The organism is Rhodococcus sp. 14-1411-2a (assembly GCF_002259485.1).
GTDB lineage: Bacteria > Actinomycetota > Actinomycetes > Mycobacteriales > Mycobacteriaceae > Rhodococcoides.
Genome location: NZ_NPGA01000003.1, coordinates 1 through 56,611, shown reverse-complemented (window position 1 = coordinate 56,611; position 56,611 = coordinate 1). Strand labels below are relative to the sequence as shown.

The window sequence follows — 56,611 nt, the reverse complement described above, 5'->3', positions numbered from 1 at the left end:
CTCGGACACACCGGCGGAACGCTCGACAAGCTCGAGTCCATCCCCGGCTGGCGAGCGGATCTGAGCGGTGAGGAGATGCATCGCATCCTGGCCGATCCGGCGATCGGTGCTGTCGTGTGCGCTGCCGGTGCCGATCTGGCTCCGGCCGACAAGAAGCTCTACGCACTGCGCGACGTGACGGGAACGGTCGAGTCGATCCCACTGATCGCCAGCTCGATCATGAGCAAGAAGATCGCGGAGGGCACCGGGGCGCTCGTGTTGGATGTCAAGGTCGGTGCCGGTGCGTTCATGAAGAACGTCGACGACGCACGTGAACTGGCCACAGCGATGGTCGAGCTCGGAACCGATGCGGGCGTGCGGACTCTGGCGGTGCTGACGGCGATGGACACCCCGCTCGGGCTCACCGCGGGCAACGCGCTCGAGGTGGAGGAGTCGGTCGAGGTTCTCGCCGGAGGTGGCCCGGCCGACATCGTCGAGCTGACGATCACGCTGGCGCGCACGATGCTCACCGCGGCCGGGATCGAGGGCATCGATCCGGCCGACAAGCTCGCCGACGGTTCGGCCATGGATCGGTGGCGAACGATGATCGCCGCGCAGGGCGGCGATCCCGATGCCGCACTACCTGTCGCCCGGGAGAGCCAGGACTTCACCGCCACCGCCGACGGCGTCGTCACCGGGTTGGACGCAATGGGCGTCGGGCTCGCGGCCTGGCGACTGGGCGCGGGCCGCGAGCGACAGGGTGAGCCGGTGCAGAGCGCTGCCGGTGTGCGGCTGCACGCCAAGCCCGGCGATCGGGTACGTGCTGGGGATCGACTGGCGACGCTGTACACCGACACCCCCGAGCGCTTCGAGTATGCGCAGCAGGCACTCGAATCCAGTTGGGAGATAGGGGCCACGGCCTCGCAGCCGAGGCCCCTGGTGATCGACCGCATCGGTCGGTGAGGAGCTCGGGCAGTAGCGAGCCCGGTCAGATCAGGTTGCCTGCCTCCGTCAGCACGCTGCGCAGGATCTGCTCCATCTCGTCGAACTCCTTCTGGCCGCAGATCAGCGGTGGTGCCAGCTGTACCACCGGGTCGCCGCGGTCGTCGGCGCGGCAGTACAGCCCGGCGTCGAACAGCGCGGTGGACAGGAATCCGCGAAGGATGCGCTCTGCTTCGGCATCGCTGAACGTTTCCTTCGTGGCCTTGTCCTTGACCAACTCGATGCCGTAGAAGAATCCCTCGCCGCGGACGTCGCCGACGATCGGCAGGTCGTGCAGTTTCTCGAGCGTGGCACGGAACGCCGGGGCGTTGTCTGCGACGTGCGCGTTGATGCCCTCGCGCTCGAAGATGTCGAGGTTGGCCATGGCAACGGCGGCGGAGACGGGGTGGCCGCCGAAGGTGTATCCGTGCGCGAAGCTCGACGTGCCGTCGTCGAACGGCTCGAAGAGCTTGTCGGAGGCGATCATTGCGCCGATGGGGGAGTAGCCCGAGGTCAATCCCTTGGCGCAGGTGATGATGTCCGGTACGTAGCCGAAGTCGTTGCACGCGAACATCGATCCGATCCGGCCGAACGCACAGATCACCTCGTCCGAAACCAGGAGTACGTCGTAGCGGTCGCAGATTTCACGGACGCGCTCGAAGTATCCGGGCGGGGGAGGAAAGCAACCCCCGGCATTCTGAACCGGCTCGAGGAACACCGCGGCCACCGAATCGGGGCCCTCGAATTCGATTGCCTCGGCAATCCGGTCCGCGGCCCAGATTCCGAATGCTTTCGGATCTGTGTCCAGGGGAGCGGGGGCGCGGTAGATGTTGGTGTTCGGCACTCGAAACGCGCCCGGCGTCAGCGGCTCGAACGGTTCCTTGAGCGCGGGGATTCCGGTGATGGCCAGCGCACCCTGCGGGGTGCCGTGGTAGGCGATCGCTCGCGAGATCACCTTGTGCTTACCGGGCTTGCCGACTTTCTTGAAGTACTGCTTGGCCAACTTCCATGCGCTCTCGACGGCCTCGCCGCCACCGGTGGTGAAGAAGACCCGGTTCAGGTCGCCGGGGGCGTAACCGGCGAGCCGTTCGGCAAGTTCGATGGCCGGTTCGGTGACGTACGACCACAATGGGAAGAACGCCAGTTCTTTGGCCTGCTTGGCTGCGGCCTCGGCCAGTTCTTCACGGCCGTGTCCCACCTGGACCACGAACAGCCCCGACAGACCGTCGATGTAGCTCTTTCCGTTGGAATCCCAGATGGTCGAGCCTTCCCCGCGGGTGATGATCGGGGGAGTGACCCCTGCGCCGTGGCGGGTGAAGTGGCCCCACAGGTGCTTGGCTGCGGAAGCATCGAGTTCGGCTGTCGTTCGTGTCATCGTGTTCCCCAATTGTATTGCTGCTTGACGAGTTTGAGATAGACCAGGGTTTCGGTGCTGGTGACGCCGTCGAGACTTCTGATCTGCTTGTTCAGGATCTGCAGGAGTTGTTCGTCGTCCTCGCACACCACTTCCACGACGACGTCGAACGACCCTGCGGTGAGGACGACGTAGTCGATCGCATCGATCGCCGACAGTTCCTCGGACAGGGCGTAACTGTCGCCGGTGCACTTGATGCCGATCATGGCCTGCCGCTTGAATCCGACCTGCACCGGATCGGTCACCGCGACGATCTGCATGACGCCGGAGTCCGTCAGGCGCTGAACTCGTTGACGGACAGCCGCTTCCGAGAGTCCGACGGCTTTGCCGATGGCGGCGTACGAGCGACGCCCGTCCTCTTGGAGTTGCTCGATGATCGCCTTGGAGACGTCGTCGAGTGCGATGGGCGGTTGCTCGGGCATGGCTCGATCTTGTCACTGTCGTGGCCGTGAACACAACCCGTCCACGATGAAAAGCGTGTCAATTTTCGATTCAAACGACAGAATCAGTTGTCGAAAGGCTCGAAACAGAGAGAATCAGTGGGTTCGACGGTACTGTCGCAGGCATGGCGAACATTCCTGGTTGTTGGATCGACGGACGCGCGGTCGACGGTGGCGGTGATCGGTACGAGGTCGACGATCCCGCGACCGGAGCTGTCGTTGCCGACGTCGGTTTGGCCACCGCCGAGGACGTCGATTCGGCTCTCGCGCATGCTCGATCGGCTTTTCCGTCATGGTCCACCGCCACCCCCGCGCACCGCAGCGCCGTGTTGATGGAACTGGCGCGTCTCGTGGCCGCCGACGCGGAGAACTTCGTGTCCGAGGAAGTGACGCAGACCGGCAAATCGACAAGGCTGGCAACCGAATTCGACGTTCCGGGCAGCATCGACAACATCGAGTTCTTCGCCGGGGCGGCGCGGCACCTGGACGGCAAGGCTGCTGCGGAGTACTCGGGTGAACATACCTCCGTTATCCGCCGGGACGCCGTCGGAGTGGTCGGGTCGATCACTCCGTGGAACTATCCGCTGCAGATGGCGGTGTGGAAAGCGATACCGGCGTTGGCGGCCGGGTGTTCCATCGTGCTCAAGCCCAGTGAACTCACGCCGCTGACCACCCTGCGGCTGGCGCGCTTGGCCACCGAGGCAGGCGTGCCCGACGGGGTGTTCAACGTCGTCACCGGAACCGGAGTGGACGCCGGAGTCGCGCTGTCCTCCCATGCCGGACTGGACCTGATGACGTTCACCGGCTCCACTCCCGTCGGCAGGCGCGTGATGGCGCAAGCCGCCGCGCATGGCACGCGGGTGCAGCTCGAGCTCGGCGGCAAGGCACCGCTGGTGGTGTTCGACGACGCCGACCTCGACGCGGCCATCCACGGTGCCGTCGCGGGATCGTTGATCAACGGCGGCCAGGACTGCACGGCGGCCACCCGCGCCATAGTCGCCGAATCCCTGTACGAGGACTTCGTCGCCGGAGTCGCCGAGTTGATGGGGCGCGTCGTCGTGGGAGACCCGAGGGATCCGGCAACCGACATGGGATCGTTGATCTCCGTCGCGCACCGAGATCGGGTGGCTGCGATGGTGGACCGGGCCCGCGACGCGGGTGCCAGGGTGGTGACCGGAGGCCGTGTCCCCGAGGGGCGAGGCGCGTTCTACCCGCCCACCCTGATCGCCGATGTCGGTGAGCAGGACGAGATCTATCGCGACGAGGTGTTCGGTCCGGTGCTCACGGTGTCCACGCATCACGGGGACGACGACGCGATCCGACGCGCCAACGACACCGAGTTCGGACTCGCCGCCTCGGCGTGGACCCGCGACCTGTACCGCGCGGGCCGAGCGACGCGGGAGATCGCCGCCGGCTGTGTATGGATCAACGACCACATCCCGATCATCAGCGAGATGCCACACGGCGGATTCGGGGCCTCGGGTTTCGGCAAGGACATGTCCAGTTACTCGCTCGACGAGTACCTCACCGTCAAGCACGTCATGACCGACATCACCGGTGTGGCCCGAAAGCCTTGGCACCGAACGGTCTTCGCGTCCGTCGACGCTGCAACGCAGGGAGATGCCCGATGAACGCACCGTGGGCAACCACCCCCACCGACCGCGGCGTGACCATGGTGGCCGGCGCGGCACCGGAGTCCTACTGGCTCGATCGTCCCGAACGCCCGGCACCACGGACTCGGCACACCGGTTCGACTGCAGCGGATCTGGTGATCGTCGGCGGCGGATTCACCGGACTGTGGGCGGCTCTGCATGCGGCAGAGGAGAACCCGAACCGATCGATCGTGCTGCTCGAAGGCGACCGCATCGCCGAGGGCGCAACGGGACGCAACGGCGGCTTCTGTGCGGCCAGCCTGACGCACGGACTGGGCAACGGACTCGACCGCTACGCCGACGAACTACCGGAACTGCTGCGGATGGGCACCGAGACGCTCGACGCGATCTGCGCGACTGCGGACAGGTACGGGATCGACGCCGACATCGAACGCACCGGCGAGCTCGACATCGCCAATTTCGACTGGCAGGTGGACGACCTGCGGGAGCTCGGCGACGAGGGGAGGCGACTGGCGCAGCCGATGGAATACCTCGACGCCGCTGCCGTGCAGTCCAGGATCACCTCACCGATGGCGCGCGGTGCACTGTTCGACCCCGATGTCGCGATGATCGACCCCGCCAAACTCGCCTGGGGCCTGGCCGACGCGGCCGAGTCGCTCGGCGTTCGCATTCACGAGAACACTTGGGCGCTGTCGATCGGCAAGTCCGGCACAGGTATTCGAGTCAAGACGGGCTACGGCACCATCGAGGCCGGCAAGGTGCTGCTGGCCACCTCGGCATCGAAATCGTTGCGTCGCAAACTCCGTCACTGGATCGTCCCGGTGTGGGACTACGTGATCATGACCGAACCACTGACGTCGGCCCAGCTCGCCGACATCGGCTGGTCCGGCCGCGAAGGATTGGCCGACTCCGGCAACAGATTTCACTACTTCCGGTTGACGGCCGACAACCGCATCCTGTTCGGCGGGTGGGACGCGCACTACTTCTACGGTGGCGACACCGACCCACGCCGAACCCAACATCCCGAAGAGTTCGCTTTGCTCGCCGAACACCTGCTGCAGATGTTCCCGAGCCTCGAGGGAATCCGCGCCACCCACGCCTGGGGCGGATCGATCGACACGTGCTCGCGGTTCAGCGCCTTCTGGGATCTCGGCATGAACGGACGGGTGGCCTCGGTCGCCGGGTTCACCGGCCTGGGCGTCGGCGCGTCGCACTTCGGTGCCCGCACCGCCCTCGATCTGCTCGACGGCAAGGACACCGAACGAACACGCCTGAAGATGGTGCGCAGCATGCCGTTGCCGTTCCCACCCGAGCCCCTCAAGTCGATCGGGATCAACATCACCCGCGCGGCATTCGCCCGAGCCGATCGCAACGGCGGTAAACGAGGACTGTGGCTCAAGGGCATGGACGCGCTGGGTCTGGGCTTCGACAGTTAAAGCGGCTGCGCCGCACGTGCACGGAAACTCGACCTCTGCTACGAGCTTCTGCTCACGTGCGGCGAAGCCGCTCTACTCGTGCGGAACGACGATCACCGGCACCGGGGCGGCACGCAGAATCTTCGCCGCACTCGAACCGAGGAACACCCGCTTGGGAGTGGCCAATCGACTCGAGCCGAGGAACAGCACATCGCCCGGCTTCCAATCGAGGTTGCCCATCGCCTCGGCCAGCGTCGAACCGTCGGCGACGATCGACTCCAGGCCGTCGATATCGGGGAGCGTGCGCACCGCGTGGTCGAGATTGTCCTGCGCGGCAGCGACCTGTCGTCGCCGCGTATCCAGTGAGGTCTCGTCACTCGGGGCCCCGGTCGGCTCGAGCGAGACCAGCGAGACCAAGCGCACCGGCACGTGCGCCGCACTGGCAATGGTGATCGCGAACGGCAACGGATTCGGGGCAGAGGCCCGGGTGGGGACGGCGACGGTGAGGTCGGTGATCGGTGCGTTCGAGAGCCGGTAGCCCCGAGGTGCGAGTGCCAGCGGCACCTCCGACGCATGCAGGAGCTGGCCGGCAACCGAACCGACGGAATGCCGATTCAGCAAGCCGTCGCCGGCTCCGCCCACGACGATCATGTCCGCATCGGTCTGCACCGCGAAGTCGATCAGGGCACGGGCGAAGGACTCGTGCGAGAGCACGTGCGTGGTCACCTCGATGCCCGACGGCACCTGGGCGGCCGCGTCGGCCACCCAGCCCTCGGCCTTGGCCGCGAGAACTTTTCGATACGGTCCACTGCCTTCCATGACCGGTTCGTCCACGGCCATGACCAGCACGATGTCGATGGACGCGTCGAGGGCGCGGGCGAGGGCGGTGGCCAGGGCTACGCCGTCGTCGCCGCTGGGAGTGGCGAGATAGCCGACGGTGATCTTCATGAATGGGGTGTCCTTCTCTACTGGTAAGTGTCCGGAACCTTGACTTCGGTGGACGCGGTGAGTGTCTTGCCCTGGAAGAAGTCCCTGTTGCCCACGAAGCACAGCAGCATGAGCGGAATTCCGAGTACCAGCATGCCGACGCCGAGGACGAACACACCGCCGATCGGACCGTAGACGGTGTAACCGTAGTCGGGCTTGATCATGTCGACCGCGCTCTGCACGAACGCCCACGTCATCGACAGTCCGCCGAGGAGCGGAAAGATCCCGCGCATGAACAGGTTTCGGACGGACGAGAACAGTGTGCGACGGAAGTACCAGGCGCACGCGTACGCGGTGATGCCGTAGTAGAACGCGACCGCGAGCCCGAGTGATGCCACCGAATCCTGCAGCGCGTTGGCGCTGACGAAAGTGAGCACCAGATAGAACATCAGCGCCGCGGCACCCATCACGAGCGTGCCGAAGCCGGGCGTCATGTACTTGGGGTGCACGCTGGCGAACCGCTTGGGGATCGCTTCGTACACGGCCATCGACAATGTTCCGCGGGCCGTGGGCAGAATGGTCGTCTGCGTGGAGGACAGTGCCGAGATGGAGACGGTCAGCAGTAGCAGCGACGCGACGATCGAACCCGCGACCGGATCGCCGAGAATGGTGAGCACATCGTCGACGTTGTCCGGGTTGTTCAGGCCGATGCCGGTGTCGCCGAACCCGGCGAACGACTGCACGGCGTAGCCGACGAGCACGTAGGTGGCCACGAGAATGAGCGTGGTGATCACCGCGGCGCGTCCCGGAGTCTTCTCCGAATCCTTCGTTTCCTCGCCGACGGCAAGGCAGGCGTCCCATCCCCAATAGATGAAGATGCACAGGATGATGGCCTGGGCCGCGTCGGACATCGTCACTCCGGTGGGAACCAACCAGCTCCACTGGGGCGTGATGGCTTGCGGTCCCGCGGTCCCGGTACCCACCTTGACCAGAGCAGTCACCGACACTCCGATGAGCACCCCGAACTGCACGACCAGCAACACGTTCTGCATGCGTTCGCTGATGAGGATGCCGCGAAAGCTGACATAGGTCATCGAGACGATGAAGAACGAACCGAGGGCGACCTTGGCCGCGGTCGACTCCGCCAACCCGGACAGTCCCAGGAACTCGAACAGATAGATGGCAGCGATCTCGGCGACGTTGGCCAGCACGATGATCGCCGAGACGGCCAGCCCCCACCCGGCCATCCAACCGACCCAGGGCCCGAATGCCTTGGTACCCCAGGTGAACGACGTGCCGCAGTCCGGTGTGTCACGCCCGAGTTCGCGGTAGGCGAAGGCGGTGAGCAGCATCGGAACGAAGGCGATGAGGAACATCGAGGGCGCTTTGTCGCCGACGGCCAGAACCACGTAACCGAGGGTCGCGGCGAGGCTGTAGGCCGGGGCCACCGCCGACAAGCCGATGACGATGTTGCCGACCAGCCCGAGAGCGCCGGTGTTGAGTCCTTTACCCGGAAGGGTGTTCGGCGGTTCCACAGTGGACATAGATCTCTCCGAGGTTCGAGACGACCGAGGACGTCGGAGGGGACCCGACAGAATCGGCCGCGCGTGTGTGCTGAACACTACGATTTCCGTCGCAGATCCGCTGTGTATCGACGGAATTGTTTTCATTGGAGCAACAATGCAACGAAATAGGTCGCAGAAGCGGTGAAGTTCGGGGGAATCCGCGGACTCGCCGAGTGGTGATGACAGACGCGCGTGCGTGCGAGCCGCACGCTACCGTCGTCACATGAGCACCGCGGAGAACACTCAGTCCTCGATCGGTGGCAGTGCGCCACTCGATCTCGCGTCGATCAGGACAGCTCCCAAGGCGTTGCTGCACGATCACCTCGACGGCGGACTCCGCCCGCAGACCGTGTTGGAACTGGCCGACGAATGCGGCTACGGCGATCTTCCCGCCACCGACGGCGCGGCATTGGGCGAGTGGTTCCGCGACGCCGCGGACAGCGGCTCGCTCGTGCGGTACCTCGAGACGTTCGCGCACACCGTTGCCGTGATGCAGACTCCCGAAGGACTGTTCCGGGTGGCGCGCGAATGCGCCGAGGATCTGGCCGACGACGGCGTCGTGTACGCCGAGGTGCGCTTCGCGCCGGAACAGCACCTCGAGCGCGGACTGACTCTCGACGAGGTCGTCACCCATACGCTCGCCGGCTTCGAGGCAGGGATCTCCGCGGCCAAGGTGCGCGGCAAGAACATCACGATCGGCACCTTGCTCACCGCGATGCGGCACGCGGCGCGTTCGCGGGAAATCGCCGAACTGACGGTCCGGTTCCGTGACCGCGGCGTCGTGGGCTTCGACATCGCCGGTGCCGAAGCGGGCTTCCCTCCCAGTCGCCACCTCGACGCCTTCGAATACATGCGAGCGAGCAACGCGCACTTCACCATTCACGCTGGAGAGGCGTTCGGTCTGCCGTCGATCCAGGAAGCAGTGGCGTTCTGCGGCACCGACAGGCTCGGTCACGGGGTTCGGATCACCGACGACATCACCACCGACGCCGACGGCACACCCGAGCTCGGCCTGCTCGCCGCCTACGTCCGCGACACACGGATGCCCCTGGAACTGTGCCCGAGCTCGAACGTCCAAACCGGTGCCGTCGAGTCGTTGGCGACCCACCCGTTCGATCTGCTTGCCCGATTGCGATTCCGGGTCACCGTCAACACCGACAACCGCTTGATGAGCGATACGTCGATGAGTCGAGAGATGGTCAAGCTCGTCGAGACCTTCGGCTACGGCTGGAGCGATCTCGAGCGATTCACCATCAACGCGATGAAGTCGGCGTTCCTGCCGTTCGACGAGCGGCTGGCGCTGATCGACGACGTCATCAAGCCGGGTTACGCGGTGCTGATCGGCTGATCGAGCAGCCCCGGGGGCCGGCTACTTCTTGCGCAGTCGGCTCTCGAACTCGCGCTCGAGGGCGCGCCACGCTTCGGCCTCGACGTCGAACGGTGCGCTCGGCGCGAGCCGGTCGGGACTGGGCTCGAGGGCGTACGAGACGTACCAACCCAGTGGCGTGGACGTGGCGAGTGCTTCGTCGACGGAATCATCACCGGCGAAATCGGCGGCGTCGGTGAACAATTCGACGGCCAGGTCGAGTTGTTCGACGTCGACTGCGGTTGGCCCGTCGGCGAGATCGTCGGCCAGGCCGGGCAGGACGTACACGTTGTCGTCGGTGATCGTGATGTCGAGGGAGCCGTCGATGGCGGCGGTCTGAACATCGGAGTAGGTGCTGACCTGTGCCAGATCGTGATCGTGATCGTCGGCCAGGTAGCGGGCCAACGAACGCTCGGAACCGAAGACGCTGATGGCACCGCCGCGACCGAGGAACACCGGCTTGTCGCCGAGGTAGCACCGCAGGGTGTAGAGCGTGTCGTCCGAGGTGATGATGCGAATCGGGTCGATGCCGACGGTGGTCCAGAAGGTATCTTCGGCCGCGGCTGCGGCGATCGGATCGCGATCCACCTCGGCGGAGTCGTCGTCTTCGTCGTCGTCGTCCGAATCGGAGTCGATGTCGTCCGTGACGTCATCGGCGTCGACGGCGTTCTCGGCGGCTGCGGTGATCTCGGCTTCGGCGACGGCAACGGCAGCGGAGTCGACATCGGGGGAGGTGACGATGGAGTCGACCGCGTCGAGCACGTCGTCCCAGTGCTTGGCGACCGCTGCACCGATGCGGTCCCACAGTTCACCGCCCTCGCGACCGAGGAAGTTCTCGACGCCTCCGCCGACTGCCCCGACGAAAGGGTTGGATCCGAAAAAGCTTGTGACAGGTCGCAGTTCGCAGACATCGCCGATGGAGGAGACGATGTCGAAGGTGGCCTGCAGTTCGGCGAGAACGTCGGCCTCGGGATCGGAGGCCACCAACTCCGGCACGGCGACCAGATCGAAGCGGTGCAGATCGTCGGGCTCGAGTTCGTGTGCGGCGAGTGCGGAGACCACCTTCCACGACGGATGGTCGACGAGGTCGTTGTCGTCGTCGGATCTGACGAATGCCGCGAGCTCTGCGACGGTCGAGAATCCGTACAGGTCTTCCTCGTGTCCGAGGAATGCCTCCCACTCGTCGTCGCCTTCTCGCCACTCCGGTGCCCACAGTGTCGAGAAGTCACCGGCGGTGAGACCGAGTTCGATCGGGATGATGTCTCCAGCCATGGCGCGAAGCCTATCTCAGGAGTCTGTGAACGAACCCTGCAGACTTTGCAGGATCGCCTCGCGCTGGTCGAGCGCCGCACGTGCTGCGTCGGCAGCGACGACGGTGATCGTCGACGCGAGTGCATGAGCGGCAACCGATCCGAGGTTCTCGGCGAGTTCGAGCTCGACCAGGGCGCCGGACCCATCGACGACGACGGTCACCAGATCGTCCGGCGAGGTGAGTCGAATTCTGATGCGGTCCAGTCGCTCGTGCGTTTCGCGAAGTGCGTCCAGCCGGTGCTGGGCGCTGCCGACCAGAGCGTCGAGTTCGGTGGTGTGGGCGTGGGTCATACCTGCTTCAACCAACTCGTGGGTGCGGAGTCCTCTGCGAGATGCTCGTTCGCTTCGGCGGCGACTCGGGTACGGGTGGGCAGACCGAGACGATTCAGAACCTCGGTGGGAACGCCGTCCTCGGCGAGGAGGGTGCGTCGCTGAGCTCGTGCGGCCGCACTCGCCCGTACACAGTGCTCGAGAATCGTCGACGCCAAAGCGCCTCCGCCGTAGCGCAGTTCGCGTTCGTCGATCGCGATCCCGATCGGCAGTCCGTGTTCGGTGGCGCGGACCGTCACCGATCCCGATCGTGTTCCCGATACGGCGCTGACGACGGTGATGTCCGAGTCCGTCACTGGCCGGCCCTTCATTCGGTCGGACGGTAGAAGCCCTTGAAGCCCATACCGCTGTTGGTCGTTCTGATCGGCCCCACCTGCACCGGGTCGCCTGCCTCGACGAGCTGACCGTTGCCGATCACCATGGCCACGTGTCCGTCCCAGACGGCGAGGTCACCGGGCATCACCTCACCCGGTGCCACGGCGGAGCCGATGTCCTGTTCCTGTGCCAGACGCGGGATCTCGACGCCCTGCTGTGCATACGCCCACTGGGTCAATCCGCTGCAGTCGAGTCCGCTGCCCGGCGTGGTGCCGCCCCACGCGTAGGGCACGCCCTGTTGGGTCAGTGCGCTACGGACGGCACCTGCGGCTTCGGCGTTGGGTGCGGTGACGGTACTGCCGTCCGGTAGCCGGATCTCGACTCCCCGGCCGGTGCTGTCTGGGGTTCGGTAGGGATCGGTGCCCGGATTGCCCAGGTAGTTATGGGCACCGCCGCCACCGACACCGCTGCTCGGTGACTCGGCTCCGGCGGCGGGGGAGGAGACGGACTGCGCGAACGTCTTCGCCAGCTTCTCGCCTGCTTCGATCACCTGTGATGTCGCGGGCGAGGTCATGAGATTCGAGGGTGAGCCGGGGGACGATGTCGGTCCGCCGCCGACGGGGCCGGGAACTGTCGGGGGAGCGGCCAGTTCGCCGACTTTCGCGGTGTGGACGGCCAACTCGCCCCGCACGCGCGCCACGACCACGAGCGCTCGTTCGAGGTGTTCGATGGCCGCCGTGATCAGCATGGTCTGCCCCGGCGGGGTGGCGATGATCGGTCCGGCCGACAGTGCGATTCCCACGAACGAGTGCACGATCGACTGCAGTTCGAGAAAGCCTCGATTGGTGTCGCGGCAGGCCTGGTCGACCACGGCAGCGATGTCGTCGGCGTGGTCGGCGAGGGCAAGTGCGCTCGTATGAGCGTTCTCGGCGTACCGAATGGCCGCGTCGGCGGCGTCACCGTTCCAGTTCGCCGCGAGCTCGGTGATCGCGACCCTGCCGATTCCCTGGGCCGCCTCGATCGCTGCCGAGGACACGCGCAGTACGTCGGCCGGACCGCCGGTGGGGAGCGCCCCGTTGCCGAAGGCTCCGAGCAGATCGACGATGGGACGGGCCAGCAGATCGATCATCGGCGCTTACCGCTCGTCCTGTGCGATACCGGCGGCCGAGGCCGCGGTGGTATCAGCGGCCGAGGCCGCAACGGTTGCGCCGGTTCCGGCATCGGTGAGGGCGTACGACACCGCGGATGCGGTGGCCGCGGAACCGATGCTCGCCACCGTGCTCGCCAGGCGTACGACGGCGTCGGTGTGCGCCAGATGGGTGCCGGTGACCGCATCGAGAAACTCCTGTCCGATCAGACCGAAGACCGGAGCCAGCACCGCGGGGCCGCACGCGGCGGCAGCAGCACTTGCCGCGGCGATCTGCTCGGCCATGGTCGACGCCACCGCACCGTACGCGAGGACCCCCTCGGTTTCGACGACGAGCTCGGCCATCAGTGCCCCCTGAGAATGCGATCGATTCACGGTCGCCGAGTGCGACGCCCAATTGGTTCGACGCGGGTACGTGCCATTCGGTTCCCCCGAGTTGCCGTTCGCGTCCTGCCGCCCAGGTCCTATCCTTGTCGGCATGGAAACACACGTGGTCGATCACCCACTGGCCGCAGCCCTGCTCACCACGATGCGGGACGAGCGCAGCGACAATGCCACGTTCCGGTCGGCTCTGCGTCAGCTCACTCACATGCTGGTCTACGAGGCCACTCGCGACGCTGCGATCGACACCTTCGAGGTACGCACGCCCGTCGCGGTCACCGAGGGCACCAGGCTGGCGCGACCGCCGTTGCTGGTCCCGGTTCTGCGCGCAGGCCTCGGCATGGTCGAGAAGGCCAGCAGCCTCATCCCGCAGTCCCGCGTCGGTTTCGTCGGAATGGCCCGTGACGAGGAAACCCATCAGCCCGTCCCGTACATGGAATCCCTGCCGGACGACCTGTCGCAGACGCCCGTCTACGTGCTGGACCCGATGCTCGCCACCGGCGGATCCATGGTCCACACGATCGAACTGCTCGTCGGCCGCGGTGCGGCGGACGTCACCGCCATCTGCGTCGTGGCCGCTCCCGAAGGAGTTGCCGCGCTCGAAGCCTCGGGACTGCCGGTGCGACTGGTGGCAGCGAGCATCGACGACGGCCTCAACGACAACGCCTTCATCGTTCCCGGCCTCGGTGACGCGGGCGATCGTCAGTTCGGTCCGCGCTGACTCCCTCTGTCGCAGGTCGATTGGTTCTCGGCGTCTCCTGGCCATCGGAGGCGTCACCTACACCGCGACCGAGATTGCGGGTGCTCGATGTCGACACCGAGCAGATCGAGTTCCACGAACTGGTCGGCCGCAGGCTCGGTTTCCGTGCGCCGGGTGCTTCGACCGATCGGTACTGCACCGGGCGCATGGCATTTCGGGCCGACGGCCCGCCGCGCTACGTGCCGTGCCCCGGTCGGGAGCGGGCCGTCGCGTCGGGACAGTGCGCGACGTGCGCCGACAAGGACAGCTTTCGATTCGTGCACACCGTGCATCGCAGCGGATTCGTCTCACGTGATCTGGAAAAGCATGTGATGCAACCGCATTGGCTGTATCTTGCGGCGTTCGCAAACGGCACCTTCAAGATCGGGACGGCGGCGGACACGCGCAAATGGGGTCGGCTCGCCGAGCAGGGTGCCATCTGCGCGCGGTACGTCGCCCATGCCGACGACGGAAAGGCCGTCCGGGTGGCCGAGGACCTCGTGACCGAATCGATGGGGCTACGGCAGGCCGTGCGGTCCGCGGCGAAAGCCGCCTCGCTGTGTCTGCCGATCGGCGTGGACAGGCTCGAGGCCGCCGTCGCCGTCCGGGCCCAGCAGGTCCGCGAGATGCTGACCGAGGCCGGCGTCGCCGGCTGCACCCCGATCGACGAACCATGGGCACCGCCCGCAGGCCGGGAGGCGTTGAGCGAGAACGTCAGCCGCGTCGCCTACCCCGCGGATGTCGCAACCGGTTCCCACGGACTCGAGATCAGGACATGCGTCGGGCAGGCGGTGATCGCGACCGTCGACGACGAGACCTACGTCGTGGATCTTGCGCCGTTGAAGGGTCGGCGAATCGAACTCGGGGCCTTCACGTCCGATCTGCCTGCGGTGCAGTCGGCGCTGTTCTGACGTTCGGGTCGTCGACGCCTAGAGGTGCTGGGCGAAGTCGGTCAGTTCGGCCAGGATCTCGGCTGCTGCCGCCCGCGCTCTCGGTAGGTCCTCGGGGGCGTCGACGTGCTCGATCACTTCGAGGTAGGCCTTGAGCTTGGGTTCGGTGCCGGAGGGCCGCACGATCACCCGCAGCCCCGACCCGCTGATCTCGACTGCGTCGGTGCGTAATTCGTCGTCGCGCTGGGCGTAGTCCAGAACGGTGACCGTCCGGCCGGACAGTTCCGTCGGCGGTGCGCTGCGCAACCGGTGCATCATGTTCCCGATGTCGGCGAGGTCCGCGACCCGCCGCGAGACCTGCGCGCCCAGGTGAACCCCGAACTCGACGGCGAGGTCGTCGAGTACGTCGAGCAGGGTGCGACGATCCTGCTTCAGGCCGGCGGCCAGATCTGCGAGCACCACCGCGGCCGAGATACCGTCCTTGTCGCGCACCACGTTCGGATCCACACAGTGCCCGATGGCCTCCTCGTAGGCGTACACCAGGCCCTCGCCCGCGCGGACGAGCCATTTGAATCCGGTCAGGGTGCGGGCATAGCGAGCGCCGCGCGCCGGAGCGAGCGCCGAGAGCAGTTGCGACGAGACGATCGTGTTGGCCACCAGCGAGTCGGCGGGCGCATCGGCGAGGAGATGGTTCGCGAGCAGAGCCCCGGTCTCGTCGCCGGTCAGCATGCGCCACCCGCTGTCCGTCGGCACCCCGACCGCACAGCGATCGGCGTCGGGGTCGAGGGCGATCGCGATATCGGCGTCGATGTCCGCCGCCAGCGCGAGCACGGCGTCGGCCGCTCCTGGCTCCTCGGGGTTGGGAAACGTGACGGTCGGAAACGCTGGATCGGGCTCGAACTGCTCCTCGACCACCCGGATGTCGCGGAACCCCGCGCCCCGCAGTGCTGCCGTCGCAAGTTCACCGCCGACACCGTGCAGGGGAGTCAATGCGATGCGGATGTCGCGACCCCTCGAACGTGGCAGTGCGACAACGGAATCGAGATACCGAGAAGCGATGTCGGAGCCGCCGGGCTGGACTATCGCGCGCGGAATCTCGATCGCGTCGGGAGTGGCCTCGATGAGCGCTTCGATCTGGGCGTCGCTCGGCGGGATCAGTTGCGAGCCGCCGCGGAGATACACCTTGTACCCGTTGTCCGCAGCGGGATTGTGCGACGCGGTGATCTGCACGCCGAGCTCGGCATCGAGTGCCCGCACCGCGAAGGCGACGACGGGGGTCGGCAGCGGCCGAGGCAGCATCACCACCGAAAAGCCTCGAGCGGAGAAGGTTTCGGCGGCCGCGAAGGCGAACTGTTCGGAGCCGTTCCTGGCGTCGCGACCGACCACGACGGTGGACCCACCCAGACCGTTCTCGACCAACCAGGCTGCGATGCCGGCCGAGGTTTTCGTCACCACCGCCACGTTCATCCCGTTCGGTCCCGCGCGCACCGGGCCACGAAGACCTGCGGTACCGAACGTCAGCGGTCCGCTGAACCTGTCGGCGAGTTCGGCATCGGGCAGGCCGCCGAGTTCTTCGCGAGCAGCGGGGTCGGGATCGCCTGCGATCCATCGTTGTACACGCTCGGTGAGATTCTCGGTCACAGGCGGGAGACCAACTCGTGCAACAGCGATCCCATGCGGGCAGCGGACTCCTTGCCTGCGGCGAGTACTTCGGTGTGATTCAGGTGCTCACCGGTCATTCCGGCGGCGAGATTGGTCACCAGCGAGATGCCCAGGACGCGTGCGCCTTTCGCTCGCGCGGCGATCGTCTCGTGCACGGTCGACATCCCCACGAGGTCCGCACCGAGTGTGCGCAGCATTCTGATCTCGGCGGGCGTCTCGTAGTGCGGACCGGGCAGGCCGGCGTAGACGCCGTCCTCGAGCGACGGATCGATGTCGGCCGCAAGGGCCCGAAGTTCGGGGGAGTACGCGTCGACCAGATCGACGAACTCCGCCCCGACGAGGGGTGAACGAGCCGTCAGATTGAGGTGGTCCGAGATCAGCACGGGCTGTCCGACGCTCATGCCGTCCCGGATACCGCCTGCAGCGTTGGTCAGCACGACGGTCGTGGCACCTGCCGCGATCGCGGTTCGCACCGGATGCACGACGCGTCGCAGGTCGTGCCCCTCGTAGGCATGCGTGCGTCCCTGCAGCAGCAGTGTGTGGGTGCCGCCGACGTCCACCGAGGTGATGGTGCCGGAGTGGCCCGACGCCGACGGTGGCGCGAACCCGGGCAGGTCGGCCATGCGCACGGTCGCGGTGGGGGAGCCGAAGACGTCGGCTGCCGCCTGCCATCCGGAACCGAGAACGATGGCCACGGTGTGGGTGTCGACTCCGGTTGCTGCGGCGAGTGCGTCGGCGGCGGTGCGCGCGGCACCCTCGGGATCGGTCACGGGGTCGGTCGCATGTGCGTCGGTGGTTGCCACGATGAACAACAGTAGGAGATCGACGCAACGGATGTGCGACCGGCGGAAGTTACTGTTGGGTAGTATCCGCTGCATGCCTTATCTCGAACGCGACGGTGACGTCCACATCCTGTTCCTCGGTGCCCAGAACGGGGCGGACAATCCCGAGAATCGGTTCCATCCGGACTGGATCGACGCCACCCACGCGTTGCTCGACGAGGTCGAGGCCTCGACCGGTCCGGCGGCGCTGGTCACCACGTCGGCGGGCAAGTTCTACAGCAACGGCCTCGACACCGACTGGCTGTTCGCCAACCTGGACAAGATCACCTGGTATCTCGACCGCGTACACACTCTCTACACCCGGTTGCTCGCTTTTCCGATGGCCACCGTCGCTGCTGTGCAGGGCCACGCCTTCGGCGCAGGCGCGATGTTCGCCACCTCCCACGACTTCCGCATCCAACGCCTCGATCGCGGCTTCTACTGCCTGCCCGAGGTGAACCTGAACATGCCGTTCACCGTCGGAATGTCTGCTCTGATCAACTCCCGGCTGCCCAAGCAGACCGCCGTCGAGGCGATGACGACCGGTCGCCGGTACGGCGGTGCCGACGCCGTGGTTGCCGGAATCGTCGAGGCGACGGCAGCGGAGGAGTCGCTGGTGTCCGACGCGGTCGCGAAGGCCGCCGCACTGACGAGCACCCGGGGTGCCAACCTGGCCGGCATCAAGGCTCGCATGCACGTGGATCTGCTCGCCGCGCTGAACACCGCGACCGACGACAGCAACTTCAGCTTCGGGAAGTAGTCACTCGGCACAGCTGTTCCGACAGTCGGTCGCGCTAGTGACACACTGTCTCTCGTGATCGACGAATCGAACAGTGCCGACGTGGGTGAGGCGATGGACCGCGCCCTGGCCGACGCCACCGACGAAGTGGTTGCGCTCTCGCACTCGATCCACGCGGAGCCGGAGCTGGCGTTCGCCGAGCATCGCAGCGTCGCCAAGATCCTCGACACGCTCCGGGCCCACGATTTCGAGATCGAGACGGCCGTCGCAGGTATCGACACCGCGTTCACCGCGTCGTTCGGCAGCGGCGATCTGGTGATCGGGATCTGTGCGGAGTACGACGCTCTGCCCGAGATCGGTCATGCGTGCGGGCACAACATCATCGCGGCCTCGGCTGTGGGTGCTGCGCTTGCGCTCGCTCCGGTCGCCGACGCGCTCGGGATCACCGTGCGAGTGCTCGGTACCCCGGCCGAGGAGACCGGCGGCGGTAAGGTCTTGATGCTCGAGCGAGGAGTGTTCGACGGCGTCGGCGCGGCGTTGATGGTCCATCCCGGTCCCTTCGACATCGTGGGTGCGACCTCGCTGGCGCTGGCGGACATCGCGGTCAAGTTCACCGGCCGTGCCGCGCACGCGTCGGCTGCTCCCGAGTGGGGAATCAACGCAGGCGACGCGGTGACCATCAGTCAGGTGGCACTCGGGCTCCTGCGCCAGCATCTGTCGCCGGGTCAGCAGCTCCACGGCATCGTCAGCGACGGGGGTGTGGCACCGAACATCGTGCCCGGCCATGCCGAGCTGCTCTACTACCTGCGCGCGAACACCACCGAATCGCTGCACGCTCTGACGGCGAAGACGTACGCGTGTTTCGAGGCGGGAGCAATCGCCACCGGGTGCACTCACGAGATCCGCACGGTGTCGCCGACCTATGCGGCGTTGACGCCGGATTCGTGGCTGGCTGCGGCTTTTCGGCAGGAGATCGAAGCATTGGGCCGGTCGCCCTTGGCTCCGGATTTGGAAGGATTTCGCCCGTTGGGCAGCACAGACATGGGAAACGTGACGAATGTTCTACCCGGTATTCATCCCGTCGTCGGCCTCGATGCGGGAGGAGCGGTGACCCATCAGCCGGAGTTCGCCGCCGCGTGTGTCACCGAGTCGGCCGATCGAGCGTTGCTCGACGGAGCTCTCGGTCTCGCCAGAACTGCTGCGCGCGCCGCAGCCGATCCCGGTACTCGCGCCCGTCTGCTCGACGGCGTGACCGCTCGCTCGGCGGCGCAGTCGTGAGTACCCGCGAGGACGCGATCGATCGGTGGATTCACGCGCACACGGCAGATCTCTCGCTGTGGCGGCGGCACATTCACGCGAATCCGGAACTTGCTCGACGCGAATTCGGCACCACCGCGTTCGTGATGGAGCATCTCGAAGCGGCGGGTCTGTCGCCCAAGCCGCTCCCCGGTGGAACGGGGTTGATCTGCGACATCGGGCCCGACGGTCCGCGGGTGGCGTTGCGGGCGGACATGGACGCCCTGCCGCTGCAGGAGAACACCGGCGCGGTGTACTCGTCGACCGTGCCGGGGGTGTCGCACGCCTGCGGGCACGACGCACACACCACGGTGCTGCTCGCGACCGGATTGGCGCTGGCGTCACTGCCGGACCTGCAGTACGGGGTGCGCCTGATCTTTCAGCCCGCCGAGGAGGTCATGCCGGGCGGTGCGCTCGACGCGGTGGCCGCGGGAGCGCTCGACGGTGTCACCAAGATCTTTGCGCTGCACTGTGATCCGCGGCTCGAGGTGGGGCAGGTCGGCGTGCGCCTCGGTGCGATAACCTCTGCGGCCGACACCGTCGAGCTGCGGCTGGATTCGCCCGGCGGACACACCTCTCGGCCGCACCTGACCACCGATCTGATCTACGCACTGGGCACCGTCATCACCGGCCTGCCCGGAATGCTGAGTAGGCGCGTCGACCCGCGGACCAGCACGGTCATGGTGTGGGGAGCGGTGGTCGCGGGCCAGGCCCCCAACGCCATACCGCAGACCGGCATGCTGACCGGCACCGTCCGCACCGGCGACCACGAGACCTGGGCGTTGCTCGAACCGCTGGTCCGCGAGATCGTCACCGGATTGCTCGCACCGACCGGTGTCCGCTTCGAGCTGCACTACCGTCGCGGCGTGCCTCCCGTGGTCAACGATCCGGCGTCCACGCACACGTTCGAGAAGGCGATCGAGAGGGTCGGACCCGACGCGTTGGCCGATACCGCGCAGTCCGGCGGCGGCGAGGATTTCTCGTGGTACCTCGAACGAGTGCCGGGCGCGATGGCTCGACTCGGCGTATGGCCGGGTACCGGGCCACAACTCGACATCCACCAGCCCACCTTCGATCTCGACGAACGAGCACTCGCCGTGGGCGTGAAGGTGATGACCGGAATCGCGCTGGATCCGAACTAGAGACAGGAGACGAGATGGCGTTCGAGGTGTCGCCGATCGGGATCGTCAGATCCGAACGCGCCGAGGTGGTGGACGACAATTGGGGATCCGTCGAATCCGTCATCGACCTCCACGACAGTGTGCTCGACGCCGACTCGACCCTCGGTCTCGCGGAATTCTCCCACCTCGAAGTGGTCTACGGCTTCCACCTGTGCGATCCGGCCGCGACGACCACCGGCTCGCGGCACCCCCGCGGTGACACGACGCTTCCTCGGGTGGGTGTCCTCGCTCAACGGGTCAAGGACCGGCCCAATCATCTCGGAGTGTCGCGTTGCGAGATCGTCGACGTGGACGGACTGCGCATCCGAGTCCGAGGTCTCGACGCGATCGACGGCTCACCGGTCCTCGACGTGAAACCGTTCCTGCAGTCCATGGTTCCGGAACGTGCGGACGTGACCGAGCCGGCCTGGGTGGCGTCGGTGATGAAGAACTACTTCTGATCCGTCCCTCGAACTACGAGGCGGTACCGGGACCGACGTTGCGGCTGTTGCGGGTACGTAGGTCTCGCACGTATTCGGCTGGGGCACCGGCGATTTCGGCTGCCTCGGCCATGACTCCGAGGTAGCGTGCCGACGGTAGGCCGCCCTCGTAGGCGTCGAGCACGTACATCCAGGCGAGCACCGGCTCCCGGCCGGTCTCGATGCGCAACCGGATCTTCCGGTGAATACCGAGTTCCGAGCCCTCCCAGCGATCCAGGCTCTCCTCGTCCTCCTCGGACACGTCGTAGAGCACGACGAAGACCTGGGAGTCGGGATCCTCCACGACCGTGGCCAGCGCGCCTTCCCAACCGATGTCGCCACCGCCGAAGGTCAACCGCCATCCGTGCAGCCACCCGGTTCCCGACAGGGGCGAGTGAGGGCATCGCTGCAACATCTGCTCCGGATGCATGTTGGATCCGTAGGCGGCATAAATTGGCACGTCGGCCAGCCTAAACCGTATCGGTGCACACTGACGCCTCGTGGTCGTGTTTCGGTGCGTCGCCGCAGGTCCGCCCTCCTACGGGGCAAGGCAAGCCAGCCCTACCGACGCGCGAGGGCGCCCTCTGGAATACCGTTGACGCGACACAGCGAGAGATTTCGAGCATGCGAGAAGAGGATCAATGACCCGGATTGTGATCATCGGTGGTGGTCCGGCAGGGTACGAAGCAGCGTTGGTTGCCGCACAGTACGGCGGAGAGGTGACGCTCGTCGATTCCGACGGTATCGGCGGTGCCTGCGTTCTCTGGGACTGCGTGCCGTCGAAGACGTTCATCGCCTCGACCGGCATTCGCACCGAGATGCGTCGAGCCAGCGACCTCGGTATCTCCCTCGATCCGTCGCAGGCGGCCGTCGCGCTGCCGAAGATTCACGACCGTGTGAAGAGCCTCGCGCAGGCGCAGTCCTCCGACATCGCCCACCGCGTCACCTCCGTCGGCGTGGAGCTGCTGGCCGGACGCGCCGAGATGATCGACTCCCACGTCGGGATGGCCTCGCACCAGATCAAGGCGGTGCTCGCCGACGGCGAGGAGCGCATCCTCGACGCCGATGTCGTGCTCATCGCGACCGGTGCCCGTCCCCGCGTGGTCAAGGGAGCCGAGCCCGACGGCGAACGCATCCTCAACTGGCGTCAGCTCTACGATCTCGAGTCCCTCCCCGAGCACCTGGTGGTTGTCGGATCCGGTGTGACCGGTGCCGAGTTCGTCTCGGCCTACACCGAGATGGGCGTCAAGGTCACCGCGGTCTCGAGCCGCGACCGCGTCCTTCCGCACGAGGACGAGGACGCCGCGTTGGTGCTCGAGGACGCGTTCAACGAGCGCGGCGTCACCCTCGTCAAGCACGCCCGCGCCGATTCGGTCGTTCGCACCGACGACGGCGTTCTGGTCACGCTGTCGGACGGCCGCACCGTCGAGGGCAGCCACGCGCTGATGACCGTCGGATCGGTACCCAACACGTCCGGTCTCGGACTCGAGAAGGTGGGCATCGAACTCGACAAGGGCGGATACCTGCGGGTGGATCGCGTCTCGCGGACCGCCGTCGCGGGCATCTATGCAGCCGGTGACTGCACCGGTCTGCTGCCGCTGGCCTCGGTTGCGGCGATGCAGGGACGCATTGCGATGTATCACGCACTGGGACAGGCCGTCAGCCCGATCAAGCTCAAGACCGTCGCCTCGGCGGTGTTCACGCGGCCGGAGATCGCGTCGGTCGGCGTCGCGCAGTCCAAGATCGACGCCGGCGACGTACCGGCGCGCGTCGTGATGCTGCCGTTGACAACGAATCCCCGAGCGAAGATGAGTGGGCTCAAGCGTGGTTTCGTGAAGATCTTCTGCCGCCCGGCGACCGGCGTCGTCATCGGTGGTGTCGTGGTCGCCCCGAGTGCGTCGGAGCTGATTCTGCCCATCGCGATGGCGGTACAGAACAACCTCTCGGTCAACGACCTGGCGAACACGTTCTCGGTGTACCCGTCGCTGTCCGGTTCGGTCATCGAGGCCGCGCGTCAGCTGATGGCGCACGACGATCTGGACTGATCTCATCATGTGAGAATTGCGTTTCATATTTCGGTAGCACGTGAGACAGTCGAAGGAGTGGACACACCCGTCCGCTCCTTCTTCGACTCAGCGGATCCGCGGGCCGTCTCCCCATTCCTGCTGCCCCGGAGCCTCTCTCATGTCCACCACGTACCGTCCCGCCGGCCTGGCCGCCCGCACCGGCTCGCTCACCAGCTCGGCCATCCGTGACCTCCTCGCTCTGACTGCACGCGACGATGTGATCAGCCTCGCCGGAGGTCTACCGGCCACCGATCTGATACCGATCGACCGCATCGCCGCAGCAGCCGAGGCTGCGCTTCGTCGCCCCGACGCGGTGCAGTACTGCGAGACATCCGGCCACCGCACTCTGCGTAGCGTCGTTGCAGCCAGGGAATCGCTCACGCGCGGGGGAATGCCCGTTCCGGTCGAGTCCGTCATCGTGACGCACGGTTCGCAACAGGCCCTGACGTTGCTCGCGCAGGCTCTGATCGACCCCGGTGCTGTCGTCGTGGTCGACGAGCCCGCGTACACCGGTGCGCTGCAGGTGTTCTCGATCGCCGAAGCGCGCATCGAGTCCATTCCCATCACCGAGACCGGAATGGACACCGACGAACTCGAACGCAGACTGGCGGCGGGGCTGCGTCCCGCGGTGGTCCACACCGTCGCGAACTTCCACAATCCGCGGGGAGTCACGATGAGCGAGCAGCGTCGACGCCACCTCGCGGCGCTCGCGGATCGTTACGGGTTCTGGGTCATCGAGGACGACCCGTACGGTGAGATATGTTTCGACACAACGGAATCCGATATCTGCGCTCCGCCGCTGCCGATCGCGTGTCACAGCGATCGCGTCATTCGACTCTCCAGTGCGTCGAAGATCCTCGCTCCGACGCTCCGTGTCGGCTGGTTCGTCGCCCCGCCCAGCATCTGTGCGGCGGTGGAACTGCTCAAGCAGGGCGCGGATCTGTGTGGATCCTCGTTGACGCAGCTGATGGCAGCGGAGATGCTCGCCGACACCGCGTGGCTCGATGCGCATTTGGTCGTTCTGCGGCGCGAGTACGGCTCTCGCGCAACGGCATCGACGAATGCTCTCGTCGCCGAGTTCGGTGATCGGCTCACCGTCTCGCGCCCCGAGGGTGGCATGTTCGCCTGGGCCACCTTCCGGGACGGAACCGACACCGGTGAGTTGCTCGACGCGGCGCTCGATCACGGAGTTGCCTTCGTGCCGGGCACGGCGTTTGCTTCGGATGCGCAGTACCGTCACTCGCTGCGGTTGAGCTTCGCCGGATCGACCCCGGCCGTGCTGGCAGAGGCAGTGCGACGATTGGGTGCCGCGCACTCGGCGTCGATGCGAGTGCGCTGACCCGATTGCCCCGACCCGACTGCTTCGACCGGACTGTTTCGACCACGGCAGGTTCTGCGCCTCGAGGACCTGGGGCGGTAGCCTGACGTGCAAGCAATGCGGGGATTTTCGATGGAGAGGGAGCGTTCGAGATGAGCAACCGATCGAATACGAAGTTCCTCGGACCCGACCAGCGGGTGGAGGCGTGGGACCAGCTCGGAACCGAGCAGTTCGACGTGGTGGTGATCGGCGGTGGCGTCGTCGGCTCCGGTGCAGCCCTCGACGCGGCGACGCGCGGACTGAAGGTGGCGCTGGTCGAGGCGCGGGATTACGCGTCGGGAACGTCGTCTCGCTCGTCCAAGATGTTCCACGGCGGGCTTCGATACCTCGAGCAGCTCGAGTTCGGACTGGTGCGTGAGGCCCTGCACGAACGCGAACTTTCCCTGTCCACGCTCGCACCGCACTTGGTCAAGCCGCTGAAGTTCCTCTTCCCGCTCACTCACCGGTTGTGGGAGCGTCCGTACATCGCCGCGGGTATTTTTCTGTACGACCGGATGGGTGGGGCCAAATCGGTGCCGCAGCAGAAGCACCTGACTCGATCCGGTGCGCTGCGGATGTCGCCCGGGATCAAACGCAAGTCGTTGATCGGCGGGATCAGGTACTACGACACCGTCGTCGACGACGCCCGGCACACCATGACCGTCGCCAGGACGGCCGCTCATTACGGCGCAGTGGTGCGGACCTCCACCCAGGTCGTCGGCTTCCTGCGTGAGGCCGACCGGGTTTCCGGTGTGCGCGTGCGTGATTCGGAGACCGGTGCCACCACCGAGGTGCGGGCACACGTGGTGATCAACGCCACCGGCGTGTGGACCGACGAGATTCAGTCGCTGTCCAACATGCGCGGACGCTTCCGCGTACGCGCCTCGAAGGGCGTGCACATCGTGGTGCCGCGGGATCGAATCGTCAGCGAGGCCGCGATCATTCTGCGCACCGAGAAGTCGGTGCTGTTCATCATTCCGTGGGGTGCGCACTGGATCATCGGTACCACCGACACCGACTGGAATCTCGATCTGGCACACCCGGCCGCCACCAAAGCCGACATCGACTACATCCTGGGCGAGGTCAACGGCGTGCTCGTCACGCCGCTCACCCACGCGGACATCGACGGTGTGTACGCGGGCCTGCGGCCACTGCTGGCAGGCGAGAGCGACGAGACCTCCAAGCTCTCTCGCGAGCACGCGGTCGCTCGGGTGGCCCCGGGACTCATCGCCATCGCCGGCGGCAAGTACACGACCTACCGAGTGATGGCCGAGGACGCCGTCGATCTGGCGGCCGAGGACATCCCGGTGCGGGTGGCGTCCTCGATCACCGAGAAGGTGCCCCTCGTCGGTGCCGACGGGTACTTCGCCCTGGTCAATCAGGCACCGCATCTGGGTGAGATGTACAAGCTGCATCCACATCGGGTGACGCATCTGCTCGATCGGTACGGTTCGTTGATCGACGAGGTGCTGGCGATGGCCGACGGCAAACCCGAACTGCTGCAACCACTCACCGATGCGCCGGCCTACCTTCAGGTGGAGGTGGTGTACGCCGCAGCAGCCGAGGGCGCACTGCATCTCGAGGACGTGCTGTCGCGTCGTACCAGGATTTCCATCGAGTACTCCCATCGCGGGATGAACTGTGCGGGTCAGGTTGCGGCGTTGATCGCACCTGTCCTGGGTTGGGACGAGGCCACGGTGGACCGTGAGGTCGAGACCTACCGCGCCCGGGTGGAAGCCGAGATCGAGTCACAGCGCCAGCCCGACGACGCCTCGGCGGACGCTCTGCGAGTCGTCGCTCCCGAGGCCCGCCAGGAAATCCTCGAACCCGTTCGCACGATCTAGCGCAGTCGAACCAGCGTCCGGGGTGCGCGAGCAGCTGTCGCGCCGGACACGGCCATGATCAGCAGGGTGAGTATCGCAAGTGTCAACATACGATCCATGGTGATCGGCGAAGCTGTGAACAGGCTTGGCCGCACCTGACAGGGAGCTTTCAGGTTTCATCCCGTCTTTGCTCGACAGGGCGCGAGGACGGCGCGAGCTGCGCCCGGAGATACGCTCTCTCGACCGGCGACGGGTCGAGAGCAAGCGCAGCCGTTCGTGCGTTCTCGGCCTCTTTCATGCGGTCCAGGCGATCGAGCATCACAGCTCGACAGGCATGCCACAGGTAGTGGCTGCCGAGAGAATCGATGGCGTCGAGTGCGTCGAGCCCGGCGGCAGGACCCTGGCTTTCCCCTACGGCGACACCGCGGTTCAGTGCCACGATCGGGGTGTTCTCCACAACCACGAGCGCGTCGTACAACATGACGATTCGTGACCAATCGGTGTCGGCGTAGGTCGCTGCAGTGGAGTGACATGCTGCGATGGCTGCCTGGATGGTGTAGCGGCTGGGCCGAGAGTCGTTGCGACGCAGTGCACTGTCCATCAACCGAGCACCCTCCTCGATAGCCTCTCGATTCCACCGAGATCTGTCCTGATCCTCCAGCCTGGCGAGGCCGCCCGATTCATCGGTCCTGGTCGCCCGGCGCGAGTCCGTGAACAGCATGAGGGCCAGAAGCCCCTGGAGTGACGGCTCGTCCGGCATCAGGTCGATCAGCAAGCGGGCCAACCGAAGTGCCTCGTCGCACAGCTGCGGCCGCACCAGCGTCTCGCCCCCGAGATGGCCGGCGGTGAACATCAGATACACCGTGGTGGCCACAGCGTCGAGTCGTTGCGGTAACTCTGCCGAATCCGGTACTCGATACGGAATGTTGGCAGCTGCGATCTTCTTCTTCGCGCGTGTGAGGCGTTTGGCCATGGTGGCCTCGGGCACGAGCATCAATCGGGCGATGTCGGACGTGGCGAGCCCGCAGAGCGTGCGCAGGCTCAGTGCCACCTGGGCGTCGACGGAGAGCGTCGGATGACAGCAGGTGAAGACCAACCGCAACAGATCGTCGGCGATCGCGGACTCGTCGCTCTCGCTCCAATTCTGCTTCAGCACGGCGAGATCCGCCGCCTCTCGTTCCTTCGTGGTGCGCCCGGCCTCGCGTCTGATGATGTCGAGTGCCTTGTTTCGAGCTACGGTCGTGAGCCAGGCGCGCGGATTGTCGGGGACACCCGATCGAGGCCAGTGAGCGAGTGCGGTCACCACAGCCTCGGAGACTGCGTCCTCGGCGACGGCAAGGCTGCCGGTGGTGCGCACGAGGGTCGCCAGCACTCGGCGACCCTCGTCACGGACCACGGCCGCCAGGTGCTCGGCCGGTGTGCTCACTGAGCCATCGGGATGATCGGCCGTACTTCGATTGCTCCGTTCCATGCCGCTGGGATCTGTGCGGCCAGTGCGATCGCGGCATCGAGGTCCTGTGCCTCGAGGAGGAAGAACCCCGCGAGTACCTCTTTTGCTTCGGCGAACGGACCGTCCGTTGTCAGGACGTCACCTCCCTTCCCGCCCGACACGCGCACGGTGGTGGCGGTCGAGGTGGGGTGAAGGACCGCTCCGCCGATGATCGCGGGTCCGGCCGCGGCACTGAATGCACCGTATTCGGCCATCTCGTCCGCGACCTCGGGCGAGGTCCAGTCGGCGTCATGGGTGTAGACGATGGCTGCGTACGTGGTCATGAGGTCTCCTTGGAATCGTCGTGGTCGGCGCCGTTCGTCGACCTACACACGAAGGACGAACGAGGTTCGTCGAAAAGGACACCACGGACCGGACGATCTCGCCAGACCTCAGTTCTGGCAGTGCGGGCAGTGGTAGATCTGCCGTTCCTCGAGTGGATTGTCTCCGATCAGGCCGAATTCGATGGTGGTTCCGCAGCGTCGGCATGGCTTGTTCTCCCGGCCGTACACCCAGAAGTGTCGGCCCGGGCGTCGATCCCCGGTAGTGACGCGTTGGTTTCGATCCTTGTTGGCCATGATCAATCGATAGGACAGGTCGATCGTCTTCTTCAGGTCACCGGCGTCGCCGACCGGTGTACGCGGGTCTATGCCACGCAGGAAGCAGATCTCGTTTCGATAGACGTTGCCGAGCCCTGCGATGTTGCGCTGATCGAGGAGAGCGAGTCCGACGGGACGAGCCGGATCCGACTCCAGATTGGTCAAAGCGGTTTTCGGGTCCCAGTCGGGACCCAGTAGATCCGGTCCGAGATAGCCGACAACCTCGTCCTCGTCCTCGACGATGTCGAGCACTCCGAGTTCGAACCCGATGGCCTGCGCGTCGGCGGTGTTCAAGATGATGCGTGCCTGGAACGCGGGGCGACGCCAGCGAGCGCCGGGTGCGTAGACGTGCCAGGTGCCCTCCATCTTCAGATGCGAATGAATGACGTAGCCGCCGACTCTGATCAGCAGGTGCTTACCGCGTGAGGCGACGGAATCGACGGTCTCTCCGGTGAAGTCGACTGTGGCGTAACGGGGTACGCGAATGTCGCAGGTCGTCAGTCGCTGGCCTTCCAGCGCTGCCCGCAGAGTGTTCGCAGCGCGCCAGACGGTATCGCCCTCGGGCATCGGTGTCCTTTCTCGTTCCTGGGGAGTGTTGCGGTGCTTCAGCGACGCAGACGAAGGCCGCGTGGCGTCGCCGAGAAACCGGCCTCGGTCAGGGTCTTGGCGAAGTCGGTGCCGTGAATATCGTGACCGTTGATCCGCTCGACGAGTAGCTTGTCGACTCCGCCGCGGCGAACGGTGGCCGCCAATGCGGTTGCTGCAGCGCCGATGTCCTCGGTGTTCTCACCGAACGTCAGCACCGACTTTCCGCCGCGTTCGACGAACATCGTCAACTCGCCCCGGACGAGGACCACCAGTGCACCGGCCTTGCGACCCGGCCGATGCTTCGTCGTCTCGTCCGGCTTGTCTCCGACACCGGCCTCGCCGATGCCTGCTTTCGGCCAGGGCAGTGCTCCGCCGTAGGGGTTGGCCGGATCGCACGACGCGAGCACGACGGCGGTGGCGTTCTTCTTCGGTTCGTCGTAGCTGCGCAACCGGTCCACCACATCGGAGGTGGAGAACTGCGCTCCGCCGAGGGAATCGACGAAGTAGCCGCGACGGCAGCGACCGGAATCCTCGAATCCGGTGAGCACCTTGTACATCGTGGCGAATCCGCCGGGCACGCCCTCGTTCATCACCGAGCCGCGGGTCACCACGCCGTAGCGTTCGAGCAGTACATCGGCGGTCGCATGGGCGCGGACGGTCAGGTCGGGTTCGAGCTCGGGCAACCTCGACCATCGTCCACCCGCGGTAGGAGGTCCGGTGCGGGTGGGCAGGGACGGCCGCTCGAACTGCCGGTACGAGCGCAACCGCGGTGTGCGACGCGGTGCTCGATGGCTCGGGGCCGAGCGGGTGGTCGTGGAGTTCAACAGCGCGCGCAGCGGGGCGAATGTGTCGTTGCTCAGACGGCCCGCCCACACCAGCTCCCACAGGGCGGCCTGAAGTGCGGTGTCATCGGTACTGCCGACGGTGTCGGAGAGTTGGCGGAAGAAGTACGCGCCGCCGCCCGCAACGGCGTCCTGAATGCGAATCTGCAACTCCGACAGGTCGGATTCGGCAGCGGGCACGAGAGTCAGCGGAGCGGTGTCGGCCATGTGCAGGCTCACCCAGCCGTCCTTCGAGGAGATCGCGCCGTGTCCCGACCACAACACCTCTCCGGTGGAGGTCAGTTCGTCGAGCATCGCCGGACTGTAGTCCGTCACCCGCGACGAGAGCACGAGTGATTCCCAGGCCGATGCCGGAACAGGAACGCCCGCAAGCTGTTCGATGACGGTTGCGACGCCGTCGATTCCGCTCAGGCGTCGGCTGTCCACGTGCTGCCACGCCGGCAGGAAGCGGCCGAGGGTGGCGGTGGAGACGGGTTCGATCTCCTGCCGGGCCGCAGCGAGCGACCGGCGCCGCAAACGTCGCAGGACCTCGGCCTCGCACCATTCGCTGCCGGTGGCTCCGGGCCGAAATTCGCCCTCGACGACGCGCTTGTCGACGGCGAGTCTGCGCAGGACGTCGCGTACCACGGCGGTGCCCACCCCGAAGCGCGCCGCCGCGTCGTCGAGGGTGAACGGTCCGTGGGTTCGGGCGTACCGGCTGATCAGGTCGACCAGCGGGTCGTCGACGGGTTCGATGAAGGCGGACGGAGTTCCGATGGGGAGCGGGACGCCCAGTGCGTCGCGCAGCCGAGCGGCGTCCTCGATCGCCGTCCACCAGTTCTTGCCGGCGAACGAGACCTCCATCGCCCGCTTGGCGTCGGCGAGTTCGGTGAGCCACTGCGGGTATTCGTCGCCGTCGGTTCGAAGGCCGACTTCCTCGACGGTCAGCGGACCGAGCAGTCGCAGCAGGTCCGCGACGCCTTCGATGTCCTTGGCGTGGCGGTCCTCGGGGAGGCGCTGTAGCTCGAGTTCGGTGGTGGTGATGACGCTGTCGTCGAGCAGCTCTCTCAGTTCGACGCGTCCGAGCAGCTCGGCGAGGAGCGCCGAGTCGAGTGACAGTGCGGCGGCTCGGCGTTCGGCCAACGGGCTGTCGCCCTCGTACATGAATGCGCCGACGTAGTTGAACAGCAGCGAGTTGGCGAACGGGGACGGTGACGGCGTCTCGACGTCGACGATTCTTATCTGGCGTCGGCCGATTCTGGCCAGGATGTCCTCGAGGGCGGGGAGGTCGTAGACGTCCTGGAGGCACTCGCGGACGGTCTCGAGCAGGATCGGGAACGTCGGGTACTTGCGTGCCACGTCGAGCAGCTGAGCCGAACGCTGGCGCTGCTGCCACAGCGGCGCTCGCTTGCCCGGGTTGCGGCGGGGGAGAAGCAGCGCGCGAGCGGCACATTCGCGAAATCTCGATGCGAACAGAGCCGACCCGCCGACCTGCTCGGTGACGATGTCGGCGATCTCGTCGCGCTCGAAGACGAACAGTTCTGCGCCCGGCGGCTGGTCGTCGGTGTCCGGAAGCCGGACGATGATGCCGTCGTCGGATGCGGTGGGCGCGGCGTCGATGCCGTATCGCTCGATCAGCCTCGCGCCGACTGCGAGTGCCCACGGCGCGTGCACCTGCTGACCGTAGGTGGAATGCAGCACGAGCCGCCAGTCACCGAGTTCGTCGCGGAACCGCTCGACGATCATCGTCTTGTCGGTGGGGAGCTGGCCGGTGGCCTCGAGTTGCTCGTCGAGCAATGCGATGAGGTTGTTGACCGCGTTGGCGTCGAGACCGTCGGAGCTCAGCCGGTCGGCCAAGTTGCTGCGATCGGTGGTGCTGCGCAGGAACTCGCCCAGGGCCTGGCCCAGTTCGGCCGGCCGGCCCAGGCCGTCGCCGTGCCAGAAGGGGAGCCGGCCGGGTTGGCCGTACGCCGGGCTGACGAGCACCCGATCGTGGGTGATCTCCTCGATGCGCCAGCTGGTGGCACCGAGAGCGAACACGTCACCCACTCGCGATTCGTAGACCATCTCCTCGTCGAGTTCGCCTACCCTGGACTGCTTTTCGCCCACCATGTAGACGGTGAACAGGCCGCGGTCGGGGATGGTGCCACCGGAGGTGACGGCCAGCCGTTGCGAGCCGGGACGGCCGGTGAGAGTGTTCGCGTCGCGGTCCCACACCAGCCGCGGCCGCAGTTCCGCGAACTCGTCCGAGGGGTAGCGACCCGAGAGCAGGTCGAGAGTCGACTCGTATGCCGAACGGGGCAGCGTGGCGAAACTGCCTGTGCGACGGACGGAATCGAACCAGTCCTCGGCGTCGATCGGTTCGAGGGCGCAGGCCGCCACCGTCTGCTGCGCCAGCACGTCGAGTGGATTGGCGGGAACGAACAACGCCTCGATCTTGCCCGACGTCATGCGTTCGACGGTGACGGCGCAGTGGATCAGGTCGGTCCGGTGCTTGGGGAACAACACGCCCTTGGAGATCTCGCCGACCTGGTGACCTGCGCGTCCGACGCGTTGCAATCCACTCGCCACCGATGGTGGCGCTTCGACCTGGACGACCAGATCGACTGCGCCCATGTCGATTCCGAGTTCGAGGCTGCTGGTGGCGACGACGCAGCGCAGCCTGCCGGTCTTGAGATCGTCTTCGATCAGCGCGCGCTGATCCTTGCTGACACTGCCGTGGTGGGCTCGGGCCAGCAACGGATCGGCACCGTGGTTCACGTCGTTGGGAGTGCCGACCTGCGAGGGCGGTTTGTGCTCGGTGTCGACGCCGTCGCCGATCCGTTCGGCGTACACCTCGTTGAGCCGCGCAGTGAGCCGCTCTGCGAGCCGTCGAGAATTGGCGAAGACGATGCACGATTTGTGCTCGAGGATGAGATCGACCATCTTCTCCTCGACGTGGGGCCAGATGGATCCCTGCGCCGGGGGAGCGGCCGAGGTGTCCGCATTCGGGTCGGTGACGCCCAGTTCGGTCATGTCCTCGACCGGCACCTGGACCGTCAGATCGAACGTCTTCGGTGCAGGCGGAGCGACGATCTCGATGGGAGCGGCACCGGCCAGGAATCGGCCGACCTCCTCGTGGGGTCGCACCGTCGCGGACAGGCCGATGCGTTGAGCCGGCTTGTCCAGCATCGCGTCGAGCCGTTCGAGAGACACCGCGAGGTGTGCGCCACGTTTGGTGCCTGCGACGGCGTGTACCTCGTCGACGATGACGGTGTCGACCTCGGCGAGGATGTCTCGCGCGGCCGAGGTGAGCATGAGGAACAGCGACTCCGGGGTGGTGATCAGGATGTCCGGCGGAGTCTTGATCATGTTCCTGCGGTCGGCGGCGCTGGTGTCGCCGGATCGCACACCGACCGAGATCTCCGGTGGGTTCAGGCCGAGGCGCTTGGCGGTCTGGGTGATGCCGACGAGGGGAGCGCGCAGGTTGCGCTCGACGTCGACGGCAAGGGCCTTGAGCGGCGAGATGTAGAGGACTTTGGTCTTGCGGGTGCTGTCCGCACCCAGCTGCGCCAGCTCGTCCAGGGCCCACAGGAAGGCCGAGAGCGTCTTGCCCGAGCCCGTCGGAGCAACCACGAGGGTGTGCGAACCACTCGAGATGGACGACCACGCGCCCAACTGCGCGGACGTCGGAGCGGGAAAAGCGCCGGTGAACCATTCCCGGGTCGGCCGCGACAACTTCTGCATCACCGACAGCTCGCCCGCTGCGTCGGTGCCCGTACTCTGCCTGGCCATCCCATCATCATGCCCCCGGGCACCGACAGATAACCCTCACGCCGTTCCCCGAGCGTGCGGCGGTGTCGATTCGAGCGATTCGGGTACACCGCCCCCATGACCGACGACCAAGAGATCATGCAGAAGATTTCCGCGAAACTCGACGCTCTGCTCGGCAGCAAGACCAACGGCCTGCAGAACGAGGTGCCTCCGGGCGCGAGCATCCAGTCCGACGAGGACGATGCCGAGCACGGGCCACTCGGCCGCGACTACCACCTGGCGAGCAAATACGCGCAGGCTCTCGCCATCAACGAGCCCCAGGTCATCGACCGCGAGGAATTCGATCGACTGGTCGCCGAGTACGGCTGACCAGCACCGCTGCGCGACACCGGCCCCGGCCCGCCTACGTGGGTCGGGGCTTCGTCGTGTTCGCAGCCGTGGCGCGGAGCCCGGCACCGGATCTACAGTCGACGGGGTGACCGAACGCAAGAAACCAGGAGTCACGTTCGAGTCCTGGGTGGACAAGCAGATTCGCGAGGCGCAGGACAACGGTGCGTTCGAGGGCCTGGAGGGCACCGGCAAGCCGATCCCGGTCGGCGATCCCGGCGACGAGCTGTGGTGGGTGCGGGGCTACCTGAAACGGGAGAACCTGCCCGCCGACGCCTTGCTGCCCACTGCATTGCAGCTGCGCAAGGAGATCGAGCGGCTGCCGTCGACATTGATCGGCATTCGGCGCGAGGATTCGGCACGAGAGGTGTTGGACGAGTTGAACGCTCGCATCGTCGACTGGATTCGGTTCCCGACGCCGCCGATCGTGCCGCTCGGCCCGGTGGACGTCGAGAACTGGATGGAGAGCTGGCGGATCAACCGCGCGGAGGTCGACCGACTGGAGCGCGAGCATCGCTCGCAGTCGGCCGAACCCCTGGTTGCAGCGTCCGATACAGCTGGAGCATCGTGGTGGGCGCGCGTCCGTCGGACACTCACCTGGCGGCGCTGAGTCCCGTCGTCGTCGTGCGCAGGGCCAGCGCATCGGCGGCCGTCGACACGAACGGAATGCCGGATGTTCCGTCGACCCGAATCTTCGATGGCAGCAGCCCGTCGGGCCGGGTCGGTTCTTCCATCGTCTTCCAGCCGGTGGCCCGCCTCAGAATCCCGCTGACCAGAGTGTCCGCCGCATGACGGGTTCCGCTGCGTACGGTGATCGGCGCGGTATCGAGCTCGACTCGCGCGAACCGTAGTGCTGCATCCACGGCCTCGGTGGTCTGCGCCGCCGACGATCGACCGCGTGGACCGGTGCTCAAGCCGTGCCCGGGTAGATCGAGCACCACAGCATGGACGCCCCCGGCAGCGACGTCCGAGGCCAACGACGTGAGATAGCGTGCATGCAGACCGGCGTCGGCGACGAGTACCACCGACTCTCCGGTTCCGACGGATGCTCGATGGATCTCGACGTGCACGCTTCCGCGGCCGGTATCGAGCTGTCGATGTTCCACCTGCAGTGCGGCAACGTCCGCTCGGCTCAGTCCGACAGCCTCCGATGCCGGGCGCAGTGCCGCTTCGCAGGCAATGCCACGTGCCAGGGCGTCGCCACGTCGCAGGAGCGACTTGCCTTGCAGCAGAATCATCATCGCTGCACTCTCGTGTGCCGTGAGCGTCGGTGCCCAGCCGGTGGCTCGGCCGAGAGCCGAGGAATCGACGATGGGCTCCCCGGGTGTGACCCACTGCCCGGAGAAGGGTGTCAGGCCGAGTCTGAACGCGACATTCGCGACGTGGGTTGCGGCTTTCTGCGGTACGTCGAACATCAACTGTCCCTGCATCGCAGCCAGTTCGCGCACACCGACCCAGTCCACCGGACCGAGGTTGTACGGGCCGATGAGATCGGTCTTGACTGCGCGGTGGAAGGCGTCGGCCATATCGTCCTGGTGCAGGAATTGATACGACGCCCGATCCGCCTCCGGGAATGCACCGATCGGCCCGGTGAACTGGTCGATTCCGTCGTTGGCGAAGTCGGGTCCGACGATGTACGTACACCGCAACATGGAGATGGTCATCTCGCCGGGGTGTCTACGGAGCCACCACTCCGCGTAATGTTCGACCTCGGCCTTGTCGTAGAAGTAATAACGGTTGGGATCGCCTGCGGGATAGCTGTTCTCGGTGAGCGGCTCGGGAGCGATGTCGGCACCGTATGCGTTGATGCTCGACGCAATCACCACTCGTGCCACGCCCGCTCGATACGCCGAATCGATGACGTTGCGTGAGCCCCGGAGGTTGATGTCGTGAGTCTCGGCCTTGTCCTTGAGCTCCTCGACCACGAACGCGAGATGCACGACAACGTCGCAGCCGGTGAAAATCTCCTCGAGGTCCGGTGACCTGATATCGGACCGAAGTGAGGAGAATTTGGGGTGTTCGAGTCGAGCTGGGCGACGAGATATGCCGACTACCGAATCCACCTCGGGATCCTCGAACAACCGCGGTAGTATCGCCGCCGCGAAATCACTCGTTGCCCCGGTGACTGCAACGCGCAGGCCACGGGTGTGCTCACTCATTCGGGCAGCCCTGCCACGGCCTCGATGATCTGCTCCGTGGCGGTCGCCAGCTGCTGCTCGGTGTGCGTGGCCATCACGCACAAGCGAAGCAGTGCACCGGACTTGGGCACGGCGGGATGCAAAGCGGCGCTGGTGAAGATGCCACGGTCGTACAGGTTCTTCCACAGGTTCATGGCTACGAGATCGTCGCCGACGTGGAGAGAGACGATGGGGGAGGCGGTGTCTCCGTACGGGGTGGCGGAGCGGCCTGCCACGTCGAGCCCTGCCGACTGCAATCCGCCGCGCAGGATCTCGGCATTGTCGAGTACGCGCCGCGCTCGATCTTTCCCCTCGTCGCTTCGGATCAGGCGCACGGATGCCAACGCGGCACCCACTGCGGCAGGCACGCCGGAGGTCGTGAACAGGAAGGCACGGGCCTTGACCCGGAGGGTGTCGATCAAGTCGCTCGACCCGGTGACGAACCCGCCGGTGGAGCTGGGGCTCTTCGACAGCGATGCCATCGTGACGTCGACGTCCTTGGTGATGCCGAACAGCTCGGCGGCTCCGGTGAGTTCGGGTCCGTAGATGCCGAGGCTGTGGGCTTCGTCGACCATCAACGCAGCGTGATAGCGGATACACAGCTCGGAGACCACGTCGAGCGGTGCGAGATCGCCCTCCATGGAATACAGGCCGTCGACGATGACCAGCACGGCTCCGTCGTCGACTACGGGCTGCTGAAGTTTGGCTTCGAGGTCGGCCATGTCGTTGTGCTTGAACTTGACCACCGACGCGCCGGAGAGGGCGCTGCCGTCGCGAATGGATGCATGTGCCGCCGAGTCGACGACGACGGTGTCGCCGGGTCCGACGATTGCACTGATGGTTCCGAGGTTGGTCTGGTACCCGGTGGTGAAGACCAACGCGTCGTCGGTTCCGTGCCACTGGGCAACTTCGTTCTCCAGCTCGAGATGCAGGTCCATCGTGCCGTTGAGCAGCCGACTACCGGTCACCGCGCTTCCGAAGGTGTCCAACGCATGTTGGGCTCCTTCCACTACCTTAGGGTGGTCGGCGATTCCGAGATAGTTGTTGGAGCCGAGCATGAGCTTGTCTCTGCCCTCGACTCGGACGACCGGTGCCACGGCGGACTCCATCCTGCGGAAGTACGGAGCCACATCGGCTTCCCGAACGGCCCGCAGCAAGTCCACGCGCTCGTCGCCGCCGAGTCTCTTCATCAATCTGTTGACAGCCATTATCGACCAGAACTCCTCACAGAGTTGAAATAGAATGTTCGCCAATTTCTCGTTCATTCGGAGCTGTACCGGATAGCGATGGGTATTGATGGAAAGAATATTTCTGTGAACCGATGCACCCATGGATCGAGGATTGCGTCGGATACGGTCGCAATAAGATAATCAAAGTTCTTTTCTCAGGAAAGCTTTACGAAAACTTTTATGTTTCCATTCTCGAAACGTCGGGTACCGTTGATGAACTGGAGAAATTCACCCAGTGCCACCTTCGGAATGCTTGTAAATTCAAGTCCGAATTGCCGTGATCAAAAACTGGTACGAAATCAACAAGTGACACAAGGAGACGAACAGTGACTGGATTGATGGTGCGGGAGAGGGAAACCCTCGAGAAGTACATGCCGGGTTTGTTGCACTATTTGGACACAACCCCGCTGGACCGACTCGAGGCGCGCGATTCGGACGCGATCGACAAGTTTCGCGAATTCGGCGGCACCGGTTTGGTGGTCCCGGCCGAGCTGGGCGGCCTCGGTGCTCCGGCCATCGATGCGGTCCGCGCACAACGGGCCATCGGGTCTCGCTCGCCCTCTCTCGGTGCCGGAACGACGATGCATCATCTCTCGCTCGCCTCGCTGACGGAGTTCGCTCGCGGTGCCACCGAGGACGATCGCGCGTTGATCAAGGGATTGGTCGAGCAGAAGGCGATCGTTGCTTCTGGATTCTCCGAGGGTGTCACCGGCGGCAGTGTGTTCATTCCGACGATGACCGCCGTCAAGAAGGGCGACAACTACATCGTCAACGGCAGCAAGAAGCCGTGCAGCCTGGCACGATCCATGGATCTGTTGACGTGCAGTGTCGAGATCGACTCCGGTGACCGCGCCGTCGCTCTGATTCCGGCCAGCCTCCCCGGTATGAGCGTGAAGCCGTTCTGGACCACCGACATTCTGGCCGGCGCGCAAAGCGAAGAAGTCCTGCTCGAAGATGTCGAAGTGCCCGCGAGTCTGGTTCTGCCCAACAAAGATGACGATCCCGATGGCGTGCACGAGATGACCGGTTACCTGTGGTTCGGCATGTTGATCTCCGCGAACTACATCGGTGCAGCGACGTCCCTGCTCGAGCGCATGATCGAGCAGGACAAGGGCGATCACGAGGGCTACGTTCGAGCGGCGGCAGAACTGGAGACATCCATGGCGGCCATCGAGAACGTGGCCCGCGCTTTCGACGAAGGTGAACGCGGACAAGATATCTCGGTGAGGTTGTTGTTCAACCGCATCGCCATTCGCGACGCTCTGGTGCGGAGCAGTTCCGCTTCGATCGAGTCACTGGGCGGAATCGGATTCATCAAGTCGCCCGAAATCGCTTACGTCGCAGCGGCATTGCATGCCTTCGCTTTCCACCCGCCGTCACGGCGATCGATTTCGGAGACCCTCGCCCGCTTCCATGCGGGTGAAGACTTCGCCTTCGTCAAGTAGCAGTTACTTTTCGGCGTCTCGTTCCTCGTCGGCCAGCTTGTCCTCACCGCGATTGCGGAAGAACTTGAATCCCGGAATGCCGATGACCGCGCGCCGAACGTCCTTGGTGACTCCGAGGAGTTCGTGAATCTCGGGGGACACCGTGTCGAGGGTGGCGAGAATGGGAAGCAGCGCTTCCATGTGATCGAGGAGTCCGGGGAGCTGATCGACCATCGCGATCGCGGCGTCGACTTCCTCCTCGGACAGGTTGTCGACGAACTTGCGGGCCATGGGCTCGGACTTCTTGGCGATGGGATCGAACAACTCGATCAGCTCCAGCGCGGTGTGTGAGGCGACCGACGCCGACGCGACCACCTCGTCCGCGGCCCCGGTTGTCCGCTGCACGCTGGCGACCACGGCGTCGGCGGAGTCGATCACGTGATCGATACGTGTCATCAACATCTCAATGCGCGTCAGCAGTGCTTCGATTCGGCCGGGCAGGGTAAGCGCGAAAGCGGTCGTGGTGAGCATCCAGCCCGCACCGGCCCGAGCGACCGCGACTCCTCGCCGGAGCACAGTTTCGGTACCGAGGGGATCGGGGAGAACCACACCTGCCAAGACCAGAGCCATAGGAGCGACAATGCCACACCGACACAACGCCCCGAGTGCCGTTAGCCTCGAAGCATGAGAGCTCTCGTCACCGGTGCCAGCGGGTACATCGGGTCGCGGTTGGTGGCAGCTCTGCTGGCCGACGAGTTCGAGGTCGTCGTCGGCTCCCGAACGCCGGACAACCTGCGGACCTTCGACTTCTTCGACTCCGTCACCGCAGTCTCGCTCGATGTCACCGACGAGCAGTCCTGCGCTGCCGCGTTCGCGCAGTCCGGCGACATCGACGTGGCCTATTACCTCGTGCATGCCATCGGCGAGTCCGATTACCGCGCGCAGGACCGGCGGTCTGCCGAGCAGTTCGCCGCGGCGGCGGCGCGGGCGGGAGTACACCGAATCGTCTACCTCGGTGGTTTCGTACCCGATGACGACCAGCTGTCGGAGCACCTCGCGAGCCGGGCGGACGTCGGCGAGGCTCTGACGGTGGACGGCGTCGAGCTGGTCTGGCTCAGAGCGGCCATCGTCCTGGGTGCAGGTTCGACGTCGTACGAGATGTTGCGCTACCTCGCCGACCGCTTGCCGGTGCTGCCGCTGCCGAGTTGGCTCGCCGAGCCCGTGCAGCCCATTGCCGTGGACGACGTTCTGCACTATCTGCTCGCAAGCGCCGACACCGATGCAGTCCCAGCGGGTTCCTACGACATCGGTGGGCCGGATGTGGTGCCGTATCGAGATCTGGTGTTCGCGTACGTCGAAGCTGCCGGCCTCCAGCGCATCGGCGTTCCGGTGCCGCTGGTGCCGACCTCGCTCGCAGGCAAGGTCATCGGAAAGATCATTCCGGTTCCCGCGGGACTCGCCGAAGACCTCGTCGGGTCGCTGCACAACACGATGACGACGTCGGAGAGTCGGATTCGTGAACTCGTGCCGGACCCTCCCCGAGGTCTCACCACGATTGCCGACGCCATGGCCCGTAGTGTGCGGGGAATGGTCGGTGACCCTCCCGGTGTGTGTGCGCTGAAGGATCCGCTTCGGCTCGCGCGCACCGACGCGGCCTGGAGCGGCGGTGACGCTCTGGGGATCAGACGTCGCGGTGTCGCGGCATCCTCGGACCGCACCTGGGGGTTGATCGAAGCCCTCGGCGGGCGTCGACTGCTGTACGCCAAGCCCGTCGCGGCAGCGGTGCGCACCAATCTCGACGTGATAGCCGACGTGAATCGACGCGCGAGGTCGGCCGTACGCCGACTGACCGATACCGAGGAGGCGTGATGGGAACGTGGTCCACGACCGCGCTCAACGTGATGAAGTCCGCTCTGGTCGATCCGGTCGAGCGCGATCACCGACAGTCCGACGCAGCGTTTCGCAAGCGCCGAATCGTCGTGATGATCACCTTGGTGATCGGCGCGACGGTGCTGTACTTCTCGCTCAAGACGGAGCCGGGTGACCCGACGTTCTATGCGCTGACGCTGGTGCTTGCCGCAGTCTGGACGATCGGTGGATTTGCGTCCGGGCCACTGCACCTGGGCCGTATCCAGGTCGGCGGGTCGATCAGACGGCCGATCGTCACCCCCATCCTGATCGGACTCGCCGTGGGCGGAGTCTTCTTGCTCGGCGGACTCGTGGTTCGGCAGATTCCGCCGCTGGCCGACTTCACCGAGAACGTGCTCGCACACGCCCGGGTGGGGTCACTGGTTCTGATCGTCTTCATCGCGCTGCTCAACGGCGTCGCCGAGGAGATCTTCTTCAGGGGAGCCCTGTACTCGGCCATCGGGGTCAAGCATCCGGTCATCATCTCCACCGTCATCTACGCGATTGCCACCCTCGCATCCGGCAATCCGATGCTGGGATTCGCGGCTGTCCTACTCGGTTACGTGATGGGTCTGCAGAGGCGTGCGTCCGGTGGCATCCTGGCACCGATTCTCACGCACGTCAGTTGGTCGGCGGTCATGGTCCTCGCCCTACCCCCTCTGTTCCTGTGAAAAAGAGGCACAAGCACCGATTCGACCAGCAGAAACGGATGTGGCCGCTGATTCGTCTCGGATCTGGGCTACATTGCGCAGGTGAGTGAAAATCTCGATCGCGTCGATCGCTTGATCATCGACGAGCTTGTCTCCGACGGACGCGCTACTTTGGCGACGTTGGCGGAAAAGGCTTCCCTGTCCGTCTCGGCCGTTCAATCGAGGGTTCGACGGCTCGAGTCCAGGCGCGTCATCCGTGGATACACGGCCCAGGTCGATCCGGAGGCCCTCGGCCGTCCGCTGTCGGCATTCGTTGCCATCACTCCGATCGATCCGGCCCAACCGGACGATGCCCCCGCCAGGTTGAAGCATCTGTCGGCCATCGAGTCGTGTCACTCGGTTGCCGGTGAGGAAAGCTACGTTCTGCTGGTGCGAGTCGAATCGCCGAGGGCGCTCGAACGCTTGCTGCAGGAGATCCGGGCAACCGCCAACGTGCAGACGCGCAGCACGATCATTCTGCAGACGTTCTACGACCGCTGACCGCCCGCCAGACGCGGTCCGACGACATGGGTAGGTCGTACAGTCGGGCACCGACGGCGTCGCGAATGGCGTTGGCCAAAGCCGGTGCCACGGGGTTGTACGGAGACTCGCTCATCGACTTCGCGCCGAATGGGCCCAGCCGGTCGTAGGTGTCGGCGAACAAGACCTCCGTGCGAGGAATGTCCGCGAACTGCGGAACGTGGTAGCTACGAATCGAATCGGTGGTGACCAGACCGGCACCGTCGGTGCGGATCTCCTCGTACAGTGCGCTACCGATCGCCTGTGCGACGCCGCCCTCGACCTGACCACGGCACTGTTGCGGGTTCATCACGGTTCCGGCGTCCGCGCTCTGCACCGACTGCAGTATTTTCACGGTGCCGGTGTCCTCGTGCACCGCCACTCGGAACGCGTGCACGTTGAACGCGAGCGAACGCGGCAGCCCGCCACTGTTGCCTGCGGTGACGAGGGTGCCTCCCGCCATCGCCAGAATGTCGTCGAGGGTGACGAAGCGATCTCCGCAGCGCACGCCCTCCGGTCCGAGTGTGCAGTCCGAATTTCGGTGTCCGGTCGCGGTGGCGGCCAGATCCAGGATCCGAGCCGACATCGCGCGAACCGCCGCATAGAGGGCCTTGCCTGCCACCACGGTGCCCGCCGAACCGAATGCGCCCGTGTCGTAGGTGACCGAGTCGGTGTCGGATTGATCGACTCCGATGCGGTCGACGGACGTGCCCAGTTCGCTCGCCGCGATCTGAGTGTGGACGGTGGTGGTTCCGTTGCCGAATTCCGCAGTCCCGACGCGTATCTCGTACCGCCCCTCGGGTAGCAGTGCCACCGAGGTCTCGGCGCGGTGGCCGCGCGGGGGAATGGTCGCGATCATGGCCACCGCCATTCCTTCGCCCACCTTCCAGCCCGCCGGTGCGTGCTCGCCGTTGCCTCGTCGCAGAGCGGCTTCGGCAAGGTCGATGCACTGATCGAGGCCGTAGCTGCCGAACTGCAGGTCGTCGCCCTCATGGTGGGCGGCGACGATGTCGTCGCCGGGGACGATCACGTTGCGTCTGCGAAACTCGAACGGATCGACGTCGATCTCTCGCGCCAGATCGTCCATCGCCGATTCGATCGCGAACATCACCTGTCCCAAACCGTAGCCTCGGAAAGCTCCGGACGGGATGTTGTTGGTGTAAACGGTCTTTGCGTCGACCCGTTTGTTGGCGCACCGGTAGATCGCCACCGACTCGCCGCAGCCGTGGAACATCACACCGGCACTGTGGTTCCCGTAGGCACCGGCGTCGGTGAGAACGTCGATCGCCAGGGCGGTCAGCGTGCCGTCGGCGCTCGCGGCGGCCGTGACATCGACGCGGAACGGATGGCGGCACGGTGCCACGGTGAACTCGTCCGTGCGCGTGAACTCGAACTGCACCGGCCGACCGGTACGCAGTACCGCCAGTGCCACCACGTCCTCGGTGAGCAACTCCTGCTTGCCGCCGAATCCGCCGCCGACGCGCGCGGTGAACACGCGAACACGATCGCGTGCCAAACCGAAGATCTCGCAGATCTCGTCGCGCACCAGAAAGGGAACCTGAGTGCTGGTGCGCAGATTCAGTTTTCCGGTCTCGTCCAACCAGCCGATGGTGCCGTGGGTTTCCAGGTGCACGTGCTGAATCCGCTGAGTGGTCCAGCGGCCGGTGACCACCGCCGCCGCGTCGCGAACGGCAGCGTCGATGTCCCCGGTACTGCCGTGCAGCTCGGCCACCAGATTGCGAGACGGATCCGCGATTCGCGCCGTGGAGTCCTTGTCGCCGTGGATCTTCGGCGCATCGGCTGCGAGCGAGGACTCCGGATCGAACACTGCCGGCAGCACGTCGTACTCGACGACAAGAGCGCGGCACCCTTCTTCGGCCGCCGCAACCGATTCTGCGACCACGATCGCCACTCGCTGGCCGATGAAGCGCACGACGGTATCGAGAACATGGGTGTCGTCCGGATCGTCGACGCGGCGGTCGTGGCGGGCCGTCGAGAATGCCGTCGCCGGACTGTCTTTCGCAGTCAGAATCAGGTGCACCCCCGGCACCTGCTCTGCCGCGGTGGTATCGACGGAGACGATCCGGGCATGCGCGTGTGGACTTCCGAGAACACTGGCGTGCAGCAACCCGGCAGGGGTGTGGTCGAGTGTGTAGGGCTCGGTTCCGGTGACGATGCGCGTGCTGGCGGGTGCCGCGAGCGACCGTCCACACGCCGGACCGTCGACGGACTTCTCGGTGTTGACCACACCGCAGACGGCGTCGGACACGGCGCGATACCCGGTGCAGCGACACAGGTTTCCCTTCAGCCGTTCGGGAAGCTCGTCCAGATCTTCCTCGGTCAGCGTCGAGGCGGTGACGACCATTCCTGCAGTGCAGAATCCGCACTGAAAACCGGCGGCTTCGACGAATCGGCTCTGCATCGGATGGAGGTCGTCCGGTGTACCGAGTCCCGCGACGGTGGTGACGGACCGGTCGGCGGCACGAAACGCGGGGAAGATGCACGAGTGCACCGGTTCGCCGTCGACGAGCACCGAGCATGCGCCGCAGTCGCCTGCGTCGCACCCTTTCTTCACCTCGAAGTGGTCGTGTTCACGGAGCAGGGTGCGCAGGCACTGACCGGGCCGCGGAGTGACATCGGTCGGCACACCGTTGATGTCTACGATCATGACAACTCCTCGCGAATCTGCTGCGCTGCAGTGCAACTGATGTGTCGACGCCAGTCCGGAGCCCCGTGGGGGTCGTCGTACCAGTGCTGGGGACCGATGGTGGCGGCGAGCGCGTCGTCGAGTTCGCCCGCCGTCGGCAGGCCGGGGAAACGCAGAACGAACGGACGGACGGTCGACGCGCTGACGGTCAGAACGAATTCGCCGTCGTCGTCGACCCGCCCGATCACCACGGCGGCCGATCGCCCGAGCGGTGACAGTGCGAGCTTGCGCATCGCCGTTCTGGACTGGAGCGCGTGCAGCGGGATATCGATGCTGCGCAGCACGTCTCCCGGTCGAAGGGCGTTTTCGTGCGGGCCCGTGACCAGATCCGCGATCGCGATGCGGTAGTCGTGATCGGGCCCATCACCCGACCACACCTGCCCGACACCGTCGAGAGCGGCGGTCAACGAGATCATTGCTCCGGCAGGCAGGGCCAGCGCGATGTTGCCGCCGACGGTGGCGGTCTTCCAGATCTTGAACGAGGCCAACAATGCTGCTGCGCAGCGGGGGAACAATGCGGTGGCCGGCCAAGGAGAGGAGTAGCGCGCCAAGGTCTCGATGGTGCAGGTGGCAGCGATCTCGAGCCCGGTCTCGGTGACGGTCAACGGCTCCCAGCCCAAGGCGGTGACATCGACGAGGGTGGCCAGGTGGTCCTGCTTCTCGGAGAACAGCCAGGTACCGCCGGCAAGGACAGCGGTGTCCGTGCGTCCGGGCGGAAGGTCCGCGCGGGAGCCGGGAAGCAGAATGTCGTCGACAGTGCCGAGATCCATGGCCTTCGTTCACCTCGTTCTCGCCGGCAGATCCACCACCCCGACAGATCCAACACCCGATGTGTCCCTTCGAACTGTAGTGAGTATCTGTTACCGATCTTCGGTCGTTCGGCGATACGCCCGAAACTCGCACGAAACAACCCACACATACTGTTTTTCCTACGAGCTCAGCTGTTTCGAGCACGCTCAGCGAGGGCCGGGGGAGGAACAGCAGTGCAGGTCAAGGACTTGCTCGACGCCACGCAGCTCGGCATTCGATTGCTCACCTCCGATACCGACGCCCTCGGCCGCACGCTGCGTTGGACCTACACGACCGATCTGCCCGATCCGTCGCGCTACATCGCGGGCGGCGAGCTGGTCATCACCGGTCTCGTATGGCATCGAACGCCCGCGGACAGTGAGATGTTCGTCAGGGCCGTCGCCGAATCAGGGGCCTCGGCACTGGCCGCCGGTGAAGGGCTGCTCGGTCACATTCCACCGGACCTGGTCGACGCATGCGAGCGGCACGGACTGCCCCTGCTGGCGGTACCCGAGTCCGTCTCGTTCGGCGAGGTGACGGAGTTTCTCGTCGGCCGTGTCACCGGAGATCGCATAGCCTCGCTGAACACCTCGCTCGTCCGGCAACGCCAGCTGCTCACCGCGATCGCAGACGGCAGAGCGCTCGACGAGTTGGCGCTGCACACCTCGAGGGAAACCGGGATGGCGTGTCTGATCTTCACGGCGACCGGACGCCGGCTGGTGGCCGAGGTCTCGGCGTTCTCCGATGCCGACGTCGATACTCTGACGCACGCTGCGCTGTCCTCCGAAAGGCTGCCCACGACAACCACTCTCAGTGACGGAGGTGTGTACAGCATCTTCGGTGTCGGGCCTGCGCTCGCGCAGCGGACCACCCGATGGTTCCTCGCGGTGGCGGGAGACATGGCGAGGTTCCCACCTGCCATCGCCGATGCGTTCGGCCAGCTCGCGGCCATCGCCGCGCTCGATCGTGCTCGACGCGAGGAGGGGCGACTGGTCCGACGCGAAATCGCCGACCAGGCAGTGGCGTTGATCGAGGCCGACAGCACCAGACCCGAAGCCCTGACGCGGCTGCGCCAGGCTGGAGTCGACCCGGACCGCTCGCTGGTCGTCGTCAGGGTCGTCCACAGCGGACGGATCGACCTGCGCGAGATGCTGCGTACGGTTCTCAGCGACACACTGACCTCCTTCGGTGGGGGTTGTGTCGGGTGCAGCACGCACGGGGACATCGTCGCTGTCGTGAACACCGATGATCCGAATTTCACACAGACACTGCGAACTCGATTGACTCGCTTGGGTTCCGGCATCGGGCACAGCCGTCTGCTCGTGGGGGTCAGCTCCGAGGCAACCGGCATCACCATCGACGGCGCGCTTCGGTCGGCCCGGCACGCACTGGAAGTCAGCAGACAAGGGTCAAGCCCGGTGACCGTCACCGCGGGTGCGCAACTGACCTCGGCGGTGTCGATGCTCTCGGCTCTGCCGGACGACGTGCGTCGGTCGTTCGTCGAACACGTACTCGCTCCACTGCTCGACTACGACCGGCGCACCGATGCCGGTCTGACCGACACCCTCCGCGAATTCCTGGCGACCGGTGGATCGTGGAACCGGACGGCCGAGTCGTTGCACGTCCACCTCAACACCGTGCGGTACCGAATCAAGCGAGTGGAGGAGTTGCTGGGCCGGGATCTGAATTCCACCTCGGACCGGCTCGATGTCTACCTCGCGCTTCAATCCATCCCTCCTTCGTCGGCCACCGGGGCCGCATAGGATCGAGGAATGACTGGCTTCACCGGAATACCCTTCGCTGCCCTGGACTTCTACGAGGACCTCGAAGCCGACAACAGCAAGCTCTGGTGGAGCGAGCACAAGGAGGTCTACGACAGTGCGGTCAAGGGGCCGATGACCGCGTTGCTCGCGACACTAGAACCGGAGTTCGGTACTGCCAAGGTCTTCCGCCCCTACCGTGACGTTCGCTTCTCGAAGGACAAGACCCCGTACAAGACCCATCAGGGTGGATTCGTCGCTCGTGGAGACAGTCTGGGCTTCTACGTCCAGATCGACCCCGCGGGTTTGTTCGTCGCAGGTGGCTTCTACAACTCCTCGACCGAGGGTGTTGCCCGCTACCGCCGCACCGTCGACGACGACGTCCGCGGTGCCGAACTCGAGCGAGTTCTGGCGACGCTGACCAAGGCCGGATACGAGATCGGCGGCGACAAGCTCAAGACCAAGCCGCGGGGATACGAGCTCGACCACCCGCGCATCGACCTGTTGCGCCACAAGTCACTCACCGCGGGCAAGCATTTCGGCTCACCCGCGTGGCTGGAGACACCCAAGGCCGCGACGAAGGTGCGCGATGCCTGGCGAGCCCTGACCCCGTTGGTGGAGTGGACTGCGGCGCTGCACACGTGAGCTCAGCGCTCTATCCGACGACAGAGTATGTCCGCCAGGCACTTCCGGCGTCCGGGGCATCCTCGCGCTCGACGGTTGCCTGAATCAGACCGTACGGCCGATCGTCCGCGTTGAACACCTCGAGATTGTTCTCGATGCCGAACCTGCCCAGGTCGTAGACGAAGTGATGCTTGTTCGGTGCGGACATCGTGATCTCTGCGATGAACGGATACTTCTCCAGCACCGCCTCGCCCATGGCGTACAGAGTCTGCTGGAGGGCCAGTGACTGCAGATTGGCGAACCGCTCGATCATCGCCGCCTTCACACCCGCGTACACGGCGTCCCACTCGACGTCGGTGGTGGTGTATCGCCATTGCGCGGTCAGCGATGTCGCCATCACCCGGTCGGTGGTGGGTTCGAGAACAGTCAGGTCGTCCTCGAGGAAACCGTGGAATTCCGAGCCCGTGGACTTGAGAATCACCATCTCCTTGAAGCCGCTGATCACCCACGTCTGCTGCGCGTCGCCCTTGCCCTCGACGGTCACCGCCGACGTGCGGATCTCCTCACCCTTGCGGGTCCACGTGTGATCGTGCTCGACGCCGTCGATCACCGCGCGAGCCCAGGCGTACTCCTCGAGTTCGATGCGGGCCCCGTCGACGGGTTCCACATCGTCGACGAAGTGCCGAGCGAGATCGAGGCCGTAGCTCTCCAGATGCAGCAACCCCTTGGTCTTCGCGTACGCGTACGCGGTCTGCTTCTGGGTGTCGGTGGGAAGCACGTTGGACTGATCTCCCACCAGATGCGCGGGCGAGAAGTCGCCGCGCAGGGCGCTCGACACGTTGATGTCGTGGATCTCGTGCCGGGGAGAGTCGCGATAGATCCGCACCACGCGGTTCTCCGCCTTGCCGTACTGATTGGATCCGAGGACGATCTTTCCGGTCAGGTCGGTCATGTCAGCTCCCGCGATAGGTCGAATAAGAAAAGGGGGACAACAGCAATGGGACGTGATAGTGGGCATCGGGATCGGTGACGGTGAACGAGATCGACACCTCGGGATAGAAGCTCGGTGTCGATGTCGCCTCGAAATAGTCGCCGGTGTCGAACGAAAGGCGATACACGCCCGGATCGATCGGCCCCGGCACCACCTCGCCGATTCGGCCGTCGCCATCGGTGGTGGCGGTGGAGATCTCACCCTTCTCGGGATGGAACAACCGCACCCGCATCCCCACCGCAGGTGTCCCCGAGGTGGCGTCGAGGACGTGGGTCGACAGCCCCGTCACTGCTCTGGTCCCAGCATGCGCCCGAGGCGAATTCGGTTGATCTTGGCCAGTTCCACGCGGAGCACCCGTCTTTCGGTTTCGGCATCGTTGTCGAGCCTCTCCTCGAGGATAGCGAGCAGGTCCTCCGCGGACCTGCCCGTGGCGCACACCAGATACACATGGCCGAACTTGTCCTCGTACGCACGGTTTCCCGCCGCCAGCTTCTCGCGCACCTCGGTACCCGCCGTCGTCACAGCGGCCTGCTCACGTTTCGAGGACGGGTTGTCGGCCTTGCCGCCGATGCGTGGATGACCGTCGAGTGCATGGTCGATCTCGGCCTCGGGTAGTTCGGCAAGTACTCGATCCGCCCTGTCCAACAGCAGATCTCGACTTTCGAAGGGGCGACCCTGGGCGACTCGACGGGCCCAGATCGACGATGCGCAGCACTCGTAGAGTGCATGCATCGCTTGCCGATCACTGAGCCGATTGAACCCGTCGAGCCCTATCCATTCGTGCAGCACATCTCGCTCGCTATCTGAAGTCGTTGATGCGACCGAACCGCGCGGCCGCGATCGGGTTGGCGTCGGCCACGAGGTCGTCGAACCGGTAGTTCGCGATCTTGGCGATCTCGATCATCGCGAACGACCGCTCCGCCGACGGTGCGTTCTCGACGCGTGACCACCCGTTGGCCAGAACTCGATCGTAACGCTCCGTCTCCCGTGCACAGATCACCAGAGGGAAGCCGAAGTGTTCGCGGTATTCGGCGGCGAGTTGGACGATGTTGTCGTGCTCGTCCTCCTCCAGGTTGGACAAGCCGACGTGGTCCGCTGCGTTGAGGGTGCCGGTGGCGTCCTCGCTACCGAGATCGGGATAGCTGTTGATCAGCTCGATCTGTTCCTCGGTGGTGCCGGCCAACAATGCCTCCTGGAACGCCTCGCGCAACCCGTGCGCATCGGCGAAAGGCCGCTGCTGGTACGCGCGTTCGACCACCCACGGAGTGCCCTGCACCAAGCCGCCGAACGTGGCAGCGAAGTCCTCGGCGGACATCTCGTTGACCGTGTCGAGGGTGATGCCCTTACCCGGACCACCGGCGACGGCCTGCCCGCGATTGCCGATGTGGAAGAACAAGACGTTGAGCACGATTGCCGAGACCGCACCGAGAACGATGCCACTGCCGAACAACATTTCCAGCCAATCGGGCACACCCTCGGAGACCGTCGGTTGAATGGTCACGAGCATCGCGAGACCGAGACTTGTGGCGACGATGATCAGGTTGCGGTGATCGGTGAAGTCCACCTTCGACAGAGTCTGGATTCCGACCACGGCGACGGTCGCGAACAGGGCGAGCGCGGCTCCGCCGAGCACCGGCGGCGGGATCGATGCCACGACGGCTGCCGTCTTGGGCAGCAGACCCAGCAGAATCATGATGCCGCCTGCCGTGGCCACCACCCAACGGCTGCGCACACCGGTCAGGCGCACCAGGCCGACGTTCTCCGAGAAGGCCGTGTACGGGAACGAGTTGAACGTGCCGCCGATGACGGTGGCCACGCCGTCCGCGCGCAGTGTCGCTGCGATGTCGTCCTTCTTGATGCGCTTGCCGACGATCTCACCCGTCGCGTACACACTGCCGGTGGTTTCGACGGCGATGATGAGCATGACCACGATCATCGAAATGATCGCGACGACACTGAATTTGGGCACGCCGAACAGGAAGGGCTGTGTGAAACCGACCCACGACGCCTCCGAGGTGCCGTCGAAGTTCATGTCTCCCAGAGCGAACGCCACGGCGCTACCGATCACCAGGCCCAGAAGCACAGCGATGGTCGCCATGAAACCCTTGAAGAATCGTTGGATCAGCACGATGATCAGCAGGGTGCCGATCGCGTATGCCATCCACCGTCCGTTGGACGGATCCTGTTCGTGGGTAGCAGGATTGGTCACAGCGTCGTTGACCGCCACCGGCAGCAACGCCACACCGATGATCGTGATGACGGTACCGGTGACCACCGGTGGGAAGAATCGCAGCAGCCTATTGAAGTACGGAGCCATGAAGAACGTGACGAGACCGGCGACGATGACGGCGCCGTAGACGTACAGCAACCCCTCGGTGCCGCCGCCGTTCGCCATCGCGATCGCGATCACCGGAGAGACGCCGGCGAACGTCACGCCCTGCAGGAGCGGCAGGCGGACACCGATCTTCCAGAATCCGACCGATTGGATGATCGATGCGATGCCGCAGGTGAACAGATCCGCATTGATCAGGTGGATCAACTGTTCGTTGGTCAGTCCGATCGCGCTGCCGATGATGATCGGCACCAAGACGGCGCCTGCATAGAACGCGACGACATGTTGGAACCCGTAAGCAGCAAGTTTCGGAACGGGGAGCACTTCGTCGACAGGATGGACACGTTTGCGTGTGGTGGGCTTGACGGACATGGGTGGGCACCTCGCGGAAGCAACAGGGCAGGATTCCTGCGACGCTGCAGGAGAAGTGCACTAAGAATCAGTCATCACGCCTATCCTCGCTAGTCGAGCGAGCACAAACTTCGGGACGTACTCGACGTGGACGTTGTGCGAACATCCAAGACTCCACCCGAGAGTGAAAGGAACGATCGTGTCGGACCTTGCCGTCGGAGTGGTATTGGCCGCCGGTGCCGGAACGCGATACGGATCGCCCAAAGTGCTCGCCCACGACGGGCTGTGGCTCAGGACTGCGGTGCAGGCATTGCGCGACGGCGGCTGTGATCGCGTGGTCGTGGTGCTGGGCGCGGCGGATGCGCCCGTGCCCGACGGTGTGATCGCTGTTTATGCACCCCAGTGGGAACAAGGAATGAGCGCGTCGTTCGAGGCCGGTCTGACCGCAGCGTCGGACGCGGACTACGCGGTCGTGCACGTGGTAGACACGCCGGACGTCGGACCCGAGGTGGTGCAGGCAGTACTCGCCGCAGCGCGGGAAACCGGTCTGGCCAGGGCCGTGTTCGACGGCCGTCCCGGACATCCGGTCGTCCTGGCGCGTCGACACGTCGACGCAGCCGTGGCATCGGCCTCGGGGGACTTCGGTGCACGCGACTTCCTGCGGGGAAGAGACGACGTGATCGCCGTCGAATGTTCGCAATGGGCAACGGGAATCGACCACGACTATCGGTGAGCGGACGCCCAGTCTGCATGTTCGGCCGAGTCGGCCTCGTCATCGACGACGAGGATCGGGGCCGGTAGAAGCGTCCCCGCGGGGACGCGTCCGTCCGCGTATTTCGGCGGCAACGACGTCGATCATGCCGTCGAACTGATGACCACCGGTCGGGAACTCGATCACTCTTGCCGACGGGAGAGCCGTCGAGTTCAACGCCAGGTGAGAAATGGGAACCACGTCGTCGTCCCGGCAGTGGACGAGCGTCAGGTCGGTCTCGGGCTCCTGGGTGGTGAACGCGTAGTCCGTGACATCCCACCCATGCGGAGTCCAGTCCGGCATCGCCAACAGAGTGGCTCTCAGGGGTCGCTCCCGGCGATGTTCTGCCAAGACCCTGACGAGGATCGATGCGCCGAAGGAATGCGCAATGACCGCATCATCCGATCCGAGCCGGTCCAGGTGCTGCCGAACCGGCGCGGCCCAGTCCTCGAAACCCATGGCAGTGTCGGACAGTTCGGGCATGCACAGATCGAGGTGCAAAGCCTGTGCAAGTCCGTTGGCCAGCGGTGCGTCGTCGAAAAATCCGCCGGCACCGTGAACGAACAGAAGTCGACCGACCATAGTGGGTTCCTCTCCTCGGCAATGCTGTCACCGAAGAAGACCGAATCGCGGCCGTGAATTCACCGGTTGACTCGGATTCGGGGTCCGTGCGAGCATCGTCCTCAGCGTCGCGTGTCGATGACGGACTGCGTCAGGCATGGAGGCGTCGTACTGCCCAGGAGGCAGCGCATGTCCATCTCGTTCGATCACACCATCATCGTTGCAAAGAACAGTGCCGCATCGGCCGAATTCTTTTGCACCCTGTTCGCTTTACCCGAGGCCCCGTCATGGGGGCCGTTCGTCAACGTACAGCTCACCGACGGCACTCTCGTTCAATTCGCCGAGCCCCCCTTCGATGATATTCAGTTCCAGCACTACGCATTTCGGGTGAGCGACGATCTGTTCGACGCGGCCTACGCCAGGCTGGTCGACCAGGGCGTCGAACACTGGGCCGACCCCCGGATGACCGAACCCGGCACCGTCAACACCGACCACGGGGGCCGCGGAGTGTATTTCCGCGACCCGACCGGGCACTTCTTCGAGATGCTGACGCACTCGTACCTGCCGACACCGGGTGAGCCGGTACCGTAGCCACTGTGGCCGAGCAACAGCATGTTTCGATGACGAGGGCCGCCTACGACACCGTTGCCGAGAGCTACGCCGAACTTGTTCGCGACGAACTCGACGGCCGACATCTCGAGCACGGATTGTTGGCGACGTTCGCAGCCCGGGTGCCGAGTGGGCACGTTCTGGAGGTGGGGTGTGGTTCCGGCCGTATCACCGAGCAGCTGCACCGCCTCGGCCTCGACGTAGCGGGGATGGATCTGTCGCCCAATATGATCGAGGTCGCTCGGCGCGAACATCCGCACCTGCGATTCGATGTCGGGTCGATGGAGGCGTTGGACGCGGGTGACAGCTCTCTGGCGGGGATCGTTGCCTGGTACTCGATCATCCACACGCCTCCGCACCAATTGTCGAAGATCTTTGCCGAATTGCATCGGGTGCTGATGCCGGAAGGTCTGCTGCTGTTGGCATTTCAAGCAGGCAACGAGCGGGTGCGACTCGAGCAGGCGTACGGACACTCGGTCTCGTACGACGCATACCGACTCGACCCCGACATGGTCGCAGGCATGCTCGTCGAGGCGAACTTCGAGGTGAACGTCCGCGTGCATCGAGCTCCGATGGGATACGAGTCGACATCGCAGGCATTTCTGTTGGCCCGCGAACGAACATCGTGATGTTTCGAGACCGGTAGGAGTTGCCCGATGCATGCACCCCGTCCACGCGTTCTCTTCGTCACCGACCTGGCGTATCTGTCGAAGGGCCGACGCTACTGCGACGAAGACATCTTTCTGTCGTCGCAGCTCCGCGAGTGGTTCGACATTGCGCTCTGTCACCCGCTCGACGCGCTTGCGCTGATGGACGGCTTCGATGTGGTCGTCATCCGGAACTCCGGGCCTGTGCTGGGGTACCAGGATGCTTTCGACATGTTTGCTCGCCATGCGCGCGAGAACGGCACGAAGGTTTTCACCCAGCTGACCGGCAAAGGCGACCAGAGAGGCAAGCAGTACCTGGTCGATCTTTTCGCAGATGGTTTTCCGGTCATACCTACCGTCGACGACCCGCGGAACGTCTCGCGCTTACCCGAGGTGAATACCTATGTGGTGAAACCGAAATGGGGTGCCGACTCGATCGGCATGCGTCATTCCGGGCGCGCCGAATTATCGCAAGTAGAGCCGGGCAGCCTGATTCAGCCGCGAATCGATTTCGTGTACGAAGTGTCGTTCTACTTCATCGGCCACACAGTTCGATACGCCTTGTACGCTCCTGACCCCGACCGACGTTGGGACCTGGAGCCGTACTCGACTACTGCTCAGGACCGAGAGTTCGCGCAACGATTCGTCGATTGGAACGACATCGACCACGGAATCACTCGGGTGGACGCATGCCGCACCGTCGACGGAACGCTGCTGTTGGTCGAGCTCGAAGACCTGAACCCGTACCTCTCACTCGACCGGCTGACCGAGTCGGCGCGTCGAGAGTTCGTGAACCACATGGCGGAGGCGATCGTAGCGCTGTGTGCCCAGCCGTAGAGGGCGATATCAGTCGGGCACAGCACGCTGGACGCAGCATCGGTGCTCGCGATTCGGTAGCGTCGTCTCCGTGATTCTCGGACCGAACGATGCAGTGTTCTGTCCCTCGAGGATCGTCGTTGCTGGGACGTCCGGTTCCGGGAAAACGACGCTGTCTGCCCGTCTCGGATCGATTCTGGGAATCGAACACATCGAGATCGACAGCTTGTTCCACGGCCCGAATTGGACGCCGCGTGCGACGTTCGAGTCCGAGGTGGAGGAGTTCATCGCGCGCCCGTCGTGGGTCACCGAGTGGCAGTACAACATCGTTCGAGACCGTCTCGCCGATCGAGCCGATTTGTTTCTGTGGCTGGACCTACCGCGCCGAACAGTCATGCGGCAGGTGATGGTTCGGACGCTACGGCGCAGGCTCGGTAGGCGCGAGCTGTGGAACGGCAACATCGAACCCCCACTGCACCGCATCCTCTTCGACCGCGACCACATCGTTCGATGGGCATGGAACACCTACCGGTCGACTACCGAGCGAGTGCAGCAACTGAGTGTGCGCCGCCCGGAGCTGACGATTGTTCGCTTCCGTTCGCACCGGGACGTGGACGCGTGGATTGCGCACCAGCTGATTCCTGTGACCCGATAGCTGTTGTCAGCAGCCCAATTGCGTTGCGAGAGAATCGATCGAGTCGACGCTGTGATTCCAGTCGGATTCCGCGGCGAGGTCGGTGGTCTGACGCGGCCCGTGTTCGAGGGGACGAGCGACGAATGCCGTTGCGAAGCCGCAGTCGGCAGCGGCAGCGAGGTCACTGTTGTGTGCGGCGACCATCATGCACTCGCTCGGCTCGAGACCCAGAATGTCGGCGGTGCGTAGATAGGCGTCGGGCATGGGCTTGTACGCACGCACCGGTTCTGCTCCGAGGATTGCGTCCCATGGCAGTCCGGCATTCTTGGCCATATCGAGCAGCAGCGAGATGTTGCCGTTGGAGAGCGGCGCGATGATGAACTCGGTACGTAGTCGGGTGAGCCCAGAAACCGAATCCGGCCACGGATCCAATCGATGCCACGCGTGATTCAAGGATGCGACATCACTGTCGTCTAGCTGAACATCGAACTCCGACAACACGACTCGAAGTGACTCGAGATGAAGTACATCGAGCCGGGTGAACGGGCGGTTGCCCGACCGAACCTGTTCCATCGCCGGCTGATACAGGCTGCGCCAGCGGTCGGCGAACGCATGACTGTCGATGTCGGGGCCACACAGCGACTCGACCTCGCGGGCCACGCTGGTACGCCAATCGACCACTGTGCCGAACACATCGAACAGAAGCGCCTTCAACGATCTCTCTTCTTTTTCTTCGGACTCTTCGAGTGACCGCCCGCCGACAGCAGCGCACCCGCCAATGGGATGAGAAGGAAGAACAGCCACTTCTGATCGAAGTCGGTGAGGAAGAACAATGCCAGTGAACCGAAGATCACCAGGGGCATCACCACTGCGCGCCAATCGATTCCGGCACCGCCCTCGGTCGGTGCCGGAGATTTCCCGAGCTGGGCGGGAGTGTGCGACGTCGACGCAGCGGGGAGATCGACGAAGACTTTGTCGATCTCCCCACGCGTCGTCGCCGAAGCAACGACGGCGCTGCGCTCGTCGAATTCGGGCACAGTCAGCCGACCCTCACTGAAGTGCAGACTCAGTGCCTCGAGGGCCTTCTCTCGATCAGCCGTACCGATTCGGATCTCCGGAAGCTCGGACATCGCTACGTCATTTGATCTCTGCGAGGACGGTGCCTTGGGTGATGGCGTCGCCTGCGGTGACGGTCAGGCCGGTGATGGTGCCTGCTTTGTGGGCGTTGACGGGGTTTTCC

General features: G+C 65.2%; 55 protein-coding genes (1 of these 55 cut by a window edge). 26 read left to right on the top strand and 29 right to left on the bottom strand.

Annotated features, from left to right (window positions below; genetic code table 11):
* A protein-coding gene (locus tag CH291_RS00345; RefSeq protein WP_068051666.1) for a thymidine phosphorylase crosses the window boundary here: on the top strand, positions 1-942 show its 3' portion. It extends 342 nt beyond the left edge of the window; 942 of the gene's 1,284 nt are visible here — the last part of the coding sequence; the start codon falls outside the window, past its left edge; it ends in the stop codon at positions 940-942.
* 25 nt (positions 943-967) lie between these two features.
* Here CH291_RS00345 and CH291_RS00340 read toward each other — a convergent pair whose 3' ends face one another.
* The gene (locus tag CH291_RS00340; protein ID WP_068051664.1) at positions 968-2,335 is read right to left on the bottom strand and encodes an aspartate aminotransferase family protein; all 1,368 of its coding nucleotides are present in this window, start codon (positions 2,333-2,335) and stop codon (positions 968-970) included.
* Positions 2,332-2,796, bottom strand: a complete 465-nt coding sequence (locus CH291_RS00335; RefSeq protein WP_032376836.1) for an Lrp/AsnC family transcriptional regulator — start codon at positions 2,794-2,796, stop codon at positions 2,332-2,334. Before CH291_RS00335 ends, CH291_RS00340 begins: the two co-directional genes overlap by 4 nt.
* Before the next feature lie 143 nt (positions 2,797-2,939).
* Here CH291_RS00335 and CH291_RS00330 point away from each other — a divergent pair, with 143 nt between their 5' ends.
* The gene (locus tag CH291_RS00330; RefSeq protein ID WP_094686435.1) at positions 2,940-4,445 is read left to right on the top strand and encodes a gamma-aminobutyraldehyde dehydrogenase; all 1,506 of its coding nucleotides are present in this window, start codon (positions 2,940-2,942) and stop codon (positions 4,443-4,445) included.
* Positions 4,442-5,863, top strand: a complete 1,422-nt coding sequence (locus CH291_RS00325) for an NAD(P)/FAD-dependent oxidoreductase (protein WP_094639014.1) — start codon at positions 4,442-4,444, stop codon at positions 5,861-5,863. Before CH291_RS00330 ends, CH291_RS00325 begins: the two co-directional genes overlap by 4 nt.
* A gap of 72 nt (positions 5,864-5,935) precedes the next feature.
* Here the strand turns inward: CH291_RS00325 and CH291_RS00320 are convergent, their stop codons facing one another.
* Both CH291_RS00320 and CH291_RS00315 read right to left on the bottom strand, forming a co-directional pair.
* Entirely contained in the window at positions 5,936-6,790 is an 855-nt protein-coding gene (locus tag CH291_RS00320; RefSeq protein ID WP_068051659.1) for a universal stress protein, read from the bottom strand.
* 17 nt (positions 6,791-6,807) lie between these two features.
* Positions 6,808-8,313 carry an APC family permease gene (locus CH291_RS00315; protein WP_094686434.1) on the bottom strand — a complete coding sequence of 502 codons (1,506 nt, stop codon included), beginning with the start codon at positions 8,311-8,313 and terminating at the stop codon, positions 6,808-6,810.
* Between the two features lie 244 nt (positions 8,314-8,557).
* On the opposite strand from CH291_RS00315, the gene CH291_RS00310 reads away from it, so the two are divergent.
* Positions 8,558-9,682, top strand: coding sequence for an adenosine deaminase (locus CH291_RS00310; protein WP_094686433.1), 1,125 nt, complete (start codon positions 8,558-8,560; stop codon positions 9,680-9,682).
* A 21-nt stretch (positions 9,683-9,703) separates the two neighbouring features.
* On the opposite strand, the gene CH291_RS00305 is transcribed toward CH291_RS00310, so the two are convergent.
* The 5 genes from CH291_RS00305 to CH291_RS00285 are packed head-to-tail and all read right to left on the bottom strand — an operon-like array spanning position 9,704 to position 13,148.
* A complete protein-coding gene (locus CH291_RS00305) occupies positions 9,704-10,972 on the bottom strand; it encodes a primosomal protein (protein ID WP_094686432.1) in 1,269 nt (422 codons plus the stop codon).
* Positions 10,973-10,987: 15 nt separating this feature from the next.
* Positions 10,988-11,302: a YbaB/EbfC family nucleoid-associated protein gene (locus CH291_RS00300; RefSeq protein WP_094639011.1), complete on the bottom strand. Its 315-nt coding sequence runs from the start codon at positions 11,300-11,302 to the stop codon at positions 10,988-10,990.
* The gene (locus tag CH291_RS00295; protein WP_094686431.1) at positions 11,299-11,652 is read right to left on the bottom strand and encodes a hypothetical protein; all 354 of its coding nucleotides are present in this window, start codon (positions 11,650-11,652) and stop codon (positions 11,299-11,301) included. Before CH291_RS00295 ends, CH291_RS00300 begins: the two co-directional genes overlap by 4 nt.
* The gene (locus tag CH291_RS00290; RefSeq protein WP_094639009.1) at positions 11,649-12,785 is read right to left on the bottom strand and encodes a C40 family peptidase; all 1,137 of its coding nucleotides are present in this window, start codon (positions 12,783-12,785) and stop codon (positions 11,649-11,651) included. The genes CH291_RS00295 and CH291_RS00290 overlap by 4 nt, the downstream gene beginning before the upstream one ends.
* A 6-nt stretch (positions 12,786-12,791) precedes the next feature.
* Positions 12,792-13,148 (bottom strand): type VII secretion target, encoded by a 357-nt coding sequence (locus CH291_RS00285; RefSeq protein WP_143545859.1) that lies wholly within the window; start codon positions 13,146-13,148, stop codon positions 12,792-12,794.
* 133 nt (positions 13,149-13,281) lie between these two features.
* Between CH291_RS00285 and upp the strand changes: the two genes are divergently transcribed.
* Positions 13,282-13,905, top strand: coding sequence for a uracil phosphoribosyltransferase (gene upp, locus CH291_RS00280; RefSeq protein ID WP_037188128.1), 624 nt, complete (start codon positions 13,282-13,284; stop codon positions 13,903-13,905).
* Positions 13,906-13,985: 80 nt separating this feature from the next.
* Entirely contained in the window at positions 13,986-14,834 is an 849-nt protein-coding gene (locus tag CH291_RS00275; protein ID WP_255183256.1) for a DUF2797 domain-containing protein, read from the top strand.
* Between the two features lie 18 nt (positions 14,835-14,852).
* Here the strand turns inward: CH291_RS00275 and CH291_RS00270 are convergent, their stop codons facing one another.
* Together CH291_RS00270 and CH291_RS00265 are read right to left on the bottom strand one after the other, a co-directional pair.
* Complete coding sequence (locus CH291_RS00270; protein ID WP_094639008.1) at positions 14,853-16,454, bottom strand: phospho-sugar mutase; 1,602 nt, start codon at positions 16,452-16,454, stop codon at positions 14,853-14,855.
* Positions 16,451-17,353: a purine-nucleoside phosphorylase gene (locus tag CH291_RS00265; RefSeq protein ID WP_373454880.1), complete on the bottom strand. Its 903-nt coding sequence runs from the start codon at positions 17,351-17,353 to the stop codon at positions 16,451-16,453. The genes CH291_RS00270 and CH291_RS00265 overlap by 4 nt, the downstream gene beginning before the upstream one ends.
* Between CH291_RS00265 and CH291_RS00260 the strand changes: the two genes are divergently transcribed.
* The 4 genes from CH291_RS00260 to CH291_RS00245 all read left to right on the top strand — a co-directional run bounded on the left by CH291_RS00260 (position 17,352) and on the right by CH291_RS00245 (position 20,952).
* Positions 17,352-18,056: an enoyl-CoA hydratase-related protein gene (locus CH291_RS00260; protein ID WP_094639007.1), complete on the top strand. Its 705-nt coding sequence runs from the start codon at positions 17,352-17,354 to the stop codon at positions 18,054-18,056. The genes CH291_RS00265 and CH291_RS00260 overlap by 2 nt on opposite strands.
* A 93-nt stretch (positions 18,057-18,149) precedes the next feature.
* Positions 18,150-19,313, top strand: a complete 1,164-nt coding sequence (locus CH291_RS00255) for a M20 family metallopeptidase (RefSeq protein ID WP_094686492.1) — start codon at positions 18,150-18,152, stop codon at positions 19,311-19,313.
* A complete protein-coding gene (locus CH291_RS00250; protein WP_094639006.1) occupies positions 19,310-20,473 on the top strand; it encodes a M20 family metallopeptidase in 1,164 nt (387 codons plus the stop codon). The genes CH291_RS00255 and CH291_RS00250 overlap by 4 nt, the downstream gene beginning before the upstream one ends.
* Before the next feature lie 14 nt (positions 20,474-20,487).
* Positions 20,488-20,952 (top strand): TrmO family methyltransferase domain-containing protein, encoded by a 465-nt coding sequence (locus tag CH291_RS00245; RefSeq protein WP_094639005.1) that lies wholly within the window; start codon positions 20,488-20,490, stop codon positions 20,950-20,952.
* 13 nt (positions 20,953-20,965) lie between these two features.
* Here CH291_RS00245 and CH291_RS00240 read toward each other — a convergent pair whose 3' ends face one another.
* Positions 20,966-21,430 carry a gamma-glutamylcyclotransferase gene (locus CH291_RS00240; protein ID WP_037188123.1) on the bottom strand — a complete coding sequence of 155 codons (465 nt, stop codon included), beginning with the start codon at positions 21,428-21,430 and terminating at the stop codon, positions 20,966-20,968.
* A gap of 181 nt (positions 21,431-21,611) precedes the next feature.
* On the opposite strand from CH291_RS00240, the gene CH291_RS00235 reads away from it, so the two are divergent.
* The 3 genes from CH291_RS00235 to glpD all read left to right on the top strand — a co-directional run bounded on the left by CH291_RS00235 (position 21,612) and on the right by glpD (position 26,237).
* Positions 21,612-23,015 (top strand): NAD(P)H-quinone dehydrogenase, encoded by a 1,404-nt coding sequence (locus CH291_RS00235; RefSeq protein WP_068051456.1) that lies wholly within the window; start codon positions 21,612-21,614, stop codon positions 23,013-23,015.
* Between the two features lie 139 nt (positions 23,016-23,154).
* Positions 23,155-24,375: an aminotransferase-like domain-containing protein gene (locus CH291_RS00230; protein ID WP_094686430.1), complete on the top strand. Its 1,221-nt coding sequence runs from the start codon at positions 23,155-23,157 to the stop codon at positions 24,373-24,375.
* Between the two features lie 131 nt (positions 24,376-24,506).
* A complete protein-coding gene (gene glpD, locus CH291_RS00225; RefSeq protein ID WP_094639003.1) occupies positions 24,507-26,237 on the top strand; it encodes a glycerol-3-phosphate dehydrogenase in 1,731 nt (576 codons plus the stop codon).
* Between the two features lie 148 nt (positions 26,238-26,385).
* Here the strand turns inward: glpD and CH291_RS00220 are convergent, their stop codons facing one another.
* The 4 genes from CH291_RS00220 to CH291_RS00205 form a co-directional block, all read right to left on the bottom strand.
* Positions 26,386-27,642: an RNA polymerase sigma factor gene (locus CH291_RS00220; protein WP_256980676.1), complete on the bottom strand. Its 1,257-nt coding sequence runs from the start codon at positions 27,640-27,642 to the stop codon at positions 26,386-26,388.
* The gene (locus CH291_RS00215) at positions 27,639-27,989 is read right to left on the bottom strand and encodes a YciI family protein (RefSeq protein WP_068051448.1); all 351 of its coding nucleotides are present in this window, start codon (positions 27,987-27,989) and stop codon (positions 27,639-27,641) included. The genes CH291_RS00220 and CH291_RS00215 overlap by 4 nt, the downstream gene beginning before the upstream one ends.
* Before the next feature lie 108 nt (positions 27,990-28,097).
* Entirely contained in the window at positions 28,098-28,871 is a 774-nt protein-coding gene (locus CH291_RS00210) for a DNA-formamidopyrimidine glycosylase family protein (RefSeq protein WP_068051446.1), read from the bottom strand.
* Between the two features lie 38 nt (positions 28,872-28,909).
* Positions 28,910-33,487 carry an ATP-dependent helicase gene (locus CH291_RS00205; protein WP_094686428.1) on the bottom strand — a complete coding sequence of 1,526 codons (4,578 nt, stop codon included), beginning with the start codon at positions 33,485-33,487 and terminating at the stop codon, positions 28,910-28,912.
* 96 nt (positions 33,488-33,583) lie between these two features.
* Here CH291_RS00205 and CH291_RS00200 point away from each other — a divergent pair, with 96 nt between their 5' ends.
* Both CH291_RS00200 and CH291_RS00195 read left to right on the top strand, forming a co-directional pair.
* Positions 33,584-33,835 carry a modification methylase HgiDII gene (locus CH291_RS00200; protein ID WP_068051442.1) on the top strand — a complete coding sequence of 84 codons (252 nt, stop codon included), beginning with the start codon at positions 33,584-33,586 and terminating at the stop codon, positions 33,833-33,835.
* A gap of 106 nt (positions 33,836-33,941) precedes the next feature.
* Positions 33,942-34,463: a J-domain-containing protein gene (locus CH291_RS00195; RefSeq protein ID WP_094686427.1), complete on the top strand. Its 522-nt coding sequence runs from the start codon at positions 33,942-33,944 to the stop codon at positions 34,461-34,463.
* Here CH291_RS00195 and CH291_RS00190 read toward each other — a convergent pair.
* Both CH291_RS00190 and CH291_RS00185 read right to left on the bottom strand, forming a co-directional pair.
* Positions 34,447-36,012 carry an NAD-dependent epimerase/dehydratase family protein gene (locus CH291_RS00190; RefSeq protein ID WP_094686426.1) on the bottom strand — a complete coding sequence of 522 codons (1,566 nt, stop codon included), beginning with the start codon at positions 36,010-36,012 and terminating at the stop codon, positions 34,447-34,449. The genes CH291_RS00195 and CH291_RS00190 overlap by 17 nt on opposite strands.
* Positions 36,009-37,238: an aminotransferase class I/II-fold pyridoxal phosphate-dependent enzyme gene (locus CH291_RS00185; protein WP_094686425.1), complete on the bottom strand. Its 1,230-nt coding sequence runs from the start codon at positions 37,236-37,238 to the stop codon at positions 36,009-36,011. Before CH291_RS00185 ends, CH291_RS00190 begins: the two co-directional genes overlap by 4 nt.
* A 347-nt stretch (positions 37,239-37,585) precedes the next feature.
* On the opposite strand from CH291_RS00185, the gene CH291_RS00180 reads away from it, so the two are divergent.
* Entirely contained in the window at positions 37,586-38,704 is a 1,119-nt protein-coding gene (locus CH291_RS00180; RefSeq protein WP_094686424.1) for an acyl-CoA dehydrogenase family protein, read from the top strand.
* A 3-nt stretch (positions 38,705-38,707) separates the two neighbouring features.
* On the opposite strand, the gene CH291_RS00175 is transcribed toward CH291_RS00180, so the two are convergent.
* Entirely contained in the window at positions 38,708-39,313 is a 606-nt protein-coding gene (locus CH291_RS00175) for a ribulose 1,5-bisphosphate carboxylase large subunit (protein WP_094686423.1), read from the bottom strand.
* A gap of 54 nt (positions 39,314-39,367) precedes the next feature.
* Here CH291_RS00175 and CH291_RS00170 point away from each other — a divergent pair, with 54 nt between their 5' ends.
* The 3 genes from CH291_RS00170 to CH291_RS00160 all read left to right on the top strand — a co-directional run bounded on the left by CH291_RS00170 (position 39,368) and on the right by CH291_RS00160 (position 41,781).
* Positions 39,368-40,552, top strand: coding sequence for an NAD(P)H-binding protein (locus tag CH291_RS00170; RefSeq protein WP_094686422.1), 1,185 nt, complete (start codon positions 39,368-39,370; stop codon positions 40,550-40,552).
* Positions 40,552-41,262, top strand: coding sequence for a CPBP family intramembrane glutamic endopeptidase (locus CH291_RS00165; RefSeq protein ID WP_068051435.1), 711 nt, complete (start codon positions 40,552-40,554; stop codon positions 41,260-41,262). Before CH291_RS00170 ends, CH291_RS00165 begins: the two co-directional genes overlap by 1 nt.
* Before the next feature lie 81 nt (positions 41,263-41,343).
* Positions 41,344-41,781, top strand: a complete 438-nt coding sequence (locus CH291_RS00160; RefSeq protein WP_032376860.1) for an Lrp/AsnC family transcriptional regulator — start codon at positions 41,344-41,346, stop codon at positions 41,779-41,781.
* On the opposite strand, the gene CH291_RS00155 is transcribed toward CH291_RS00160, so the two are convergent.
* Both CH291_RS00155 and CH291_RS00150 read right to left on the bottom strand, forming a co-directional pair.
* Positions 41,753-44,467 carry a molybdopterin-dependent oxidoreductase gene (locus CH291_RS00155; protein WP_094686421.1) on the bottom strand — a complete coding sequence of 905 codons (2,715 nt, stop codon included), beginning with the start codon at positions 44,465-44,467 and terminating at the stop codon, positions 41,753-41,755. The two genes, CH291_RS00160 and CH291_RS00155, sit on opposite strands and share 29 nt — an antisense overlap.
* Positions 44,464-45,276, bottom strand: a complete 813-nt coding sequence (locus tag CH291_RS00150; protein ID WP_094686420.1) for an FAD binding domain-containing protein — start codon at positions 45,274-45,276, stop codon at positions 44,464-44,466. The genes CH291_RS00155 and CH291_RS00150 overlap by 4 nt, the downstream gene beginning before the upstream one ends.
* 213 nt (positions 45,277-45,489) lie before the next feature.
* On the opposite strand from CH291_RS00150, the gene CH291_RS00145 reads away from it, so the two are divergent.
* Positions 45,490-47,058: a PucR family transcriptional regulator gene (locus CH291_RS00145; protein ID WP_094686419.1), complete on the top strand. Its 1,569-nt coding sequence runs from the start codon at positions 45,490-45,492 to the stop codon at positions 47,056-47,058.
* A 9-nt stretch (positions 47,059-47,067) separates the two neighbouring features.
* Positions 47,068-47,700: a DUF2461 domain-containing protein gene (locus tag CH291_RS00140; RefSeq protein WP_094686418.1), complete on the top strand. Its 633-nt coding sequence runs from the start codon at positions 47,068-47,070 to the stop codon at positions 47,698-47,700.
* 10 nt (positions 47,701-47,710) lie between these two features.
* On the opposite strand, the gene pucL is transcribed toward CH291_RS00140, so the two are convergent.
* The 4 genes from pucL to uraD (CH291_RS00120) are packed head-to-tail and all read right to left on the bottom strand — an operon-like array spanning position 47,711 to position 51,374.
* On the bottom strand, positions 47,711-48,631 hold the full coding sequence (pucL, locus tag CH291_RS00135; RefSeq protein ID WP_094686417.1) for a factor-independent urate hydroxylase: 921 nt from the start codon (positions 48,629-48,631) through the stop codon (positions 47,711-47,713).
* Between the two features lies 1 nt (position 48,632).
* The gene (gene uraH / locus CH291_RS00130) at positions 48,633-48,959 is read right to left on the bottom strand and encodes a hydroxyisourate hydrolase (RefSeq protein WP_094686416.1); all 327 of its coding nucleotides are present in this window, start codon (positions 48,957-48,959) and stop codon (positions 48,633-48,635) included.
* The gene (gene uraD / locus CH291_RS00125) at positions 48,956-49,459 is read right to left on the bottom strand and encodes a 2-oxo-4-hydroxy-4-carboxy-5-ureidoimidazoline decarboxylase (protein WP_094686415.1); all 504 of its coding nucleotides are present in this window, start codon (positions 49,457-49,459) and stop codon (positions 48,956-48,958) included. Before uraD (CH291_RS00125) ends, uraH begins: the two co-directional genes overlap by 4 nt.
* Positions 49,460-49,469: 10 nt before the next feature.
* Complete coding sequence (uraD, locus tag CH291_RS00120; RefSeq protein ID WP_094686414.1) at positions 49,470-51,374, bottom strand: 2-oxo-4-hydroxy-4-carboxy-5-ureidoimidazoline decarboxylase; 1,905 nt, start codon at positions 51,372-51,374, stop codon at positions 49,470-49,472.
* A gap of 175 nt (positions 51,375-51,549) precedes the next feature.
* On the opposite strand from uraD (CH291_RS00120), the gene CH291_RS00115 reads away from it, so the two are divergent.
* On the top strand, positions 51,550-52,086 hold the full coding sequence (locus CH291_RS00115; RefSeq protein ID WP_094686491.1) for a nucleotidyltransferase family protein: 537 nt from the start codon (positions 51,550-51,552) through the stop codon (positions 52,084-52,086).
* Between the two features lie 39 nt (positions 52,087-52,125).
* Here CH291_RS00115 and CH291_RS00110 read toward each other — a convergent pair whose 3' ends face one another.
* Positions 52,126-52,686 (bottom strand): alpha/beta fold hydrolase, encoded by a 561-nt coding sequence (locus CH291_RS00110; protein ID WP_094686413.1) that lies wholly within the window; start codon positions 52,684-52,686, stop codon positions 52,126-52,128.
* A 168-nt stretch (positions 52,687-52,854) separates the two neighbouring features.
* Here CH291_RS00110 and CH291_RS00105 point away from each other — a divergent pair, with 168 nt between their 5' ends.
* The 4 genes from CH291_RS00105 to CH291_RS00090 all read left to right on the top strand — a co-directional run bounded on the left by CH291_RS00105 (position 52,855) and on the right by CH291_RS00090 (position 55,392).
* A complete protein-coding gene (locus tag CH291_RS00105; protein WP_068051419.1) occupies positions 52,855-53,256 on the top strand; it encodes a VOC family protein in 402 nt (133 codons plus the stop codon).
* A gap of 29 nt (positions 53,257-53,285) precedes the next feature.
* Positions 53,286-53,903: a class I SAM-dependent DNA methyltransferase gene (locus CH291_RS00100; RefSeq protein WP_094686490.1), complete on the top strand. Its 618-nt coding sequence runs from the start codon at positions 53,286-53,288 to the stop codon at positions 53,901-53,903.
* A gap of 27 nt (positions 53,904-53,930) precedes the next feature.
* On the top strand, positions 53,931-54,758 hold the full coding sequence (locus CH291_RS00095; protein ID WP_094686412.1) for a hypothetical protein: 828 nt from the start codon (positions 53,931-53,933) through the stop codon (positions 54,756-54,758).
* A 70-nt stretch (positions 54,759-54,828) separates the two neighbouring features.
* Complete coding sequence (locus CH291_RS00090; protein ID WP_256980675.1) at positions 54,829-55,392, top strand: AAA family ATPase; 564 nt, start codon at positions 54,829-54,831, stop codon at positions 55,390-55,392.
* A gap of 6 nt (positions 55,393-55,398) precedes the next feature.
* Here the strand turns inward: CH291_RS00090 and CH291_RS00085 are convergent, their stop codons facing one another.
* The 3 genes from CH291_RS00085 to CH291_RS26480 all read right to left on the bottom strand — a co-directional run.
* Positions 55,399-56,085 carry a haloacid dehalogenase type II gene (locus CH291_RS00085; RefSeq protein ID WP_068051412.1) on the bottom strand — a complete coding sequence of 229 codons (687 nt, stop codon included), beginning with the start codon at positions 56,083-56,085 and terminating at the stop codon, positions 55,399-55,401.
* Positions 56,082-56,501: a DUF1707 SHOCT-like domain-containing protein gene (locus CH291_RS00080; RefSeq protein ID WP_068051410.1), complete on the bottom strand. Its 420-nt coding sequence runs from the start codon at positions 56,499-56,501 to the stop codon at positions 56,082-56,084. Before CH291_RS00080 ends, CH291_RS00085 begins: the two co-directional genes overlap by 4 nt.
* A gap of 7 nt (positions 56,502-56,508) precedes the next feature.
* Positions 56,509-56,611, bottom strand: a 103-nt coding sequence (locus CH291_RS26480) for a biotin/lipoyl-containing protein (protein ID WP_141215328.1), incomplete at its 5' end; no start/stop codon positions are given.

Excerpts from the sequence above, each read along its gene's own strand:
- CH291_RS00340 (WP_068051664.1), bottom strand. The coding sequence starts at position 2,335 with ATGACACGAACGACAGCCGAACTCGATGCTTCCGCAGCCAAGCACCTG.
- CH291_RS00335 (WP_032376836.1), bottom strand. The coding sequence starts at position 2,796 with ATGCCCGAGCAACCGCCCATCGCACTCGACGACGTCTCCAAGGCGATC.
- CH291_RS00330 (WP_094686435.1), top strand. The coding sequence starts at position 2,940 with ATGGCGAACATTCCTGGTTGTTGGATCGACGGACGCGCGGTCGACGGT.
- CH291_RS00325 (WP_094639014.1), top strand. The coding sequence starts at position 4,442 with ATGAACGCACCGTGGGCAACCACCCCCACCGACCGCGGCGTGACCATG.
- CH291_RS00320 (WP_068051659.1), bottom strand. The coding sequence starts at position 6,790 with ATGAAGATCACCGTCGGCTATCTCGCCACTCCCAGCGGCGACGACGGC.
- CH291_RS00315 (WP_094686434.1), bottom strand. The coding sequence starts at position 8,313 with ATGTCCACTGTGGAACCGCCGAACACCCTTCCGGGTAAAGGACTCAAC.
- CH291_RS00310 (WP_094686433.1), top strand. The coding sequence starts at position 8,558 with ATGAGCACCGCGGAGAACACTCAGTCCTCGATCGGTGGCAGTGCGCCA.
- CH291_RS00305 (WP_094686432.1), bottom strand. The coding sequence starts at position 10,972 with ATGGCTGGAGACATCATCCCGATCGAACTCGGTCTCACCGCCGGTGAC.
- CH291_RS00300 (WP_094639011.1), bottom strand. The coding sequence starts at position 11,302 with ATGACCCACGCCCACACCACCGAACTCGACGCTCTGGTCGGCAGCGCC.
- CH291_RS00295 (WP_094686431.1), bottom strand. The coding sequence starts at position 11,652 with ATGAAGGGCCGGCCAGTGACGGACTCGGACATCACCGTCGTCAGCGCC.
- CH291_RS00290 (WP_094639009.1), bottom strand. The coding sequence starts at position 12,785 with ATGATCGATCTGCTGGCCCGTCCCATCGTCGATCTGCTCGGAGCCTTC.
- CH291_RS00285 (WP_143545859.1), bottom strand. The coding sequence starts at position 13,148 with ATGGCCGAGCTCGTCGTCGAAACCGAGGGGGTCCTCGCGTACGGTGCG.
- upp (WP_037188128.1), top strand. The coding sequence starts at position 13,282 with ATGGAAACACACGTGGTCGATCACCCACTGGCCGCAGCCCTGCTCACC.
- CH291_RS00260 (WP_094639007.1), top strand. The coding sequence starts at position 17,352 with ATGCCTTATCTCGAACGCGACGGTGACGTCCACATCCTGTTCCTCGGT.
- CH291_RS00265 (WP_373454880.1), bottom strand. The coding sequence starts at position 17,353 with ATGCAGCGGATACTACCCAACAGTAACTTCCGCCGGTCGCACATCCGT.
- CH291_RS00255 (WP_094686492.1), top strand. The coding sequence starts at position 18,150 with ATGGACCGCGCCCTGGCCGACGCCACCGACGAAGTGGTTGCGCTCTCG.
- CH291_RS00245 (WP_094639005.1), top strand. The coding sequence starts at position 20,488 with ATGGCGTTCGAGGTGTCGCCGATCGGGATCGTCAGATCCGAACGCGCC.
- CH291_RS00235 (WP_068051456.1), top strand. The coding sequence starts at position 21,612 with ATGACCCGGATTGTGATCATCGGTGGTGGTCCGGCAGGGTACGAAGCA.
- CH291_RS00230 (WP_094686430.1), top strand. The coding sequence starts at position 23,155 with ATGTCCACCACGTACCGTCCCGCCGGCCTGGCCGCCCGCACCGGCTCG.
- glpD (WP_094639003.1), top strand. The coding sequence starts at position 24,507 with ATGAGCAACCGATCGAATACGAAGTTCCTCGGACCCGACCAGCGGGTG.
- CH291_RS00215 (WP_068051448.1), bottom strand. The coding sequence starts at position 27,989 with ATGACCACGTACGCAGCCATCGTCTACACCCATGACGCCGACTGGACC.
- CH291_RS00210 (WP_068051446.1), bottom strand. The coding sequence starts at position 28,871 with ATGCCCGAGGGCGATACCGTCTGGCGCGCTGCGAACACTCTGCGGGCA.
- CH291_RS00205 (WP_094686428.1), bottom strand. The coding sequence starts at position 33,487 with ATGGCCAGGCAGAGTACGGGCACCGACGCAGCGGGCGAGCTGTCGGTG.
- CH291_RS00200 (WP_068051442.1), top strand. The coding sequence starts at position 33,584 with ATGACCGACGACCAAGAGATCATGCAGAAGATTTCCGCGAAACTCGAC.
- CH291_RS00190 (WP_094686426.1), bottom strand. The coding sequence starts at position 36,012 with ATGAGTGAGCACACCCGTGGCCTGCGCGTTGCAGTCACCGGGGCAACG.
- CH291_RS00185 (WP_094686425.1), bottom strand. The coding sequence starts at position 37,238 with ATGGCTGTCAACAGATTGATGAAGAGACTCGGCGGCGACGAGCGCGTG.
- CH291_RS00175 (WP_094686423.1), bottom strand. The coding sequence starts at position 39,313 with ATGGCTCTGGTCTTGGCAGGTGTGGTTCTCCCCGATCCCCTCGGTACC.
- CH291_RS00170 (WP_094686422.1), top strand. The coding sequence starts at position 39,368 with ATGAGAGCTCTCGTCACCGGTGCCAGCGGGTACATCGGGTCGCGGTTG.
- CH291_RS00165 (WP_068051435.1), top strand. The coding sequence starts at position 40,552 with ATGGGAACGTGGTCCACGACCGCGCTCAACGTGATGAAGTCCGCTCTG.
- CH291_RS00155 (WP_094686421.1), bottom strand. The coding sequence starts at position 44,467 with ATGATCGTAGACATCAACGGTGTGCCGACCGATGTCACTCCGCGGCCC.
- CH291_RS00150 (WP_094686420.1), bottom strand. The coding sequence starts at position 45,276 with ATGGATCTCGGCACTGTCGACGACATTCTGCTTCCCGGCTCCCGCGCG.
- CH291_RS00140 (WP_094686418.1), top strand. The coding sequence starts at position 47,068 with ATGACTGGCTTCACCGGAATACCCTTCGCTGCCCTGGACTTCTACGAG.
- pucL (WP_094686417.1), bottom strand. The coding sequence starts at position 48,631 with ATGACCGACCTGACCGGAAAGATCGTCCTCGGATCCAATCAGTACGGC.
- uraD (WP_094686414.1), bottom strand. The coding sequence starts at position 51,374 with ATGTCCGTCAAGCCCACCACACGCAAACGTGTCCATCCTGTCGACGAA.
- CH291_RS00110 (WP_094686413.1), bottom strand. The coding sequence starts at position 52,686 with ATGGTCGGTCGACTTCTGTTCGTTCACGGTGCCGGCGGATTTTTCGAC.
- CH291_RS00105 (WP_068051419.1), top strand. The coding sequence starts at position 52,855 with ATGTCCATCTCGTTCGATCACACCATCATCGTTGCAAAGAACAGTGCC.
- CH291_RS00100 (WP_094686490.1), top strand. The coding sequence starts at position 53,286 with ATGACGAGGGCCGCCTACGACACCGTTGCCGAGAGCTACGCCGAACTT.
- CH291_RS00095 (WP_094686412.1), top strand. The coding sequence starts at position 53,931 with ATGCATGCACCCCGTCCACGCGTTCTCTTCGTCACCGACCTGGCGTAT.
- CH291_RS00080 (WP_068051410.1), bottom strand. The coding sequence starts at position 56,501 with ATGTCCGAGCTTCCGGAGATCCGAATCGGTACGGCTGATCGAGAGAAG.